Source organism: Rhodococcus sp. Eu-32, assembly GCF_003336925.1.
Classification (GTDB): domain Bacteria; phylum Actinomycetota; class Actinomycetes; order Mycobacteriales; family Mycobacteriaceae; genus Rhodococcoides; species Rhodococcoides kyotonensis_B.
The window spans coordinates 114,283-170,891 of record NZ_QGNK01000007.1 but is presented as its reverse complement, the minus strand read 5'-3'; the positions used below and the strand labels follow the sequence as shown (position 1 = coordinate 170,891).

Genomic DNA, 56,609 nt, shown 5'->3' with positions numbered 1-56,609 from the left:
TGGCTGGGCGCCTTCCGAGGGGCTGGCTCGGAAGGCAAGAACAGTGCATGGAACTACGGGGTACCGGTAACCGAAACGTTCGCTGCGGAAGCACGCGCTGCCGAGACACACTCGGAACACAGCCCCCAGAACACGATTTCGGCTTCCTCGACGACGAATCCCTGGGAATCCGACGGGTCGAGGCACGGCGCCGCGCCGATCGCGCAATCGACGTCGACCACTTTCTGACAACTTCTACACACGAGGTGGTGATGGTTGTCGCCTATCCGGGTCTCGTACAGCGCAGGAGATCCGGCCGGCTCGATGCGTCGCAACAGACCGGCTTTCACACACGCGCGGAGCACGTCGTAGACCGCCTGCGTCGACACCGAACCGGTTTCGGCCCGTACCACCGCTGCCACGTCGTCGGCATCCGAATGCGGCCGGGCTGCGACTGCATTCAGGACTGCCACACGCGGACCGGTGACACGGAGACCGACGCTGCGCAGCAGCGCGGCCGGATCCGTGGTCACGTCGTCCTTGGGCATGCATTCGAGTATGCCGCTTTTCTGGAATTAGTCAAGAAAGCGGGGAGCCTGCTAGTCCTCCGGGACCGTGACCAGGCGCGATGGGCCTGTCGTCATCTTCCCCGACACGATCTGCAGGCCCAGATGCGTGCCCGACTTCAGCCACGAGCCCAGCGTCGGGCCCTGCGCGTCGACCGTCACGCGGCACAGCCGCGCCTTGCCGGTCAGTCGGGAGCCCGCGATCAGGAACTCCTCGTCGACGGGTTGCGAGAACCCGATTCCGCCCTTCATCGGGAAAGTCGGGCCGCGTCCCGACGCCGTGGTGGCCACCGACCAGTCCGGCCCCTCGGCGCGCGACTCCCCCAGCACGTCACCGTCGAAATCAGCGAGGACCTTCGGCAGTTGCCAGTGCGTTCTGCCGCCGTGCACGGAGCGATCGGAGTCGACGGCGATGAACGGCACCGCCAACCGAGGAAGCTTCCCGTGCCCACCGCCCGGGCGTCGCAGCGTCGGGCTCGCGAGGATTTCGCGGTAGGGGCCGACGGGCGAACTCGCGTAGTCCACGACCATCGCGACCGTCACCGGCAGCGACGCCTCGGGCAGCAGTTCCCGTCCCGCGGCGGTTGCGCGATGCCACCAGATCGTCGCCCGAACTTCCGCAGGCCACGGCGGCGGCGGACTGTCGGGCCAGTCGCCGTGGTCGGCTTCGGACTCGATCACGCTCCACATGACGAGCCTCCTTGCAGCAGTGGGAGTCTCAGCGCACCCGGTGCGGCAGCCGGCACGACGGGCCGCGTCGGCGCCGTCGGGGCGACCTCGCGGTACGGCGTCCCGACGGCAGGACGCGCATCCTGCTCGCCCTTGTTCGGCCACAGCCCCATCGCACGCTCGGCCTGCGCCGTGATCGTCAGCGACGGATTGACACCGAGATTCGCACTGACCGCCGACCCGTCGACGACATGGAGCCCCTCGTAGCCGTACACGCGGTGGTAGGCGTCGACGACGCCACGCTCGGCGGAATCCCCGATCGCACACCCGCCCAGGAAATGGGCCGTCATCGGGATGTTCACGATCTCGGCGATCGACCCACCCGGATCACCGTCGATCTTGTCGGCGAGCAGTCGAATTGCTTCGTGGCCCTGAGGAATCCACTGCGGCGGCGGATCTCCCGCACCCGGTCGGCTCGTCAGACGCCGACCGAACCAGCCCTTCTTCGAGCCGAGTTCGAGCGAGTTGTCGTCGGTCTGCATGACGAGTGCGATGACGGTGCGTTCTGACCATCGGCGCACCGACAGGCTACGGACTGCGGCGCCGGGATGCCGCAGCGCGACGCCGAGCGTCTTGAGAATTCGTGGCGTCTTTCCGCCGCCGTCGCTCAGGACGGTCTGGAGAAGTCCGATCGCGTTGCTGCCCTTGCCGTATCGCACCGGCTCGATGTGCGTGTGATCGTCGGGATGGAACGACGACGTGATCGCCACACCCTCGGTGTAGTCGACGTCGCGTCCGCGCGCGGTTGCAGCGAGCACAGCCTCGGAGTTGGTGCGGACGAGACTGCCGATGCGATCGGACAGACGCGGCAGCTGTCCCGTTTCCTTCATGGCCAACAAGAGCTTCTGCGTGCCGTAGGTGCCGGCCGCGAACACGACCTGGTCGGCCGTCAGCACCTTCTCCGCTCGACGCACCTTGCCGCCGGTACGACGCGTCACGACCTCGTAGCCGCCGTTCGCTGCCGGCCTGACGGCGGTGACCGTCGTCAGCGGATGCACCTCTGCCCCGGCCTGTTCGGCGAGGTAGAGATAATTCTTGACGAGCGTGTTCTTCGCGCCGACGCGGCATCCCGTCATGCACGAACCGCACTCGGTGCACCCGGTCCGCGTCGGGCCGACACCGCCGAAGAACGGATCGGGCGACGTCTTGCCCGCGTCGCCGAAGAACACACCGACCGGCGTGCTGGTGAACGTGTCGCCGACGCCCATGTCCTCGGCCACCTCTTTCATGACCTTGTCCGACCGCGTGATCGTCGGATTGGTCGTGACGCCGAGCATGCGCTTGGCCTGGTCGTAGTACGGCGCCAGTTCGCGCTGCCAGTCGGTGATGTGGCCCCACTGCGGGTCCTCGAAGAACCGTTTCGGCGGCTGGTACAGCGTGTTCGCGTAGTTCAGCGAACCGCCGCCGACGCCGGCTCCCGCCATGACCAGCACATCCGGCAGCAGGTGGATCCGCTGCACGCCGTAGCAGCCGAGGGCGGGCGCCCAGAGGTACTTCCGAAGACGCCAGCTTGTTTTCGGCAACTCGTCGTCGGCGAACCGTCGGCCCGATTCGAGAACGCCGACACGATAGCCCTTCTCGGTCGCACGCAGCGCCGCGACGCTTCCGCCGAAACCGGATCCGATGATCAGAACGTCGTAATCGCTCATACCGTCGCACCTTTCGAGGCGGGGATCGTTGTGTACTCGTCGACGTCGAACGTGCGGGTCGAGTTGCGGAAGGTGAACGTGTAGGTCGGCCACATCACCGGGTTACGGCCCTCCGAGTCGAGGTACCAGCTCGAGCACCCGCCCGCGTTCCACACGGTTCCGGACAGTGAGTCGTGAATCCACGAGTTGTACTGCGCCTGCGACTGTTTCATGACGTCGATGACCGCGATGTCGTGGCGACGCATCTGCTGCAGCGCCGACACCAGGTAGTTGGCTTGAGACTCGAGCATGTAGACGATGGAGCTGTGTCCCAGGTTGGTGTTGGGTCCGTACATGAGGAACAGGTTCGGGAACCCGTGTACGGTCGTTCCGCGGTAGGCGTTCGGGCTGCCACCCCAGACCTCGGCGAGCGTACGGCCGTCGGCGCCTCGAAGCGTGTGCGACACAGGCGGTTCGGTCGGAGTGAACCCGGTCGCGAAGATGATGGTGTCGATGTCGTACTCGTTGCCTCGCGCGTCGGTCACCGAGTTCTCCCCGATGGCGGCGAGGCCACTGTCGACGAGGTCGACGTCGTCGCGGTCCAGCGTCGACAGCCAATCGTTGGACAGCAGCATACGTTTGCAGCCGATCATGAAGTCCGGTGTCAGCGCGGCGCGTTTGACCGGGTTCTTGACCTGCCTGCGCAGATGCATCTTGGCGACGTTCGAGACCAGCGGAAGGATGCCCGGGTGGTGCGCCAGGGCACTGACGTAGGCCTCGCGATATCCGTAGATCGCGCCGCGAACCGCCTTCTGCGTTGCCGGGAAGCGTCGGTACAGCGCTTTTTCCAGCCTGCCGAGCGTACGGTCCAGACGCGGGACGACCCACGCGGGCGTGCGCTGGAACACCGTGAGACGCTGTGCGCGATCGACGATTTCGGGCACGAACTGCACCGCCGACGCCCCGGTGCCGATCACCGCGACACGGCGACCCGTCAGATCGTGCTCGTGATTCCATGTCGCCGAATGGAACATCGTGCCGGTGAACCTCTCGATGCCGGGCACGTTCGGAAATTTCGGTGTCGACAGTGCGCCCGTGGCGGCGACGAGAACCGCGGCCGTGACCGTTCCGTGCGACGTTTCCGCGATCCACCGCTGCGTGGTCGAATCCCATGTCGCCGAGAGCAGTTCACATCCCGTGACGATGCGTCGCCGCAGTCCCAGCGAGTCGACGACGCCGCGCAGGTACCGGTAGATCTCCGGCTGACGGGCGAACGTGTGGGTCCAGTCGGGGCTCGGAGCAAACGAGAACGAGTACAACGACGTCGGGACATCGCACGCGCACCCCGGATAGGTGTTGTCGCGCCACGTACCACCGACATCGTCGGCACGCTCGATGACGAGGATGTCCGCGCTCGGGTCGTCGTCGAGAATTCGTGCTGCAGCGGCGATTCCGGCGAATCCGGCACCCACGACGAGTACCTGGACCGACTCCGGCAACATTCCTTCGATTGCAGTCACTGCATCACCTTGTCTTCCCATGCCGGCAGAAGCCGGGCACGTAGAGTGGCGTCGGATTCGGGCGTTCGGAACAGAGCGGACACGGCAAGTCCGCGGGCCAACTCGACACTGAGTTCGATCGATTCCCGGCTCATACGGCTGCCCATGATCGCTGTCGCGCCGCCCATGATGGCGTCGGAGACGCGGCGTTCGAGCGGCACCATCGCCGCGTGCAGCGCCGGATCGGTTCGCGCTGCGACCCACAGTTCGAGCGCCGCGTAGAAAAGCGGGCCGGAGAACGCGTCGCTCAGCACCTCGAGGCCGCGTTCAGGATCCGGTTCGGTCGCGAGAATTTCGGCGAGTCGCTTGTCGACGAGGTGGCCGACCGCGGCGGTGACCAGCGCTTCCTTCGTCGGAAAGTGGTGCAGTTGAGCGCCGCGGGACACGCCTGCGCGTCGGGCGATCTCCTGGGTGCTGGTCTTCGCGAAGCCCAGCTCGACGAGGCAGTCGATCGCGGCGTCGAGCAGTTTGGCCTGCGTGCCTGCCGCGCGTTCCGCCTGGGTGCGCCGCGGAGGCGCTTCGGTGCTGTGGGTCACAGGAACGACGATAACGCGAAAGCAACAAACAGTCCAGACTGCTTTTTAGTGCGGCTGCGCCACCCGTGCGCGGATAGTTGGCCCAGGGTGCAACCAAGCACGCACGGGTGCGTCAGCGCACGACCCGAAAGCGCTGCATCATCTCGTGGTCCTCGTGGTCCAGCATGTGGCAGTGCCACATGTAGCCCTGCAACTCACCGTCTCCACTCGAATGGGCGCCCATGTCGTGCCCACCCGTCTCATGCCCACCCGTCGGCGCGGAAAACGTTGCGTCCGGGTCGAATCCGAGCTCGTCGGCCGTCGGGAAGCGCACCAGTATCCGCGTCACCGTGCCCGGATACGTGTTGACGGTGTCCTTCGCCCCCGCCTCCCATGCCGCGGGTGGCGCCAGCGGACCCGTCATGTATCGCTCGACGTCGGGCGCCCACCTGACGCCGACGTTCGGTCGCGGATTGTCCCGGGTGTACGCGTTCAGGTCGATCGGCGCCCTGCCCACCGTCCGGAAGTGCACCAGATGCAGATGGATCGGATGCGGCTCGACCGTCGTGTTGACGATGTTCCACTGTTCGACGGTGCCCTGAGCAGGCATTTCGATGTCCGGCGAGTCGTAGAACAGGTTGTTCAGGTTCATCATCGGCGTCTCGAGCGACAACCCGGTCGACGGTTGATTGACGGTCACCGTGCGCTGCACCGTCGGCGTCGGAGGTGGCGGCAGCAGCGCCGGTTGCCCCTTGCCGCCGCGGTACATCGTCATGACGTCACCGACGAACCCTCGGCCGGACGCCACCCTGAACTGACAGAACAGCGGCATCGGCACCGCACCCAGCGACGCGGCCTGCGCGGGCGGCGGCTCGTCGTTGCGCAGCTCGACGACCTCGCCCGGCTGCAGAGCTCCGAAATCCACGAGCACGTCGACGCGTTCCGCCGGCGCCAGTCGAACGCTGTCGGTCAGGACGGGCGCGTCGAGCAATCCGGCATCGTTTCCGATCACCCAGAACCGAAGCCTGTTGGACAGGAACAGATTCCACACCGAATACGACCCGGCATTGACGATTCGCAACCTGTACAACCCGCGCGCGACTTCCACCGTCGGCCAGATCTTTCCGTTGACGACGCCGACGTCTCCGGTGCCGCCGCCTTCCCATCTCCCCTGTGGCACAGTGACGTTGGTTCGAATGCTCATGCTCCCGTCGGGATTCATGATCTTTTCCTGCAGTATCAGAGGTATCTCGAACTCACCCGACGGCAACCCGAGCGCATTGTCCGGCCCGCCGGTGTCGTATCGGTCTCGAACGAGATGCATGCCCGCGAGACCGGCGTAGACGTTGATGCGCGTGATCGACATCGCGTGATCGTGGTACCACAATCCGGCCGCCTCGTTCAGCCCCGGAAAGCTCTGTGTCAGCGATACTCCCGGATAGACCAGCATCTCGGAGTGTCCGTCGCTGGCAGGCGGGGTGATGTTGCCGTGCAGGTGCAGCGACGTCGGCGTCATGTGTCGGTCGTGCTCGCTCATCGCGTGCAGCGACATATCCATGTCCGCGGCATGCGGATTGCCCTGCGTCGTGTTGGTGTACTGCAGCGTCCAGGGCTGCCCGTGGACACTCTCGACGGTCGGGCCCAGATAGTCGAGTCCGCCGTACCCGAAGGTCGGGGCCGGCGGCAGATCGGCATGGAAGGAGTGGGCGCTGCTGTGCGCGTCGAGTGCGAGAGTCGTCCCGCTGACGACGGGGAGCCGGGGCAGCTCGTCGGCGAAGGGCCGCAGCGGCGGGGAATGGAACAGCAGCGGGCTGTGGCCGCTGAAGATGTCCTGAGCTCCGGCACTTCGAACGGCCGGGACCAGGGCCGCGGCAGTGCCGAACGCGGCCAGGCGGAGAGCAGTTCTGCGCGAAATACCGTCCACACGCACCCCCTATGGCGACCACAATAGGCGCCTGGCGGCGCTCGTGAGCAGAAATGCGTAGCCCACTACACATTTCTGCTCACGAGCGGCGAAGCCGTCTAGACCAGCAACTCCGCGATCTGGATGGTGTTCAGAGCAGCACCCTTGCGCAGGTTGTCGCCGGAAACGAAGAGCGCGAGTCCGCGGCCCTCGGGGACACCCGGGTCCTGACGGATTCGGCCGACGAGCGACGCATCCTTGCCCGCAGCCTCGAGCGGCGTCGGAACGTCGACGAGAGAAACACCGGGCGCCGACGCCAGCAGCTCGCGCGCACGCTCGACCGACAGCGGGCTGCCGAACTCCGCGTTGATCGACAGCGAATGGCCGGTGAAGACCGGAACACGCACACACGTTCCGCTGACCAGCAGGTCGGGCAGCCCGAGGATCTTGCGCGACTCGTTGCGCAGCTTCTGGTCCTCGTCGGTCTCGCCGCTACCGTCGTCGACGAGCGATCCGGCCAACGGCAGGACGTTGAACGCGATCGGCGCGACGTACTTGTTCGGTGCCGGGAAGTCGACTGCGCTTCCGTCGTGCACCAGCTTTTCCGCGTCACCGATGACGGCACGTGCCTGCGTCGCGAGTTCCTCGACGCCTGCGAGTCCGCTACCGGAGACGGCCTGGTAGCTGGAGACGATCAGACGCTGCAGGCCTGCCTCGTCGTGCAGCACCTTGAGCACCGGCATCGCGGCCATCGTGGTGCAGTTCGGGTTGGCGATGATGCCCTTGGGCGGGTTCTTCGCGTCCTGCGGGTTCACTTCGCTGACGACGAGGGGAACCTCGGGGTCCTTGCGGAAGGCCGACGAGTTGTCGATGACGACGGCGCCTGCCTCGGCGAAGCGCGGTGCCTGCTCGCGAGACAGCGTGGCGCCCGCCGAGAACAGAGCGATGTCGATGCCGCTGAGGTCCGCGGTCGACGCGTCCTCGACGATGATCTCCTCGCCGCGGAACGGCAGCTTCTTGCCCGCCGAACGCGCTGACGCGAAGAAACGCACGGTGTCGGCCGGGAAGTTGCGCTCCTCCAACAGGGTGCGCATGACGGCACCGACCTGGCCGGTCGCGCCTACGACTGCAACTACTGTCATCGTCCTGTACCTCCGTGTACGACGGCTTCTTCCTCGGCGCCGAGATCGAATGCCTCGTGCAGTACGCGGACTGCGTCGTCGAGCTGAGTATCGCTGACCAGCACGGAGATTCGGATCTCCGACGTGCTGATGAGATCGATGTTGACGCCTGCGGCGGCGAGCGACTCGCAGAACGTCGCGGTGACGCCTGGGTGGCTCTTCATGCCTGCGCCGACGAGCGACACCTTGCCGATGTGATCGTCGTAGAGCACCTGTGCGAAGCCGATCTCGGACTGCAGCTTCGTCAGCTTCTCGACGGCCGTGGGGCCGTCGGCCTTCGGGCAGGTGAAGGTGATGTCGGTCTTGCCGGTGTCGACCTTGGAGACACCCTGCAGCACCATGTCGATGTTGATCTCGGAGTCGGCGACGGCACGGAAGATCTTGGCCGCGTAGCCCGGGGAGTCGGGGATGCCGACGACGGTGACCTTGGCTTCGCTTCGATCGTGCGCGACGCCGGTGAGAATGGCTTCTTCCACTGGAATGTCCTCCATAGATCCGGAAACGACGGTTCCGGGTTTCGTGGTGTACGACGAGCGAACGTGTACGGGAACGTTGTAACGACGCGCGTACTCGACGCAGCGCAGCATGAGCACCTTCGCTCCGCACGCAGCCATCTCCAGCATCTCCTCGAACGAGACGGTGTCGAGGTGGCGAGCGTTGGGAACGATGCGCGGATCGGCGGTGAAGATGCCGTCGACGTCGGTGTAGATCTCGCAGACGTCGGCGTTCAACGCCGCGGCCAGGGCGACGGCCGTCGTGTCCGAGCCGCCGCGTCCGAGCGTCGTGACGTCCTTGCTGTCCTGGCTGACGCCCTGGAAGCCGGCGACGAGCACGATCGATCCCTCGTCGAGCGCGTCGCGGACGCGGCCCGGGGTGACGTCGATGATCTTGGCGTTGCCGTGCACGCTGGTGGTGACGACGCCCGCCTGGGAACCGGTGAAGGATCGCGCTTCGGCGCCGAGCGAATGGATCGCCATGGCGACGAGGGCGTTGGAAATCCGCTCACCCGACGTCAGCAGCATGTCCATCTCGCGCGCCGGGGGCGCCGGGCAGACCTGTTCGGCCAGGTCGAGGAGTTCGTCGGTGGTATCACCCATGGCGGAGACGACGACTACGACGTCGTTGCCCGCCTTCTTGGTCTCGACGATTCGTTCAGCAACGCGTCGGATGCGTTCGGCGGTAGCCACCGACGATCCACCGTACTTCTGGACGATGAGAGCCACGCGTGTGTACCTCCGCTGTTATCGCTGGTTCAAGGCAGTGATCGACGAACACCTTACCGGTGGGCGTGCCGAGGGTGATGGTCGCTACCTGGGACATCCCTGTTCGCCTGGGCTCTAGCATGTGTTCGAGTGAACGGTCTGACACTGCCTCCGCGGCCCAGTGCGCGGCGCATGCTGTTCGGTCTGCCGTCGGCCGGACGCAAATGGCCGGGTGGCGTCAGGGCCGCGGTGGCCTTCGGGATTCCGGCGTCGATCGCGTGGCTTCTCGGTCACCACGACGCGGTACTTCTGGTCGTCGCCGGGAGCTTTGCGGTGATCTACGGCGAGGGCAAACCGTATCGAGCCAGGTGGCGGGTCGTGTCGACGGCGGGAGCCGCGCTGGTCACGTCGGTGTTCGTCGGCGCGTCCGCCGGAACGGTCGAGGTCGCTATGGTTCCGGTTCTCGTGCTGTCGCTCGTCGCAGCGATCGCCGTCTACGTCGTGGCTGCGCTGCGCATCGGGATCCCGGGCGCATTCTTCTTCGTCCTGGTGTGCGCGGTGTCGTCGTATCTCCCGAGCGCCCACATATCGCCGACGACGGCAGCAGCCTGGGCGGCAGCAGGCGCCGTCACCGCCGCCGTCGTCTCGATGACGGCCATGCTGTGGTCACCTCGTGCGCCCGAGCAACAGGCCGTCGCAGCGGCGGTCACCGCCGTCGACAGTTACCTGGAGGATCCGAGCGCCAGAAGAATCGCCGGCTCTCGGTTGCACACGGCCTGGAAGGCGGTCTACGACGCCGGGCTTCCCGGCCGATCGCCGCGACCCGCCCTCGTCGAGACGCTGTTCGACGCCCACCACCGATTCGCTGCGGCGCTGCGGGCGGGCAGCAGCTCCGACACGGTGTTCGAGCCCGTGAGCGACACACTTCCGCTCGACCGCCCGAGCGTCCGCTACCGCCTGGCACGGTCGCTCGACCGTCGATCTCACGCCGTCGCCACGTCGGTCCGGGTGTTCGGCGCTGCCGTCGTCGCCGGTGGATCGGCCGTCGCGCTGGGATTGCCGAGGCCGGACTGGGCGGTACTCGGCGCTGTTCTCGTTCTGCAACAAGGTCCGGACAGGATCCACGGCAGCTACCGCGGTCTCCTGCGGCTGGGTGGCACCGTGCTCGGCGTCGCGGTGTTCGCCGGGCTGCAACTCGCGCCGGTTCACGGCGCCGGGGTCATCCTGGTCGTGATGGCACTGCAGTTCTTCATCGAGGTGTCGGTGCCTCGCAACTACGGCCTCGCCGTCGTGTTCATCACGCCGCTCGCACTGACGATCGGCACGCTGTCGCACCCGGACTTCTCGACAGGTGCCGTCGTCGCGGACCGAATCGTCGAGACGTTCCTGGGCGTCGCCGTCGCGTTCGCTGCGCTGTGGGGAGCGCAGAGACATGCTTTCCGACGCGCACTCGGGTGGTCCGACGGGCGGGTGCTCGAACTGTCCCGTCGTCTCACGCAGTGCCTGTCGACGTCGCGTCCGTCGGATCCGGTGTGCATGGAACTTCGCCGCGATCTGCAGTTCGAATTGATCAACTCGGCGCTCGCGGGGGCGGAAGCCGCGCACAACGACCGTCGCTGGACGGAAGCGCGGTGGGGACGGCACGTCGACGTCGATCGCCTCGGGTACGAACTGCTCGCCCACTGCGCGGTAGGGTCGGAAGACGGCCCCGGCGTCGCATCGAACCAGTGGCTCACCAGAATCGACGATCTCGACTCCGCACGGAAACAGCACGAGCGGTTCGATCGAGGCCCGGAATCAGAACCCCCAGGCCGATAAGACGTACGTTTCCCGACGGCCACTCCCACCCGACGGCTCGAAACAATCGGTGCCGGAAGACCTTCTCGGTTCACCGACCCGAATCCGACTGAACGGTAATACTATTGGCGGGTCCGCCAACGAGGTACGGACCAAGCTCACCGTGTCGGGCCATCGGCACTCCATCGGCCCGCGTGCGCCATACCGTCGGGAGGGTCGATCGGATGACCGCGTTGCCTTGTGCTGTGCCGCATCTACGATGCCGGGTCCCCGCGCGTCCCGGGGCCACCATCCGTCGCGGCAGGTTGATCGAGTCACTGGACGTCGCCGTCGCGGAGCCGGGCACGGTCACGTTGCTCACGGCACCAGCGGGTTCCGGCAAGACGACGCTGCTCGTCGACTGGTTGACCGGCGCTCCCGCCGCCACGGACACGGCCGTCGCGTGGGTGTCCGTCGACGAGACGGACAATTCACTCGCGACTCTCCGATCGTGCGTGGTGTCGGCGTTGATGCAGAGCGGATCGAGTCGGGTCGCCGATGCCGTTGCGGAACTACCCGCACCGGGCGAACCCGGGTACGACGACTTCAGCGCACTGCTGTTCGCTGCGCTCGACGGCGTCGACGTCCCGGTCGTGCTCGTTCTCGACGACGCTCATCTTCTGCACGACCCCGACGTTCTCGTTGCACTGGGCAACTTCCTGCACTGGCCGCCCCGCGGACTGCGCACGGTCGTCGCGGGCCGATACGAGCCGCCGCTCGCTCTGCAGAAGCTCAGACTCGACGGACGTGTGCGCGACATCGGTTCGGTCGACATCGCCTTCACGAGAGCCGAAGCCGACACGATGTTCGCGGATGCAGGAATCCTGTTGAGCAGCAATGCTTTCGACGCAGTGATCGAACGAACGCAGGGATGGGCCGCCGGCCTCCGGATGGCCGCGATGACACTCGCCGACAGCCCCGACCCCGGTTCGACGGTCGATCGGTTCACCGGCTCGCAGCACAGCGTCGCGGACTATCTCGTCAGCGAGGTTCTCGAAGGCCTGACGCCCGCGGTCCGCCGGTTCCTCGTCGAGACATCGGTTCCCGCGTGGTTCACCGTCGATCTCGCGGAACAACTGACCGGCAGCCTCGAGGTCCGGCAGACACTGAACATGCTGTTGGCACGCAACTTCCTCATCGAGGAGACTCCGGGGCCGACACCGACCTACCGCTATCACCCCCTCATGCGCGAGTACCTGCGCGCCGAGATGTATCGATGGGGCGTCGAACAGGTCAGGAATCTCGAAACCGTTGCATCGCAATGGTTCACCGCGTCGAAACAGCCACTGCAGGCATTGGAACACAGCATGCATTCGGGCGACGGGCCGGCGGTCGTCGCGACGTTGACGACGTCCGGGCTCGATCTCGTCCTCGAAGGGCATTCCGACGTCATCCTGCGGGCACTCGATCACGGGCCAGGCGCCGTCGCGGAATCGGCGTACGGTCGATTGCTCGGTGCCGCAGCACATCTGACGGTCGGTGACACCGCGCCTGCGATGTCGACCCTCGCGGCACTGCGCGGCCAGGCCACCGACGGCCGCGTCGACGACCGTTCGGAGCTGCTGCATCGCACTCTCGAGGTGCAGGCTGCGATGCAGACCGGGAACATCCGTGCTGCACTCGACAAGCTCGAGATGCTCGACATCGGACGGGCGGACGACCCAGGCCTCGACGCCTTCACACTGGCGACCGCGGGCATCGCGCGAATGTATCTCGGGCGAACGTCCGAGGCACGAAAGCTGTTGTCCGACGCCACCGCCAACGCCCGCGCGGGACGGCTGCACCGGACTGCGCTGATGTGCATGACCGCCGCGGCCGCCGTCGAACTGCTGGGGGGCCACCTCGACGACGCGCTGCGGGGCTCCCGCGCCGCCGTCGACCATGCACGCCGTCATGGGATCGCCGACACCGAGATCGCCGACGCAGCACTGTCGCTCGCAGCCGTCGTCGCGCATCTGCGGATGGACGCCGTCACGCATTCGACGACGCTGTGGGCCACCATCGGTCTCGCGACGGAGCCTGCTGTCGCCGAGTACGGTCGCCGTGCCGCGAGTGCGCTCGGAACCCGTACCGATGCGCACGGTGTCCCGAAGGTCGGACGGGAATGGATCGAGTACGAACGGCCTGTCATCCCGGGACTCGAAGCACTACTCGTTCCGATCGTGCAGCAGAAATACTTCGCGGCGGGCGAGTTGCTGTGGGCGACGGAACTCGTCGGCGTGACGTCGAGGCGGCTCGGCCGGACCGGCGAGGTCTCTCTCCTTGCTGCCGACGTCCATCGCCGTGCGGGCCGACTCGATGCTGCCGAATCCGAGCTCGCCGCGGTCGTCGACGGCTCACGACGATGCGTCAGTCCCGTCACCCTGATCCGAGCGTTGCTCGCGGCGTCGTCGATCGCGCTCACCCGCCGTAATCCGACGAAGTCGTTCCAGCTCGCCACGCGCGCGCTCGCGCTGGCGGAGCCGGAACGGATTCTGCGCCCGTTCGCCGAGGCCGGGCAGAACGTGCGCGACGTCCTGACGCGCAACCACGGCCGGTTCGGTCGACTCGAGCCGTTCGCCGACGCGGCCCGCACCGCCATTCCGCACCGGCACCCCGACGTCAAACCCAGGTCGTCGACGACGCTCACTCCGCGCGAACTCGAACTCCTGCGGGAACTTCCGTCGTGGCGGACCGCCGAGCAGATAGCGTCGGACCACTTCGTCTCGGTCAACACCATCAAGACGCACCTGCGCGGCATCTATCGCAAGCTCGAGGTGCGGTCGCGGCGGGACGCGATCGCTGCCGCGCACGAGCTGGGTTTGCTGTAGCTCGTGCGCGCGAATGTACAGCGGGCTATACATTCGCGCGCACGTGCGGCGAAGCCGCTTATCACCATCTGCGGGTGATGACTCGACCCCCGCTACCAGGCATTCTGGGAAGCGACACTCGAAGTGCGGATCCGAGAAGGAGCGGCACCATGGCGCAGCAGGCCGACGCCTATCCAGGAGGGGTCCGTTACGAATTCGTCGTCGAAGGTTCGTTGTCCGAACGCGCGATGGCCGCGTTCCCGGACCTGGCCGTCTCCTCGATTCCGCAGCCCTACACCCGCCTGTTCGGTCCGTTGGACGACGAGACCGCCCTCCGCGGAATGTTGGCCCGATTCGACGCTCTCGGCCTCACGCTCGTCGAGCTCAGGCGACTTCCGGACTGATCTGCGAACCAACCCGACCGTCGGAGGCTTGTGTCCGGTAGTACACTCGCACTCATGCAGCGCGCGCTCCTTCTTGATCGCCGCGACGGGGTCTGATCCAGACTGGCTTCCCGTCGCGGGGTTTCATCGCGCCGGTCGATCATCAAATCAGCTTTGAACCTCGGAGATGAGACCATGTCACCAGCTGACGCATTCACGTCCGGATCGCGCACCATCACCCCGCCGTCGCGCCCCGCGCCCAGCGACCAGCCTGTGTGGAACACACAGAAGAACTCGTCGATGCCGACGTACCGTTATCGGCCGTTCGCGGAAGAGGTAGAGCCCGTCACGCTCCCCGACCGCACGTGGCCCGACAAGGTCACCGACCGTGCACCCCAGTGGTGCGCCGTCGACCTGCGTGACGGCAATCAGGCGCTGATCGACCCGATGAGCCCGGCGCGCAAGCGTCGCATGTTCGATCTGCTCGTCCGCATGGGCTACAAGCAGATCGAGGTCGGGTTTCCGTCCGCCAGCCAGACCGACTTCGATTTCGTCCGCGAGATCATCGAAGACGGGGCCATTCCCGACGACGTGACCATCCAGGTCCTGACGCAGTGCCGCCCCGAGCTGATCGAGCGCACCTACCTGGCCTGCGAGGGCGCACGTAACGTCATCGTGCACTTCTACAACTCGACGTCGATCCTGCAGCGTCGCGTCGTGTTCAAGGCCGACCGCGACGTCATCAAGAAGATCGCGACCGACGGCGCACGCAAGTGCCTCGAGGTCGCCGCGAACTACCCCGACACCGATTGGCGCTACGAGTACTCGCCCGAGTCGTACACCGGCACCGAGCTCGCGTACGCCAAGGAGGTGTGCGACGCCGTCGTCGACATCATCGATCCGACGCCCGAGAAGCCGATCATCCTCAACCTGCCCGCCACGGTCGAGATGGCGACGCCGAACGTCTACGCGGACTCCATCGAGTGGATGAGCCGCAATCTGAACCGTCGCGACAGCATCATTCTGTCGCTGCACCCGCACAACGACCGCGGAACCGGTGTCGCCGCAGCCGAACTCGGCTACCAGGCAGGCGCCGACCGTATCGAGGGATGCCTGTTCGGCAACGGCGAGCGCACCGGCAACGTATGCCTGGTGACTCTGGGCCTGAACATGTTCACGCGCGGTATCGACCCGCAGATCGACTTCTCCAACATCGACGAGATCCGCCGCACCGTCGAATACTGCAACCAGCTGCCGGTGCACGAGCGGCACCCCTACGGCGGCGACCTGGTCTACACCGCGTTCTCCGGCAGCCACCAGGACGCCGTCAACAAAGGCCTCGACGCGATGAAAGTTGCTGCGGACGAGCAGGATTCGGACGTCGACGACATTCTGTGGCAGGTTCCGTACCTGCCGATCGACCCGAAGGACGTCGGACGCACGTACGAAGCCGTCATCCGCGTCAACTCGCAGTCGGGCAAGGGCGGCGTCGCCTACATCATGAAGTCCGATCACGGTCTCGCGCTGCCGCGTCGACTGCAGATCGAGTTCTCGCAGGCCGTTCAGCGCATCACCGACGGTGAGGGTGGCGAGGTGTCGCCGAAGGAGATGTGGGACGTCTTCGCCGACGAGTACCTGAGCCCGATCCGACCGCTCGAGCGCATCAAGCAGAAGGTCATCGCCGCCGAAACCGACGGTGGCACAGACCAGATCGTCGCAACGGTGAAGATCGACGGCGTCGAACAGGACATCAACGGCCACGGCAACGGACCGCTCGCTGCCTTCGTCGACGCCCTCTCCACCGTCGGCTACGACATCGGCGTCCTCGACTACTCCGAGCACGCCATGTCGGCGGGCGACGACGCCCAGGCCGCCGCGTACGTCGAAGCCTCGGTCACCGGACCCGACGGCGATGCCGTCACCGTCTGGGGCGTCGGCATCGCGACCTCCATCACGACGGCGTCCCTGCGCGCAGTCGTCTCGGCGGTCAATCGCGCGTTGAAGTAAGCACCACCGGAGGGGCCCTGTATCCGCCGAAATCGGCTGATACAGGGCCCTTCCGATCTCACCGCCCCCGGGGTGCTCTAGGTGCCGAGCAGCGAGGCTTTCGCCTTCGCGAATTCGGCGTCGTCGAGAATTCCTTGGTCGCGCAGGTCCGCGAGTTTCTGGATCTTGCCGACGAGGTCGTCTCCCGTATCGGGTGAGGGAGCCTGTCGGGGCGGCTGCTGCGGCTGCTCGCGCTCCTGCCTGCGGCGGTTCATCATGTTGTTGGTCGCGTTGGCGGTTCCCGCGACCACCGCCGTGCGCGCCACCGTTCCGAGGAGTCCCGGCCTGCCCACGCGGCCGCGTCCGAACACCATCGTCTGCCTCCTACACCAGTGCTGCCGCGAGCGCGACTTCGACTGTTTCCCTGGGGATCTGGACGTGAAGCGCCACATCTCCTCCGGCTTCGCGCGACGCATGCGACAGCGTGCGCGCCCATGTCTGCTCGTAGACGAGTATCGCCGCCGACGTGCCCGGCTCGAGTGTGTCCCGTACGACGTCGAGGTCCTCGTCGCTGATCAGAGCTTTCGCCTCGAGCGAGAGAATTTCGAGACCGACGTCGTCGAGCGCCTCGTCGACATCGACCTGCCGCAGTGATCCGTCGAGGCTGCGGCCGATGAACACGAGATCGAGCAGCGTGATCACACGCTGTTCGACGACCTGCGCCAGCGCGGCGACAACGGCGGGATCGGCTCGATCGCCGGGAAACGTCACCACGAGAACGCCCACTGGACCCACGTCGAACGTCGTCTCGTTCATTGTCACGATGCTTCTCCGCGCCCTGCGCCTGCGCATCATCCGGCGCGGGTGAATTCACCTGTTTCGGATGATGATCATGTTGCGCGCCCGAGCCACGATGAGCTGTCTGGATTCACTATCAGCGGAATGGAGTAGGAAGCCGTGGACTCGTTCTGGGATTTTCTCTGGTTGGTAATCGTGAGTTTCGCGTTCGTGGCCTACCTGATGGTGCTGTTCTCGATCATCGGGGACCTCTTCCGCGACCACAAGACGTCGGGATGGGTCAAGGCGATCTGGATCTTCTTCCTCATCGTTGCGCCCTTCTTGACCGCGCTGATCTACATCATCGTCAAGGGCGGCGACATGACGAAGCGGCAGGTGGCCGCCGTCCAGCACGCGAAAGACGAGCAGGACCAATACATCAAGCAGGTGGCAGGCCGTACGTCCGCCGAGGAGATCGCGCACGCGAAGACACTCCTCGACAACGGCACCATCTCGCAGGAGGAGTTCTCGCAGCTGAAGGAGAAGGCTCTTCGCTGACGCTCAGAGCACGTGCACGAAAACACTTGGAGGACTATGGATTTCCGTGCACACGCGCAGCCTCCGCCTCGAACGCCTCCACCACCGCGCTCACGGCCGGCAGCTCGCGAGCACGGGGTCGCGTCGCGAGTTCGTAAATCCTGCCTGCACGCACTCCCGACAGTGGAATACGCACGAGCGCAGGATGCACGACGGCATAACGCGGCAGCAGAGCGACCCCGTGGCCTCGCGCCACCAATTCCTCGGTGACCCGAAAGTCGTTGATGCGCTGGACTACACGAGGCTGCACCCCGGTTGCCGCGGCGACGGACAGCAACACGTCGTCGACCGGGAAACCGCCACGGACGCTGATCCAGTGCTCGTCGGCGAGTTCGCGCAAGTCGACCGACTGCCTCGACGCCAAAGAATGACTCGGCGGAAGCACGAGGTCGATCGGCTCACGCATCAGGGATTGCACTTCGATGCGCGCGGCAGCGGTTGCCGGTGCTCGATCGTCGCGATGGGTGAGTACGACGTCGTAGTCGGCAAGCAGCGCCGGCACCGACGACGCGGGTAGGTCCTCGTCACGCGCAACCACTCGAGTCCCGCTGTCTCGCAGGCGTTCCAGAACCCCCGGCAGCAACAGAGCGGCACCGGACGGAAACAGCGCGACGCGCACGCGCCCTTTCGGTGACGCACTGTACGACTCCATTTCGGCCGTCGCTCGATGCAAGGCCCCGAGAACCTCGTCGGCCCGAAGGACGAGGGCATGGCCGGCGTCGGTGAGGCGGAGTCTGCGCCCGTCGGGTTCCAGCAATGCGACCCCTGCCTCCTTCGAGAGCAGTTTGAGTTGCTGGGACACGGCCGACGGCGTCAGAGACAATGCGACTGCGACGGCACCGACGGTTCCGCGGTCGGCAAGTTCGCGCAGTATTCGCAGGCGCTCGACGTTCATGTAGCGAATCTTAAGTGTCGGTGTCGCAACATTCGATTGTGCTGACACGTGGGTAGACCTGACGATGAACGGGTGAACACCCGCGACCGCTGCCTCGGTATCCTCGTCGCCGTCCTGTGGGGCCTGAATTTCCTGGCCATACGCGTCGGACTCGATCAGTTCCCTCCGTTCTTCTTCAACGCTCTGCGATTCCTCGTCATCGCAGTACCGGTGCTGCTCTTCGTCCGTCCGCCCAAGGTGCCGATCAAGTGGCTGCTGCTCTACGGCGTGGGCTTCGGGGTTCTTCAGTTCGCATTCCTGTTCAGCGCAATGAACGCGGGGATGCCGACCGGGCTCGCGTCGCTCGTCCTGCAGTCGTCGGCGCCGTTCACGGTCGTCCTCGGCGCCCTCCTCCTGCGCGAGCGCATCAGCAGGCGTCAGATTCTCGGCATCTCCGTCGCGATAGCGGGCATGGCGCTCATCGGCTACGACCGCGCCCAGGCCGCAACACTGCTTCCCGTCCTGTTGACGCTGCTCGCCGGCCTCTGCTGGGCATTCGGCAACCTCGGCAACAAGCTGGCTGCCTCGACCTGGTCGGGTCACCCCACTCCCGGGGAACCGATGCGGCTCATGCTGTGGATGTGCGTCGTACCGCCCGTCCCGATGCTGGCGTTGTCGGCGATCACCGAGGGACCCACGACGGGCTGGGTCGCGCTTGCGGACGCGTTCAGCCCCGAGGGATGGCAGGCCCTGGCCGGGATCGGCTACATCGCCGTGTTCGGAACGCTGGTGGGTTCGGGACTCTGGACGATGTTGATGAGCCGGCACCAGGCGGGCGTCGTCGCACCGTTCTCGCTGTTGGTGCCCGTCGTCGGGATCGCGGGTGCCTGGCTGTTCCTGAGCGAGGAACCGAGCCCGTTGTCGTTGATCGGCGGCGCTGTCGTGATCGCCGGATGTCTGGGAGGAATGCAGAAGGCGGCACGGCCGGAGGCTCTTCCGACCAGTCGCGCGACGGCGTACACCTGACCGCGCTCGTCCGCCCCACCGGCGTGATCTTCCCCTCGTCATCGGCCTGATTCCCCGGCTGAGCCACCTTCCGACGAGAGCTGCCGGACAGGTCTGTGCCAGACTCGGCGCATGGTTCGAACGGGTGAGCGCAAGGCCGCGATAGGCGCGCGCGGCCGGCTGGCTTTGAAGGCCGCGGAGGCCGCCACATGGGCGTCGCGCAAGGCAGGCCGCGGCAAGGGGTCGATGATCGGCGGGCTGGTCGCCCTGAAGATCGATCCCGACATTCTGACGGGGCTCGGCTCCGGCCGTCGCACAGTGGTCGTCACCGGCACGAACGGCAAATCGACGACGACGCGTATGACCGCAGCCGCGCTCTCCACGCTCGGTGAGGTCGCAACGCAGGCCGACGGCGCCAACATGGACGCCGGGATCGTCGCGGCGCTGCACGCGCACATCGACGCGCCGCTCGCGGCTCTCGAGGTCGACGAGCTCCACGTTCCGCACGTGTGCGACGCCGTCTCCCCCGCTGCCGTCGTGCTGCTGAACCTCAGCCGCGACCAGCTCGACCGCGTCGGCGAGATCAACATGATCGAGCGGAAGCTTCGGGCAGGGCTCGCCCGTCATCCGGAGTCCGTCGTGATCGCCAACTGCGACGACGTCCTGGTGACGTCCGCGGCATTCGACGCTCCCAACGTGGTGTGGGTGGCCGCGGGCGGCGGCTGGGCAGGCGACTCGGTCAGTTGCCCGCGCACCGGCGAGCCGATCATCTGGGACGGCGAGCACTGGTACTCGACAGGAAGCGATTTCGCCAGGCCGACTCCCGACTGGTGGCTCGACGACGACAATCTCTACGGGCCCGACGGCCTGAAGATTCCGATGTCGTTGGCACTACCCGGAAAAGCCAACCGCGGCAACGCAGCTCAGGCCGTCGCCGCAGCCGTCACGCTGGGAGCGACTCCGGAGGATGCCGTTCGCGCGGCGTCCACGGTGAACGAAGTCGCCGGACGCTATTCGACGGTGCAGTACGGATCTCATTCCGTCCGAATGCTTCTCGCGAAGAACCCCGCTGGCTGGCAGGAAGCGCTGTCGATGATCGATCCGACGGTCGACGGGCTCGTCATCGCCGTCAACGGGCAGGTACCCGACGGCGAGGACCTGTCGTGGCTGTGGGACGTTCGCTTCGAACATTTCGAGAACGTCGCGGTCGTCGCATCCGGTGAACGGGCCACCGATCTCGGTGTCCGACTGTTGTACGCCGGATCCAAGCACACGACCATCGCAGATCCGTTGAAGGCCATCGCATCCTGTCCGCCCGGGCGCGTCGAGGTGCTCGCCAATTACACCGCGTTCCGTGATCTCGGGCGCGCACTCGCACGCGAGGTGAACGATGTCTGAGTCCACCGTCCGCATCGGACTCGTACTGCCCGACGTCATGGGCACCTACGGCGACAACGGAAACGCGCTCGTGCTGAAACAACGTTTGCGCATGCGCGACATCGACGCCGAGGTCGTGCACATCACGCTGAACGATCCCGTGCCGGAATCGCTCGACCTGTACACCCTTGGCGGAGCCGAGGATTCGGCGCAACGGCTCGCGACCCGACATCTGACGAAGTACCCCGGACTGCAGAACGCAGCGGCTCGCGGCGTTCCGGTACTGGCGATCTGCGCGGCCATCCAGGTCCTGGGTCACTGGTACGAGACGTCCGCAGGCGAACGCGTCGACGGCATCTCGCTGTTCGACGTGACGACGTCGCCGCAGGACGTACGTTCCATCGGTGAGGTCATCTCCGAGCCGACTCTCGACGGCCTCACCGACAAGCTGACCGGATTCGAGAACCACCGCGGCGGAACGACTCTGGGTCCCGACGCCGGTGCGCTGGCCAAGGTCGTGAGCGGAATCGGCAACGGCGTCGGCGACGGGCGCGAAGGCGTCGTACAGGGGTCGGTGATCGGCACGTACATGCACGGTCCGTTGCTCGCCCGAAATCCGCAGTTGGCGGACTACTTACTGGAGAAGGCGACGGGGTCGCCCTTGGCTCCCCTGGAGCTCGAGGAAGTCACGCAGCTTCGGAGAGAGCGGCTTCGCCGCACGTGAGCGCGAATGTATAGCCCTCTATACATTCGCACTCACGACGCGCACCGCTCACAGGGAAACGACGTGTCGTCCCATCCCTCCCTGACCAGCACCGCCCGCACCTCGGTGTACACCCCGCACGGATCCTTCGTCACCTCGTCCCACCCGTAGACGAGACGAGGTAGGCCACCGAGTTCTGCGGCATTGTCGCGCCGTCGATCCCGGAAGCGACGCTGTTTCGCCGAATGGAATGCCTGACCGTCCAGCCGGACGATGAGTCCCACTTCCTCGTACAGGACGTCCTCGAAAAGCGTCCGCCCGTCGACGTGATGTGGCGCCTGGCGCGCGCTCGAAGGCAACCCATGCGCCTGTTCGACATCGAGGACGTATCGGTGTTCCAACGCCGAGTGCACCCCATTCCGGAGAAGGTCCAGGGTGTCCGCGATCATCGCGGCGTAGCGCCTCGGCCGTCGATGCTCGATCTTGCGTCGCATGGCGTCGACGGAGATTGCCCCCGCCGACATCGTGGACACCAGCCGGATCGACGCGGCTCGCGACGTGGGTTCTGCGACAGCCAGATCCAGCGCAGTATCCACCTTGCTGGTCCGACGGGGATCGACGTCCACGCCGATGTGCTTCAGTGCTCGCGACCGATGTACGACGACGCCCGGGTGGATCATCGAATTGGACGCCGACGTCGGTCGTGCTGTCGACTGCCTCATCGTCGGAGGTTGACTGACCGCCGACGCTCCGTATCGGACGGTGACGTGAACGGGACCGTCTGCTGGTCTTTGCAATCGCCACTCTTCGGCTGCCGTCTCGTGGCTGAGCAAGGCACTCGGCCCTGCATACAGAAGTGCCGCCGACAACTTCATATCCCGGGTGAGCGGTCCGTTCGTCAGCGAGATGACGCCGCGGAAGATTCGCAGCCACTGTCCGGATTCGACTGCGTGCCTGATGGACTCGGGTCGACATCCCAGATCGTACAGCTGACGTGCTGTCAGCAGCCCGTGCTGCGAATCCAGAAGTTGCTGCCGACTCGCGGTGGTTGCGATTTTCATGCGGCACAGAATGCACGACGCCGTCCTCTCGGACGGTCGAAAAACCGGGGTTATCCACAGCCTGTGGACAACCCACCCGTGCGCGCGAATGTATAGCCCGCTATACATTCGCGCGCACGGGCGGCGAAGCCGCCTACAACGCTCGACGACCCGTCAACGCGCGCCCCAACGTGAGCTCGTCCGCGAACTCCAGGTCCCCACCCATCGGCAGCCCGGAGGCCAGCCGGGTGATCGCAAGTCCCGGGAAGTCCCGCATCATGCGCACCAGATACGTCGCCGTCGCCTCACCCTCGGTGTTCGGGTCGGTGGCGATGATGACTTCGGCGACGTCGACGCCGTCGTCCTGATTCCCGACGCGCATCAACAACTCTCGAATGCGCAACTGGTCCGGTCCGACGCCGTTCAACGGGTCGAGTGCGCCGCCGAGGACGTGGTATCGACCCTTGAACTCGCGTGTACGTTCGACTGCCTGAACGTCTTTCGGCTCCTCGACGACGCAGATGATGCTGCGATCGCGTCGCGGATCGGCACAGATGCGGCACAGCTCCTTGTCGGACACCGTGCCGCAGACCGTGCAGAACTGAACGCCGTCACGCACACGTTGCAGGGCCTTGATGAGCCGCTCCACCTCGGGCGGTTCGACGCCCAACAAGTGAAAGGCTATGCGCTGCGCGCTTTTCGGGCCGACGCCCGGCATCTTGCCGAGCTCGTCGATCAGATCCTGAACAGGACCTTCGTACACGTGTCCGTCCTCAGAAGCCGGGAAGGCCGAGCGAACCGCCGCCGAGACCACCCGCGAGAGGGCCGAGCTTCTCCGCCGCAACCGACTGCGCAGCGTTCGACGCGTCGGCCACGGCTCCGATGATGAGATCCTGCAACGTTTCGACGTCGTCGGGATCGACGACCTTCGGATCGATCGTGAGCCCGACCAATTCGCCGGTGCCCTTCACGGTCGCCCGCACGAGACCCCCGCCGGCCTGACCGGACACCTCCGCCTGTGAGATCTCCGCCTGCGCGGCCATCAACTGCTGCTGCATCTGCTGCGCCTGCTGCATGATCGACGCGATGTCTGGCTGCTCACCGGGTTGCACTGAAGAATCCTCTCGTCGCACTGTCGGGTTCAGCCTAATAGGGGTCGTTCCTGCAGGCTCCACTCCCGGCCCCTAGCCGCGGCGACCACGCCTGTCGTCCGACCAGTATCCGAAGATCCTCGTATCGTCCGCGGACAGCCCCGCGTCCCGGCAGACCGCCCGAATGGCGTCCATCCGTGAACGCTCACCGGCCGCCCAGACGGTGGTGGTCGAGTCCATGTCGCAGCGCCTGGCTGCGGTCACCAACGGATCGAACCCCATACCGACATGGAAGCTGACGACGCCGACGCCGTCGACGACGGGTAGTTCCGCGACAGCGGCGGGGTGGGGCGTGTCCAACCAGACCGTGCCGGTGACCGACGCAGGCCACTGTTGCAGTATTGCGCGCACTGCCGGCACGGACGCCTCGTCGGCGAACAGCAGGACGCGTCGACCACTCTCGAAGTTCGGAAGACCTCTGCCTCTGGGCCCGCCGATGGGCGTCGAGGAACCGACCTCGATCGATCCGAGCCAGCGCTGCATGATCGTGTTCTCGAGGCTGGGGCTGAATTCGATGTCCAGGATGCCGCGGTCGGCGTCGAATTGCCGCACCGTGATGTCGAGGGACGGAACGCCGGGGAACTGCAGCCACTCCGTGATGCTGAGCGCGTCCCAGTCGGCGGCATGACGAGTCGGCGTCACCATCGACGTCATGCGCAGCACCCCTGGCCGCGGCCGACTGACGGCAAGCGTTCGCAGAGCCGGCTCGTAGAAGCCCGGTCCCGATTCTGGAACCGTCATGACCCACCTCCCGGAAGTCATCACTACTTGAGTAAGGCTAAACTTCGGCGACGCCCTCGCACCAGCCGGGGTACTCGTATGCTTTGTGTATGCAGGCCGAGATCCGACCCGCCGCCGGACGCCGACGCCGGGTGACCCCGGAGACGATCACGGCGGCAGGCATCGAACTGACGCTGCCGAAGGTGACCGTCAAGACGCTCGCCGAGAAGCTCGGGGTCAGCATCGTCGCGATCTACAACAACATCGACGGTATTGACGCCGTGAAGGATCTCGTCGCGGAGGAGATCCTGCGGCGGTGGGATTTCCCCGCACCCGCGGACGGCGAATCGCTGCGCGACGCTCTGATGCGCCTCGCCATCGATCTACGTCGGCTCGTTCACGGGCATCCCGGTATCGCGCACTACCTGGTGAACATCGGCGCCGGGTCGCACCATGCACTCGCGAAGATCGACGCGGTGCAGCAACGGTACGCGACCCAGTACGACCTGAGCCCCACGCAGGCGGTGTGGGCGGTCGCGACGGTGGCGGAACACGCCATCGCGCTGGCCGAACTCGTCCACACCCCGGACAGGCGGCAGAACCAGCCTGCGATGGTGGCCAGAGACGACCTGAGCGTGATTCCGTTGGGCGTGGATGCGGAGAGTCGAAGTCTGGACTCGGACTTCGAGTGGTCGATGCGGGCCGCCGTCGTCGGCACGGTCGCTGTGATCGGCGACCCGCGGTTCGACGAGCGTTAGCGGGTTTCCTTCTCCAGGTTGGCCAGCGTTTGCGCCTGGATCTTCTTCAGACCGAGCGGCGCGAACGTCTTCTCGAAGAAGCCGCCGATGCCGCCTGCGCCCTTCCATTCGGTCGTCGTCGTGACCTCGCTGCCCGATCCCGACGGCGCGACGGTCCAGGTGGTCACCATCGACGAGTTCGCGTCGCGCTCGGTGATGGTCGAACCGTCGACGCTGACCGTGGCCTTGACGTTCCGAGAACGCTTCGACGTGGCCTGCAGGGTCCACTGAGCAACCGTGCCTGCGCCCTGACCGCCTTCGAGGACGGTGTAGTCGAGGTACTGCTCGGGCAGGATACGAGGTCGAACCGTCTCGTAGTCGGTGAGCGCTGCCAACACCTGATCGGGCGATTGAGCGAGGGTGATGGAACTGCCGGCGCTTACCTGTGCCACGGGCGAATCTCCTTGTGCGTACCGAGCGAACATGTCCGTTTTCCATCCTGCCTTCAGGAGGGGTCGCTCGGCTACGAACGGATGTAGCGATGTGAGATGGTTCACGGCGAAAATTTCTCAGCGCGACGAAAAAGATGTAGAACGCAACCATTTGTCGCTTTTGCACCGTTATGCAGCGCGAACGGAGCAACATTTGAGTGAAATTTGCCCCCGCGCGCAGCAATCGCGGTGGCTCCGAGCGACCCGTGGAGATAGCGTCTTCCTGTGGCTTCAGCGAGAGGGTTCATGAGACGAAGGCCCGAGCCGAGGGAAACCGGCTTCGCGGCGCATCGGGCGGGGGTCGAGCAGCTACTCGGAAGCTATCGCGCCATTCCTTCCCATGCGACGGTTCGGCTGGCGAAGAAGACGTCGAACCTCTTCCGTAAGCGGGCCGTCGCGAACGCGCCCGGCCTCGACGTGTCCGGCCTGTCGCGCGTCATCTCGGTCAACCCTCAGGACAACACCGCAGATGTCGCGGGCATGTGCACCTACGAGGACCTCGTCGACGCGACGCTTCCCTACGGCCTGGCTCCTCTCGTCGTCCCCCAGCTCAAGACGATCACCCTGGGCGGTGCGGTCACCGGCCTCGGCATCGAGAGCACGTCGTTTCGCAGCGGCCTGCCCCACGAATCCGTCCTCGAGATGGACATCTTGACCGGCAGCGGCGAGATCCTCACTGCAACACCAGAAGGCGAGAACTCCGAGCTGTACTGGGGCTTCCCCAACTCGTACGGCACGCTCGGCTATGCCACCAGGCTGAAGATTCGCCTCGAACCCGTCCTGCCGTACGTAGCGCTGAGGCACGTGCGTTTCGACGACCTCGAGACGATGCAGGCCACGATGGACCGCATCGCCACCGAGCGGGAGTACGACGGCATCGCCGTCCACTATCTCGACGGCGTGGTCTTCTCCGCGACCGAGAGTTACCTGACGCTCGGCGTGCAGACAGCCGCACCCGGTCCGGTGAGCGACTACCACGCCGGCTCGAAGATCTATTACCGCTCGATTCAACACACGGGCAGCACGCCCAAGTCCGATCGACTCACGATCCACGATTACCTGTGGCGGTGGGACACCGACTGGTTCTGGTGCTCGCGTGCGTTCGGAACGCAGAATCCGAGGATTCGACGTTTCTGGCCGACGAAGTACCGCCGTTCCAGCTTCTACTGGAAGCTCATCGGACTCGACCAGAAGTACGACATCGCCGACCGCCTCGAGGCACGCAAGGGCAACCCACCGCGCGAACGCGTCGTGCAGGACATCGAAGTGCCGATCGAGAACACCGCCGCGTTCGTGCACTGGTTCCTGGACGAAATCCCGATCGAGCCGTTGTGGTTGTGCCCGTTGCGACTTCGCGAACCCGCCGCACCCGGCGCCGACGCAGCCCGGCCGTGGCCCCTGTACCCCCTCGAACCGAAGCGAACCTACGTCAACGTCGGCTTCTGGTCCTCGGTTCCGATCGTCCCCGGCGAGCCCGAAGGTGCGGCGAACCGCGCGATCGAGAAGAAGGTGACCGAGTTCGGTGGCCACAAGTCTCTCTACTCGGAGGCGTTCTACACCGAGAACGAGTTCGCCGCGCTCTACGGCGGCGCGAAATTCAAGGAACTCAAGAAGCGTTACGACCCCACATCACGTCTGTTGGACATGTATTCGAAGGCGGTGCAAAGAAAATGACGACATTCAAAGAACCCGGTACGCGCGACGCAGCAAGAGCGCACAAGCTCACCATCTCCGAAATTCTCGAACTTCTTTCCGACGGCAACATCCCTCTCCGGTTCACCGCATACGACGGCAGCGCCGCTGGCCCGGAGGATGCTGCGCTCGGCCTCGACTTGAAGAGCCCGCGCGGAACGACGTATCTCGCAACGGCCCCAGGCGATCTCGGCATGGCTCGTGCCTACGTCTCGGGCGACCTGGAGGCGATCGGCGTCCATCCGGGCGACCCGTACGACCTCTTGCGCATGATGGGCGACGAACTACATTTCCGGCGCCCCAGCGCACTGACCCTCGCGTCGATCACTCGCTCTCTCGGCTGGGATCTGTTGCGTCCCATCGCACCTCCCCCGCAGGAAGTCGTACCGCGGTGGCGTCGGATCGCAGAAGGGTTGCGTCACTCCAAGACTCGGGACGCCGACTCCATCTCGCATCACTACGACGTGTCGAACACCTTCTACGAGTACGTGCTCGGGCCGTCCATGACGTACACGTGCGCGGCGTACACCTCCTCCGACGACAGCCTCGAACAGGCGCAGGAGAACAAGTACCGCCTCGTGTTCGACAAGCTCGGACTGAAAGAGGGCGACCGCCTGCTCGACATCGGTTGCGGCTGGGGCGGAATGGTTCGCTACGCCGCCCGCCGTGGCGTCAAGACGATCGGTGCGACCCTGTCGAAGGAACAGGCCGCGTGGGCGCAGAAGGCGATCGCCGACGAGGGTCTGTCCGACCTCGCCGAGGTGCGCTTCTCCGACTACCGCGACATCCCGGAAACCGAGTTCGACGCGGTGTCGTCGATCGGGCTGACCGAGCACATCGGAGTGCACAACTACCCGTCGTACTTCGAGTCGATCAAGTCCAAGCTTCGCGTCGGCGGCCGGGTACTCAACCACTGCATCACCAGGCCGGACAACCGAAGCCACGCTCGCGCAGGCGCTTTCATCGATCGCTACGTCTTCCCGGACGGCGAACTCACCGGCTCGGGCCGCATCATCACCGAGATGCAGGATGTCGGCCTCGAGGTGCGACACGAGGAGAACCTACGCGAGCACTACGCGCTGACGCTGAAGGCGTGGTGCCAGAACCTCGTCGACAACTGGGATGCCTGTGTCGCGGAAGCCGGCGTCGGAACGGCACGCGTGTGGGGCCTGTACATGGCCGGATCGCGACTCGGCTTCGAGCGCAATGTCGTTCAGCTGCACCAGGTTCTGGGCGTCAAGCTCGGCCCGAAGGGCGAGGCGGATGTGCCGCTGCGCCCGTGGTGGGAGGGGTAGGCGACTTCGTCGCATGTGCATAGAAATACATAGAGGGTTACGTATTTCTATGCACATGCCCGAAGTATGAGGGCCGATGTCTGCTCCGGCTGATCCCAGTGCGGAAAATGCCCGCACTTGTCGAACCAGTGCAGCTCGGCGTCGGGGAACCGCTCCATCGCGACCTTCGCCTCGCTGGGCAACGTCACTTTGTCCTGACGCCCCCAGCCGATGACCACCTTGCCCTGCAGCGAACCCCGCGGCGCACCTTCCTGACGTGGCCCGTGAATCAAAGCCTTGCGCGCGGCGGACAGCGAGGGCGACGCCTCGTCGGAGAACCCGCGTAGCTCACGCATTACGAGCTCCTGCGGCAACTTCCACGGTGCCGCCGAGAACTGCGCCAGCGCAAGCGTTCTCGTCACGGCATTGCCGGTCACGAAAGGCAGCAACGGCTGAATCCGACTGACCAGCGCCACCGACGCGGTGATCGACGCACCGAACACCTTCACCTGCGTGTCGTTCCAGAAACCACCGGGGTCCAGCGATACGACGGTGCCGCGGTGGCCGCGTCGGGCAAGCTCGAGCACCATCCGGGCCCCCATGGAACTGCCGACGACATCCGCGTCGGACAGTCCTTCGGCGTCGAGGAATTCACGCAGCGCGTCGGTCAGCGTCGCGATGGTGACCTCGGGCAGTGGCGGCGTCCGACCGAATCCCGGAAGATCGACGGCGATCACCTGCCGTTCCGCACTCAGCGCGGGCACGATCGGGTCCCAGTTTCGAAAACTGGATCCCAGGCCATGGACGAGCACCAAAGGTTTGCCGGATCCTGTTCTCACGTTGTGCATGTGACGTCAGGTACCCGATACCGGGTGAGCTACACCCGCGGGTTGTAGTGCTTGGGGTCGTCGCGTTCCGACAGCGGCGGCAGATTGCGAGCGGGCGTTTCCGGCAACGGACTGTCCGACGCCACCCTCCCGGTCGCCCGGTCCCATCCGGCTCGGCCGCGCGGATGCATGCGGTAGCGACGCGGCACGAACGCGAACGCCGCGTTCACCGCCTTCCCGACGAGCCGGTGTATCCGCTCGTCACGCCGGGTCCAGCTGTAGCCCAACAGATCTCGCACCGGTTGGTCGTACATTCCGACGGTCAGCCAGACGAATCCGCGGGCGATGGGAATGCGCAGCACCGACCACACCGGCCTCGGAATCCACGACGCGAACGGCGGGGGCCCGAGACGAGACAGATCAAGCACGTCACGCGTCGCCTTGTTGTCCTCGAGCACGTCGCAGCACATGTGCTTCCAGTAGACCTGGAAGTCCTCCCACGTCTCGGGCACCGGCCGCATGCTCATTCCGTAGAGGCGATACCACTGGATGTGTTCGGTGAAGAGTTGCCGTTTCTGCTCGTCGGTGGCGCCGCCCATGAAGTGATCCGCGGTGATGATCGTGCCCATGAAGAAGGTCGCGTGCGCCCAGTAGAAGGTGTCGGGGTCGAGCGCGTGGTAGCGCCTGCCCTGCGCGTCGACCCCCTTGATCTCGGCGTGATAGCCGCGCACCTGAAGCGCCGTCCGTTCGGCGCGGTCGCCGTCGAACACCACGCCGCCGATCGGATAGAGCGAGCGGAACAGCCGCTCCCACCGCTCGTCGAAGAAACTCGAGTGCTGCTCGACGCCCGCGCCCAGCCCGGGATGCATGTTCTGCATCGACCCGGCCCACACGCCTTGGAGCATGCCGCGCCAATCGCCGAAGTACTTCCACGTCAGCGAGTCGGGGCCGAGTGGCACCGGTCGCTCCTCACCGGACTGACTACGCATGTTGTCAGACTAGGATCTGACAACATGCGTAGTCAATGGCCGCGGCGATGAGCATCGACGACCGCCGCCGACAAAGATTCACGACGCTTCTCGACGTCGGAACGTCCCTGCTCGGCGCCCCCGAAGGCCCATCGGTCAGCGTGCGGGCGGTCTGTCGGGCCGCGAAGCTCACCGAGCGGTACTTCTACGAGAGCTTCACCGACCGCGACCAGTTCGTCCGCGCCGTCTACGCCCAGGTGGGCGAGCGGGCACGCGCGTCGATCGAATCAGCCGTCGAACACGCGCAGGGCGACGCGCGAGCCGAAGCACCCGTCCGAGCCTTCGTCGAACTCGTGCTTGACGACCCGGCCGTCGGACGTGTCCTGCTCCTGGCCCCACTGTCCGAGCCTGCGCTCGGCGGCAGCGGTGCCGCGCTCGTGCCGGGGTTCGTAGAGCTGGTACGCGCGCAACTCACCGATCGAGACGCCGACGACGCGCAGCTCGTCGCGGTGGGCGTCGTCGGCGCCCTGACGGCGTTGTTCGCGGGCTATCTCGACGGGACCGTCACCGTGCCACGCGAGAAGTTCGTCGCCCACTGTGTGGAACTCGTGTCCGAAGCGGGCCGGAAAACCGGCTCCTTCATGCCATGATCGAGGCCCGCCGACACCCGAGGAGTCACTCACCATGTCCGATCTCGATGCGTCGTTCCAGCAGGCCCAGATCGACGTCAAGACGCTCACGACCAAGCCGAGCAACGACGACCTGCTGAGTCTTTATTCGTTGTACAAACAAGGTTCGAACGGGGATGTCACGGGTAAGCGCCCGGGAAGACTGGACATGGTGAACCGCGCCAAGTACGACGCCTGGGCGAAGCTGGAGGGCACCGACCAGGACTCGGCGAAGCAGTCCTACGTCGACCTGGTCGACCGCCTCCTCGGACGGTAGCTTCTCGGCGCGGATCGAAGACTGCGAGAGGATCCACATGCGCGCCGGCAAACACGACGTACGCGACTACGACGAGGCCGATCTCGACATCGAGAAGCCCAAGACCCATGCCGCCGGAGCGACCGCGGTCGCTGTGTCGATGAAACGCGCGCTGGGCCATATGGGCCCGGTGCGCACGGCGAAGACCCTCCTCGACCTCAATCAGGCCGAGGGATTCGACTGCATGAGCTGCGCATGGCCGGATCCCGACCCCGGCCATCGCCACGTCGCGGAGTTCTGCGAGAACGGCGCGAAGGCGGTCGCCGAGGAAGGGACGACGACACGCGCGACGCCGGATTTCTTCGCCGAGCACAGCATCGCCGATCTCGATTCGCGCAGCGAACACTGGCTCGGCCAACAGGGTCGCATCACGCACCCGATGGTGAAACTGCCCGGTGCGCGCTATTACGAACCGATCGAGTGGGACGACGCGTTCCGCCTCATCGGCGACCAGCTGAAGTCTCTCGCCGATCCGACCGAAGCGATCTTCTACACGTCGGGGCGCGCGTCGAACGAGTCGGCGTTCGTGTACCAGCTGTTCGCCCGAGCCTTCGGCACGAACAATCTGCCCGACTGCTCCAACATGTGCCACGAGTCGACGTCCATCGCGTTGCAGGAGTCGATCGGCATCGGCAAGGCGAGCGTGACGCTCGAGGACGTCTACGCGGCCGAGCTGATCGTCATCGCCGGCCAGAACCCCGGCACCAACCACCCGCGTATGCTCTCGGCACTCGAGAAGGCCAAGCAGAACGGTGCGAAGATTCTGTCGATCAACCCGCTTCGCGAGGCGGGGCTCGTCAACTTCAAGAATCCACAGACACCACGCGGCATGGTGGGGCCCGGCACCGACATCTCCGACATGCACCTGCCGATCAAGGTCAACGGTGACCTCGCGCTGTTCCAAGCATTCGGCTCACTGCTCGTCGAATGGGACTGCATCGACCGCGACTTCATCGATCGGCACACGAACGGCTACGAGGAATGGAAGGCGCACGTCACCGCCGTCGACTGGGACGTCGTCACGTCGTCGACCGGGTTGACGCGCGAGCAGATCACCGACGCCGCGAAGATGCTGCGCGACTCGAAGGCCACCGTGTTCTGCTGGGCCATGGGCCTGACGCAGCACCGCAATGCCGTCGCGACGATCAAGGAAGTCACCAATCTTGCGTTCGCACAGGGAAATATCGGCAAGAAGGGGGCCGGTCTGTTTCCCGTGCGCGGCCATTCCAACGTGCAGGGTGACCGCACGATGGGCATCTGGGAGCGCGTCCCGCAGCACTTCCTGGACTCGATCCAGAAGGAGTTCGGCTTCGACCCACCGCGCGAGCACGGACACGACACCGTCGACTCGATCCGTGCGATGCGCGACGGCAAGGCACAGTTCTTCCTCGGGCTCGGCGGCAACTTCGTGCAGGCGACGCCGGACACCGACGTCACCGCCCAGGCCATGCGCAATCTCGCGATGACCGTTCACATCTCGACCAAGATCAACCGGTCCCATCTCGTCACCGGCGACACCGCACTGATCCTTCCGACCCTCGGCCGGACCGAGAAAGATGTACAAGCCACTGGGCCGCAATGGATTTCGGTGGAGGACTCGACCTGCTCGGTCCATTCGTCGCGCGGACCGCTGAAGCCCGCGAGCGAGCACCTGCGCTCCGAGGTCGCGATCCTCACCGGCATCGCCGAGGCCGCCATCGGTGACCGGTACGGCATCGACTGGAAAGGCATGCGCGACGACTACCGCCTCATCCGCGAGCACATCTCACGCGTCGTACCCGGGTGTGCGGGGTACGAAGTGAATGTTCGACGCCCGGGCGGTTTCATCCTTCCCCATCCCCCGCGCGATTCGCGGACGTTCGAAACCGAGTCCGGCAAGGGCGAATTCGTCGCGTCGCCGATCGAGGTGCTGCACGTACCCGACGGCCACCTGCTGCTGCAGACACTGCGCAGCCACGACCAATTCAACACGACGATCTACGGGCTGAGCGACCGGTACCGCGGCATCGAGGGTGGCCGACGCGTCGTCTTCCTGCATCGCGACGACATCGCAGCACTCGGGTTCCAGGACGGAGACTTCGTCGATCTGGTTACGCGCTGGGAGGACGACGACATCGAGCGGTGCGCGTCGAACTTCCGGATCGTCGAGTACGACACCCCGCGCGGATGCGCGGCGGCGTACTACCCGGAGACCAATCCGCTCGTGCCACTGGACTCGACGGCGATGGAAAGCAACTGTCCGACGTCGAAGTCCGTCGTGATCCAGGTCGTTCGGGCGGGAACAGCGTGCGAGCCCGTCGGGCACGGCCACCAGGACGAGACGGGGTCCGACTGGTCGCACAAGACGCACCCGCAGCCGCATCATCTGAGTTAGGCGCCGTGCGCGCGAATGTATACCCCTCTATACATTCGCGCGCACGTGGCGCGTAGCGCCCTATACCAACTTCCGCCCCGACCGCATTCGCCGTCGCACGTCCCAGAGCAGGGCGTTGAACGGAAACTGGCGCACGGCGACGGGAGTCATCCGGTTTCCCAGGGCCAGGACTCGCAGCAGAAGCGCGAACCGCCGCTCCTTCACCGGGTCCCACGGCAGCTCCATCTCGTCGCGAAATCGTTGCGGCAGAAAGCCTGTGGTGACGAAACGCATGAACGGTCCGATCAACGGATGCAGCACAGCAGGCTTGACGAAGGTGGCGGACGCGATGCCGTACAGATACCGCCGAACCGTGGGGTCGATGTGCACGTCGTCGAGTGCGGCGTCCCAGTACTTGTCGAACGCGGCACGATCCGCAGGCCACATGTCTTCCGGCATCTGCAGCGTCGATCCCAGAACATGACTGCGGCTGTACATTTCGTCGATGAAGCCCGGCTCGGGCGCGTCGTACAGCGCGAGATAGACGTCCTCGAATCCCCGATACAGACACGCCGCGACCCATAGCTGCAGCTTCGGATCGAACGCGTTGTATTTCACCGGGCTGTCGGCGGTCGACCTCACCGCCGCGTGAGATCTGTCGGTGGCTCTCCGATAGGCCGTCTTGACGTCGTCGTCGGCCATACCGGCAACCGCGAGATACGACAGCGTCGTTCGAGTGCGTTTCATCGGATGCCGGTTGATCTGACCGCTTTCGACGCGGCTCTCGACGACGCCGTAGCCGACGCTGGGATGAGCCAACTGCATGATCACGTTGGCGCCTCCGGCGAGCAGGCCGACGCCCGTCATGGACTTGCGGAGTAGTTCGTTGTCGGCAGTCATCGCTCTCCCCAATGGCGGAATCTGCATACGGGTGTGTTCAGATGACGCTAGGCGCACACGACACGGGGTGTCAAGATGTGCACATGTCCCCGACACCGCGAACCTACGGCGGAGTCGACGGGTCGGCGCGCGTCGCCGAGCGTCGGCGCGTGCTGATCGAGGCGGGCCTCGACCTGCTCGGAACGACCGAGCCCGAACTCAGCGTCCGCGGCGTCTGCCGTACCGCGGGAGTGGCGTCGCGGTACTTCTACGAGAGCTTCGCGGACAAGAACGCCTTGATGGACGCCGTCTACGACCGAGTCGTCGGCGAACTGACGACAGCCACTCTCGCCGCCGTCGCCGCGTCACCGATGACCGAAGAAGAACGAGTCCATGCGGCCGTGGCGACCGTGGTCCGCATGGTCGCCGACGATCCCCGACGCGGCCGCCTCCTCTTCTCGGCCACACTGAGCAACGACGTTCTCGCCGCCAAGCGAGCCGATTCGACTCGCATGTTCGCCGGACTTCTCGCAGCACAGGCGTCGGAGTTCTACGGCACCACAGGCGATCGAAGCCTGGACCTGACGACGCAGTACGTCGTCGGCGGTTTCGCCCAGGTGCTCACGGCATGGCTCGGCGGTGAACTGGACCTCGACGAGGACGCCGTCGTCGCACAGTGCTCGGACCTGCTGCTCGCGGCGGCACCCGAGCGCTAACCCCACACCCCCACGCGTTCGAGGTGCGCGATCAGACGCTCTGCGCCATCCACGAACTGTCGACGCATCAGCTCACCGACCGATTCGAGGTCCCGCCGGGTGAATGCCGCGATCAACGCCTCGTGGCTGCGCACCGCTTCCTCACCCCAGGAGCGGTCCGACGCGTACAGCCGGGCCGGGGTGTAGCGAATCGCACCGAACAGGAACCACGCGAGCTTCGCGCCGCCCGCGACTTTGTTGACCGTTCGATGGAACTCGAATTCGCAGCGCTCGACCGACTCCGCGTCGGCACGCCCGACGGCATCTCGCAGACACCCGTTCAACCCCGTCAGCTGCACTATCTGCTCGGCGGTGATCACCCGCGCCGCACGACGCGCCAGCTTGCTCGCGATCGTGCCCTGCAGCCAGAAGATGTCCTCGATGTCGTCCCGGGACAGCTCGCCGACGCGATAGCCGCGGTGCGGAACCTGCTCGACCAGTCCTTCGCCCCGCAGACACACCAGCGCTTCGCGGACGGGTGTCGCGCTGACGCCCAGTTCGACTGCCGTCTCGTCGATCCGCACGAACGAACCGGGTCGGATGGCTCCGGACATGATCTGCCCCCGGAGGTGGCCGGCAACCTCTTCCGACAGTTGGGGCCTACGTCGCAGAGCGGGTGCGGACATCAGAGCCCGTAGGTCTTTCCGATGATGTCGCGCTGAATTTCGTTGGTACCGCCGTAGATCGACGACACCAGCGTCGTTCGCACGTGCTTCTCCATGTCGAACTCCGTTGCGTAGCCGTACCCGCCCATCATCTGCATGCCCTCGAGCGCAACCTTCTTCGCCGTCTCGGTCAGTTTCAACTTCGCCATCGACGCCTCCCGCGGAAACAGCTTCTGCGGGTTCTCGTCCACGAGTCGAGCGACGTGGTAGACCAGCAGCCGACCGCACTCGATCTCCGTCGCGAGATCCGCAATCCGATGCCGTAGAGCCTGGAACGTGCCGACGGGTCGTCCGAACTGCTTCCGCTGCGTGATGAACTCGAGGGTGTCGTCGAACGCCCGCTGTGCGGTACCGAGCATCATCGCCGCCAGGATCAGACGCTCGATGTTCAGACCTGTCATCAGCTGCGACCACCCCTGGCCCTCGACGCCGACGACCGCGTCAGCGGGCAACGCACAGTCGGTGAAGTACAGATCGTTGACTTCCTTCCCGCCCATCGTCTCGATCCCCACGATGGACAAGCCGTCCGCGTCGGCGGGCACGTCGAACATCGTCAACCCTTCATGCTTCCCGCCTCCACGCCCCGTTCGCGCGACGAGCAGAATCCGATCCGCGAAATGCGCGTTCGAACACCATGTCTTCTGTCCGTCGATCACCCAACCGTCGCCCGTCTTCTCCGCGCGACAACTCAGATTCCCGACGTCCGATCCAGCCTCCGGTTCCGACATCGAGATCGAGTAGCTGCGACCCGCCACGATGCCACCGAGCACGGTCTCCTTCTGCGACGCGGTGCCGAACTTCTCGTACGCGGCGCCGGTGATCAGGGTCGGTCCGATGCCCCCGATCGGGGCCATGGCCTTGGCTGCCTGCTCGAGCAGGATGCACATGTCGACGGTGCTGCCGTCGGCGCCCCCGTACTCTTCCGGGATCGTTGCACCGAGCCAGCCGAGCGCCGCCATCTTCTCGTACAGCGGCTGGTTGTGGGTGTGCTTGCCGTGGTCGGTGAGGGCATCGCGCTGACCTCGCGTCCCTTCCTCCTTGGCGCAGAAATCTGCGACGGCGCGAGCGAACGACTGCTGTTCCTGCGTGAAATCCGTGCTCATCTTGGCTCCTGAAGAAGGACGATTGGGGGTTGTCTCAGGCCGGATACGGCGCATAGTGTGAGCTCGACAACAGTAAATCACATCAAATATATGTGATGTGACAAGCAGATCGCCCCCAGCCCGCGGAGGAAATCGCCCATGACGGACCAGGCCGAACGCACCCCGACTCGTACGTTCGACAGCCTCGACCCACGAACGTCGAACGTCCTCGCCAGCTACCCGATAGCCGGAGTGAGCGAGGTGGACGACGCCGTCGACCGGGCTCGTTCCGCCGCGCGATGGTGGGACGTCCAAGGCTTCACGGGACGCAAGCGTTGGCTTCTCGAATACAAGAAGGCCATCGCCAAGGACGCACAGAGCCTCGCCGACGTCATCGCCGCAGAAACCGGCAAGCCCGACGAGGACTCGCTTCTCGAAGTGATGATGGGCGTCGAACACATCGACTGGGCAGCCCGCAACGCCGAGACGACGTTGAAGCAGCGCAAGGTCTCGTCCGGACTGATCAGTGCGAACCAGCAGGCGTACGTCGGCTATCGACCGTTCGGGGTCGTCGGCGTGATCGGGCCGTGGAACTATCCGCTCTACACCCCGATGGGCTCCATCGCGTACGCCCTCGCCGCAGGCAACGCCGTCGTGTTCAAGCCAAGCGAATTGACGCCGGGTGTCGGCGAATGGCTTGCGCAGAAATGGAATTCGTTGGCCGCGCCGCATCCCGTGTTCCAGACCGTCACCGGTGACGGATCCACCGGTACCGCGCTCTGCCGGTCGGCGGTGAACAAGATCGCGTTCACCGGATCCACCGCCACCGCCAAGAAGGTCATGGCCACCTGCGCCGAATCACTCACCCCTCTCGTCGCCGAGTGCGGCGGCAAGGACGCGATGATCGTCGACGCCGACGCGAATCTCGATGCGGCAGTGGAGTTCGCGACGTTCGGCGCGATGGGCAACGCAGGACAGACGTGCGCGGGCGTCGAGCGCATCTACGTCGCGGCGCCCGTCTACGAGAAGTTCGTCGACAAGCTCGCCGCGTCGGTCACCGCGCTGAGACCGGGTGGAGCGTCGACGTCGTCGTACGGTCCGATGACGCTCGGCAAGCAGAGCGACATCGTGCGCGCACAGATCCAGGACGCGCTGTCGAAGGGCGGACACGCCGTCGTCGGTGGCCTCGATTCGCTGCACGGGCCGTACATCGATCCGGTCGTTCTCACCGACGTTCCCGAAACGTCCACGGCGATCACCGAAGAGACGTTCGGACCGACTGTCGTCGTCAACAAGGTCCGCGACCTCGACGAGGGCATCGACCGCGCGAACGCGTCGTCCTACGGTCTCGGGGCGTCGGTGTTCACGAAGGACCCCGCCGCCGGCCGTCGGGCAGCAGAGAGGCTCGATTGTGGTGTCGTGACGGTCAATTCGGTCCTCGGCTTCGCCGGAATACCTGCACTTCCCTTCGGAGGAACCGGGGATTCCGGTTTCGGCCGTATTCACGGGGCCGACGGTCTTCGCGAGTTCAGCACCGTGAAATCGCTTGCCGTGCAGAAGTTCGCTGCACCGCTGAACCTGCTGACCATGCAGCGCAAGGCGCGTGATCTGAAGATCTCGGCGCTCATGCTGAAACTTCGCCACGGACGGGGATGACCCCATGGACCTCACGCCGGCGCGGGGCCGCTACGGCTGGCTTCGACGTATCGAACAACTCGACCCTGTCGACGACTGCCACACCATCCATCGCATCACCGCGGGATACGAATTTCCGTGGGACTACCAACGAGCGCTCGAATTCGCCCTGTTCCGAACGTATTGCGTGCCGACCATCTCCGCGCTGCTCGAGAAGACCGGCGAGTTCGCGAACCGGCCCCAGAAACGGTACGACGACACCTCGCTGTTGATGGGAGAGATGGTCGAGCACGGGTACGATTCCGCGCGCGGTCGCGAGGCACTGCGCATGGTCAACCGCATGCACGGGCAGTACCACATCGACAACGACGACATGCTGTACGTGCTCACCACCTTCATCTACGAGCCGATCGAATGGATCGACACGTACGGGTGGCGTCGGCTGCATCCCACGGAGCGGCTCGCGACGTTCCACTTCTACCGCAACGTCGGAATGCGCATGGGGATCAAGAACATTCCCGAGTCGTACACCGATTTCGCACGGTGCAAGCTCGACTACGAGGAACGCACCTTCCGTTACACCGACGACAACCACAAGGTCGGCACCTACACACTCGACCTGTTCTGCTCCTGGTTCCCGGCGCTTCTTCGCCCTGCTGTCGAACAGGGCGTCTTCGCGTTGATGGACGACCGGATGGCGAGCGCGTTCGGGTTCCCGGCCGGCTCACCCGTCGTCAAGCGTGCGGCCGTCGCGAGCCTGCGCGCCAAGGCCCGCGCCGAACGCTTCCTCCCGACTCGCAAGAGGCCCCGTACCACCGACGATCCGAAGAACAAGACCTACCCCGGCTACCCGGGGAACTACACCCCGAAGGATCTCGGCGCCATCACGTGTCCCTATTCAAGCGAACGCGCGGTCCACCCACGCGTCGAGAGCGCCGCGGAACTCCGATGACTGCGGCAGCGGTGCGTACATGTCGAAGCCCGTCGTCGGCAGCGGACCGAGTTCGGCAAGCATGTGCGAGGCGTTCGTGAAACGCGCGTAGTCGACGTCGGTCCCCTGCAGCGCGTCGAACAGCACGTCCGTCTGCCCGCAGGACACGTTGAGATCCTTGTCCGAGCACGTCAGAAGAACATCGGTGCCCGACGGCAACCGACCGGCCAGCACGGCCGGGTCCAACGCGTCGGCCTCGGTCAGGAACGTGGCGCTCTCCTCGTTGAATCCGATCGGCGCGAGCACCTCGTCGTCCGGGTACGGCAGCGGCTCACCCGCCCGCAACGCCGCGATGGTCTCGTCGAGACGGCCTCGCCACACGTCCGCGTCGGCAGGCGTGGCCTGACCCGATGAGACCGCAAGGTCGAAGTTGCGGTTCAACTGCGCATGCAACAGATCGAAATAGCGAATGGACAGCGGCGCGAGCAGACCGAGCTTGCCGACGGCCACTCCGCGGTCGGCCAACGCCAACGCCGTCAAGCCGCCCTCGCTGTGTCCGAGTACCGCGAAGTCGTCGCCGCTGATTCCGGTGCGCTGGGACAACACTGCGGCCGCTGCCTCGGCCGCATCGACTTGGTCCGTGAAGCCGGGCGGATTCGCTGGGTCGAATCCGTCGGTTCCGGTGCGGCCTGCCCCGATCTTGTCGAACCGCAGCGTCGTGATGCCTCGTTGCGCCAACGCGTCGGCGATGTAGGCGATGGTGCTCGGCGAGATGTTCGCGGCCTGCACGTTCCCGTTGCGGTCGATCGGTCCGCTACCCGGGAGAAGCAGTGCGGCGCCTCGTGTTTCGCCGACCGAGGGTCGCAGACTGCCGTAGTAGGTGATGCCGTCGGACACGAATTCGACCTCGGTGTCGACGGCAGTGTCGGGCGACCACGGCACGTCGATCGGCGCAGCGGTGGCGGTGGCACCTCCCGCGCAGAGCATCAGAGAAGCGGTCAATCCGACGAGTACACGCGTGGTCACCGACATGGAAGGCATGCTAACAACCTTTCTTGACGAAGTCTTTACCCACAATGTGGGCGGGTATCGTTCGGTGGTATCGCTTCGCACTCTTCACAGGAGGCTCCACGATGGCCGGTGGACTCGTTGCACTGCTGGACGACGTAGCCGCGCTCGCGCGTCTGGCTGCGGCCTCGATCGACGACGTCGGCGCTGCGACCGGACGAGCAACCGCGAAAGCTGCCGGTGTCGTCATCGACGACGCGGCCGTGACGCCCCAGTACGTCCGCGGTCTCGCCGCCGAGCGCGAGTTGCCGATCATCAAGAAGATCGCCATCGGTTCGCTGCGGAACAAGCTGCTGATCATCCTGCCGATCGCGTTGATACTGAGCCAGTTCCTTCCGTGGCTCCTGACGCCGATCCTGATGCTCGGTGGCTGTTACCTCGCCTACGAAGCAGTGCACAAGATCTGGGGTGCACTGTTCGGGCACGGTGACCACCACGCCGAGGACGACGGACCTCGCGACGAGGACAGCGTCGTGTCCGGTGCCGTCCGCACCGACCTCATCCTCTCGGCCGAGATCATGGTCATCGCACTCGACACCATTGCCTCCGAAGGCTTCTGGAGCCGGTTGATCATTCTGGCCGTCGTCGCGGTGGTCATCACCGTCGTCGTCTACGGTGTCGTCGGACTCATCGTGAAGATGGACGACATCGGCCTGCGTCTGGCCGAGAAGTCGTCCGGATTCGTCGAGAAGTTCGGACGCGGTCTCGTCAAGGCCATGCCGAAGGTCATGTCGTTCCTCGGCGTCGTCGGCACCGCGGCCATGCTGTGGGTCGGCGGGCACATCCTGCTCGTCGGGATCGACGAACTCGGCTTCCACCCGCTGTACGAGCTCGTTCATCACGGCGAGGACGCTGTCCACGACATCGCCGGCATCGGACCGGTGCTCGCGTGGATCGTCAACACGCTGGCCTCGGCGTTGCTGGGCCTGATCGTCGGAACGATCGTCGTCGTCGCGCAGCTGGGCGTCTCACGCCTTCTTGCGCGCCGCAGGTCCGCCGAGAACTCCCACTAGGCTCGCACGCGCAGCTCTCACTCCCACAGCAACACGGGCTTGACCGTTTTCCCGTCACGGTGGTCGTCGACGGCTGCGTCGATGTCTCGCCAGTGGTAGGACGACACCAGTCGGTCGACGGGTAGTCGGCCGTCTCGCAGCAGTGCAGTCAGAACCGGAACGAACTGTTCCGGTATCGAGTCCCCTTCGAGGCATCCGCGAACGGTCTTCCCTGTAATCACGGTGTCGAGCAGGTCGAGTCGTACCGTCCCTTTTCCGAGTCCGACGGTCACGAGCGTTCCCCCGATGCCCAGAGCGGCGATCGCGTCGGCGACGACGTCGGCCACACCCGTGGTGTCCAACGCGTGTGTGACACCTCCGCCGGTGACGTCACGCAGCGCCTCGACCACGTCGACATCTGCCGGATCGAACACGTGGGTAGCACCGAGGTCGAGGGCCAGTGCACGTCGCGCACCGGATGTCTCGACGACGCAGATCGTCCCGACCCCTGTCGCAACCGCAGCGAGCACCGCTGCCATCCCTACACCGCCCGCGCCGTGGACGACGAAGGAGTCCGAGGGTTCGGGGCGCAGCACGTTCATCACCGCGCCCGCTCCCGTCTGCACGCTGCAGCCGAGGGGCGCCGCCACGGCAAGGTCGACGTCTCGGTCGACGACGATCGTGTTGTCCTGCGTCGTCAGTGCCATCTCGGCGAACGACGACTGTCCGAAGAATCCGTCGGCAACGGGTCCGCCGCCGCTCGTCACCCGAGGCGAACCGTCTGCCCGCGTACCGAACTGGTTGAGGACGCCGCCGCGGTGGCAGTACGCGGGTCGTCCCTGTGCGCAGTTCGCACACGTGCCGCACCGGCGATACGTGAGAACGACGTGGTCGCCGGGTCGTATCCCTGTCACCCGACTACCGACGGTCTCGACCACTCCCGCACCTTCGTGCCCGAGCAGAACGGGACGCGTGCGCGAACCCGCCGCGCGTGCAACGAGATCGGTGTGGCATATGCCGGTCGCGCGCATTCGAACGAGAATCTCGTCACTCCGTGGGTCGTCGATCTGCACGCTCTCGATCGAGAACGGCGACAGCGGGTCTCGCGAGACCAACGCCCTGGCAGTCACCATCAGCTGCGCTCTAGCACGAAGTAGAAGTGCTTGCCGCGAGACAGCACGAGGTCGGGCTTGCCGTTCATGATCCCCATCAGGGTACGGTCGTCGACACGTTTGAAGTGGTCGAACACGGCCTTGCCGTCGTACACCATCGTCGCGGTGACCTCGCCTCGGAACTCGATGTTCCAGAGCGACGCCTCGCCCGCACCGAGCTCGACGTTCGAGTACAGCGACCCGTCGTCGGCGCGGCAGATGAGAGGTTTCGCGTCGGTCAGCGAATGAAAAGTCTTGCCGTGCCATCTACTTGCGGGCAGCGCGGCACACAGCGCGTGGCCGGTTCGGAAGGCCGCGCCGGTCCACGACCCCAGGATGTCCTCCGCACGCACCGTGTCGAGCGTCGCCCAGACCTCGTCGAGTTCGTCCGTCGATACGTCGGACTGCTCCAGTAGTTCCCGTACCCTCATCGTTCACTCCTCCCCATCAGTACCGCCACCATCACCGTGTGCACCCGAGCCACCGTGGCGTCCGAGCGATCGAATCGCACCGCGCGACCGACGTCGAACACGACGCCCAGCGCAGCATGCACGAGGAATCGGGACGCGACGACCGACAGCTCCGGCCGCGCATCTCGCAGTAGCTGCGCCCATCGTTCGATGTTCTGCCGCTGCACGTTTCGTAGTCCCGAGCGCTGTTCCGCGGGCAGATTGCCGATCTCGGCGAAGTACACCGCGACGAGTTCGCTCTGCCCGAACGTCAGTTCCGTGTACAACCGGCACAGCGTGGCGATGGCCGTGACCGGATCGGTCGAGCGCGCGAGGGACTTCTGCAGCGTGTCGGTCAACTTCTCGTTGGCGCGATGGAACGCCGCGGCGAGCAGCTCGGCCTTGCTGGGAAAGTATCGGTACACGCTCGATGCGTTGATGCCGACGGCCGCTCCGATGTCCTCGATACTCACGTCGTGGAAACCGTGCTCGTAGAACAGCAGAATCGACTCGTGCAGCAGCAGTTCGCGTTTCGAATCCGGCGTCGCCACGTCACGAGACGCGGAGTCCGCCGAGCCCGGAGGCAGATCAGCCTGCAGAACCGACCATGCCGCAGCGAGGATCATCGTCTCGATCTGTTTGGCGGACAACGCAGTACGATGCGCGGTGATACTCGCGACGACGCTGATCGCGGCGGTGGCGAGCAACGCCGCGTCGGCGTCGGGCAACTCGGTACGCAGCGTCTTCAACGGATCTTCGACGCGCCCGTGCAGCGTGTACAGGGCGTCGCGTAGCGCCACTTTGTCGTCGCCGACGAGGTAGCGGCCTTCCCAGCGATACAACCCACCGGTGCGCCTGTTGTCGATGGTGGTGCGGATGACCGCCGTGAGCACAGCGTTCATGCGCGCTTCCGCGTCGGGTCCGTCGACGACCGTGGGGTCCGTCGCGGCCAGCAAAAGGTCCGCGAGCCGCATGACGGTATGCACGAACAAGGCGTATTTGGTGGGAAAGTGCCGATACAGTGCCGGCCCGGAGATTCCGACCGTCGCGGCGATGTCGTCGATCCCGACGGGATGGTAGCCACGCTCGCTGAACGCCTCCGCCGCAGCCGAGAGAATCTGCGCTTTGCGGTTTCTCGGCCGTCGACGACGCGGCGCCTCGGTGTCCGTCATCCGCTTCCATTCCCGTCCTCGTGTGCTACCCCGGTCGATCCTCATCCTAGTAGTCGATTTCGTCAACCCTTGACAGCCAGCAGAATTAACGCGTTAAGTTAGCGGCAATTCGCACGGCCGACCTCATGGCAGGAGCATTCGATGGCCACTGGTCTGCACTCGGTGTCGGACGCGGGAGTCCTGACCCTGCGCATCGACCGACAGGACCGCATGAACGCACTCGACGGACCCACCGCCACCGCGCTCGTCGACGCCCTGTCTGCCGTCACCCCCGACGGTGACGTCCGCGTCGTGGTCCTCACGGGCACCGGACACGCATTCAGCACGGGCGCGGACATCGCCGAGATGGCCGCGTCGACACCGACGTCTCCGGACGACATGCGGCGCGCTGCGGAGGACACGATGGCGACGGCGTCGGCGCTCGTCCGCGCGGTCATCGATGCCCCTGTTCCGGTGATTGCGCAGGTGAACGGCGTTGCGGCGGGCATCGGAGCATCACTGGCACTCGCGTCGGATCTCGTCTTCGCGGCCGAGGAGGCATCGTTTCTGCTGGCGTTCACCACAGTCGCGCTGATGCCCGACGGCGCCGGCAGCCTCCTCGTTCCGGCGGCGATCGGTCGCGTCCGCGCGGCGGCGATGGCGCTGTTGGCGGAGCCGATGACGGCGCCCGACGCAGCCGCGGCGGGACTGATCAACAAGGTCCTGCCCGCCGACGAACTCGAGAACCACGTGCAGAAGATCGCCCGACGCCTGGCCCGCGGGCCACGGCGTGCACTCGAGCTCACCAAGCGCGCCTTGACGGCGTCGACGCTCGCTCTTCTCGACGACGCACTGGAACGCGAACGTGACGGCCAGATCGAACTGTTGACCGCCCCGGAATTCCGCGAAGGCATCGCTGCCGTGCTCGAGCATCGCCGACCCGACTTCGAACGCGAATCACCGCAAACTTAGAGGCACCGCACGGTGCAGAAATACCGTTGTCGATTTGCCCTCGGCCCATCCCGGCCAGAGGTACGCTCGTCACCACATCCACCCTCGACGGAGAGGAAGCGCGATGGCCGCCCATTCGGACGAACCCCATCGATCCATTCGCAACAACTGGAACAATCAGGTCCGACGCCACGCGCTCATGCAGCCCGACGCCGTCGCACTCCGGTTCCGAGGAGCATCGATCACCTGGTCCACCCTGGGTGACCGCGTCGCTCGGTTCGCTCGGGTGTTGGCCGACAACGACATCGAGTACGGCGATCGCGTCTTGATCCTCATGCTCAACCGCCCCGAGTATCTGGAGACGGTTCTCGCCGTCAATGCTCTGGGCGCTCTCGCGGTGCCGGTCAATTTCCGCATGACACCGCCCGAGGTCGCGTTCCTCGCGCAGAACAGCGGCGCGAAGGTTCTCGTCACCGACGACACGTTGTCGCCGCTGGCCGATGCCGTTCTCGCACAGGTGGATTCGCTGAACACGAAGATCACCACGGGCACGGAGTACGAGACACTGCTGTCCGACGCCACGCCCGCCGAACCCGTCGACGTGCCCGACGACGCACCTGCCCTGATCATGTACACCTCGGGTACGACAGGTCGCCCCAAAGGCGCCGTGTTGACCCACTCGAACATGCAGGCACAGGCGCTCACATGTATTCGCGCGCTCCGAATGCACGGCGTCGACGAGGTCGGATTCTGCGCGTCACCGATGTTCCACATCGCCGCGCTCGGCAGCCTGGCACCGAGCCTGCAACTCGGTGTTCCGACCGTGATCTATCCCGTGGGCGCGTTCGACCCGTCGGCACTTCTCGACGTGCTCGCCGCCGAGGGCGTCACGACGCTGTTCCTCGTGCCCGTGCAGTGGCAGGCCATGTGCGCCGAGCAGTCGCGCAACCCCAGATCGCTGAAACTGCGGGTCATTTCGTGGGGAGCCGCGCCTGCGTCGGACACGATCCTGAAGGCCATGGCAGCGACCTTCCCCGACGCACTCAACGTCGCGGTGTTCGGGCAGACCGAGATGTCACCCATCACCTGCGTACTCGACGGCGAGGACGCCTTACGCAAGCTGGGCTCGGTGGGCCGCGTGATCCCGACCATCGCTGCCCGTGTGGTCGACGACGACATGAACGACGTCGAGCCAGGGTCCGTCGGCGAAATCGTCTATCGCGGGCCAACGTTGATGAAAGAGTACTGGCAGAACCCCGACGCCACCGCCGACGCGTTCCACGGCGGCTGGTTCCACTCGGGTGATCTCGTGCGTCAGGACGACGAAGGATTCGTGTTCGTCGTCGACCGCAAGAAGGACATGATCATCTCGGGCGGTGAGAACATCTATTGCGCCGAGGTCGAGAACGTTCTGTTCGGCCATCCACGCATCCTGGAGGCGGCCGTCATCGGACGTCCCGACGACAAGTGGGGTGAGGTGCCGGTCGCGATCGTCGCACTGAACGACGAAGGCCCCGACCTGGGCCTGGACGAGCTGTCGTCGTGGCTCGGCGACCACCTCGCGCGCTACAAGCATCCGAAGGAGCTCGTGACAGTCGATGCGTTGCCACGCAACGCGAGCGGCAAGGTCGTGAAAGTTGCGCTGCGCAACGCGTATTCGCCGACGCCCGCATAGACGGTGAGTTTCGAACTCCCCGTCGCGCGGGGCCCGGGACGCGACCTGGCGAACCAGATCGGCGGCCTCGTCGCGTTCTCGGTCACGGCGATCCAGCGCACGATCACGACCGTCGTTCGAGGACGGCTGTCGCTCGAGGAAACGATCACGCAGGCTCTGTTCGTCGCGCGGGTCTGCACCGTGCCCGCGTTGCTGCTGATGCTGCCCATCGGCGTACTGATCGCGGTATCGGTCGGCTCGTTGGCCGGAAGGCTCGGCGCCGGAGCGTATTCCGGCGCCGTCGTCGCATTCGTCGTGGTCGGTCAAGCAGCAGCGCTGGTCTGCGCGTTGATGCTGGCGGGGGTCGCCGGGTCGGCCATCTGCGCCGACCTCGGATCCCGGACCATCCGCGAGGAGATCGCGGCGATGGAGGTGATGGGTCTCGACGTCGTCGAACGGCTGGTCGTACCGCGGTTGATCGCGTCGGCTGTCGTGTCGCTCGCGATCTGCGCCATGGTCACGGCCGTCGGCGTCGGTGCCTGCTTCTTCTATCAGGTGTTCGTCGCCGATCAATCGGCAGGCGCGTTCCTCGCGACGTTCAGTGAGTACGGTCGCGTATCGGATTTCACGATGGCGATGATCAAGTCGGTCTGCTTCGCGGTGACGTCGACCCTCGTCGCGTCGTTCAAGGGTCTGCACGCCAAGGGTGGACCGAGCGGTGTCGCCGATGCCGTCAACGAGGCCGTCGTGCTCGCGTTCGTCCTCGTCTTCGTCGTCAATACCGTGTTGTCTCAGCTCTATTCGGTCGCGGTTCCGGCAGTGGGGACGTACTGATGCCGTACGACGGTGTGGTCCGGCTCCGCCGGCAGGGACATCGCGCCACCGGCGCACTCGTCGTTCTCGGTCAGCACGTCACGTTCTACATCGAGACCGTCGCCGCGATACCGTTCACGCTCCGCCGCTACTACAGGCATGTCGCTCAGCACATCGGCGAAGTGAGTTTCGGGTACGCGTCGCTTCTCGCGGGCGGCGGAACGATCGGCATCGTGTTCGCCATGTCCGCCGTCGCGGCGATGATGGTCGGCGTCGAGACGTACCGCGGTCTCGACCTGATCGGCCTGACATCGTTGTCCGGCTTGCTGTCCGCCATCGCGAACACCCGAGAGCTGGCGCCGGTCATCGCCAGTATCGCGCTGGCGGCGAAGGTCGGAACAGGCTTCACCGCTCAGCTGGGTGCCATGAGGATCTCGGACGAGATCGACGCCCTCGATTCGATGGCCGTCCGACCGATTCCCTTCCTCGCGACGACGCGCCTGCTCGCGGCCGTCGTGTGCATCGTTCCGATCTATCTGGTCGGGCTCATCGCGACGTTCATCGCCACGCGCCTGGTCGTCGTGACGTTCGGCAGCAGTTCGGCCGGGACGTACGACTACTACTTCCATCTCGCGATGACACCCGTCGACATGGTCGGATCGGTCGTCAAGGCCGTGGTCTTCGCGATCGTTGTCGCACTCGTCCACTGCGCCTACGGTTTCCACGCGTCCGGCGGCCCGGAGGGCGTCGGGCGCGCAGCCGGGCGCGCGTTGCGCACCTCCATTCTCGCCATCGGCATCACCGACGTGTTCCTGACGTTCGTGCTGTGGGGGATCGCGCCCACCGTGCCCGGGCTCGGTGTCTCGTGACCGCAGCGCTGCCGAAACGTCTCGGGCCGAGCCGGACCGGGCTTGCGATGCGGGGCGTCGCGGCCGCGGCGGCCCTGACGACCGCGGCGGTCGCGTCCGTCGCATACGCCGACGGCGCGTTCGAGCGCGCACCGGAGGTCTACGCCGAAGTTCCGGCATCTGCCGGTCTGTTGATCGGAGAGATCGGCGTCGTGTACCGCGGTGTACAGGTCGGCAGAGTCGTCGCCATCGACAGCGGTACCGACCGTTCTCGCGTCACGATGCGCATCGACCCCGACGAGATCGACACCGTCCCGGCATCGGCGCTCGTCCGTATCGCGCCGCGAACCCTGTTCGGTGACGTCTACGTCGATCTCGTCGACACCGGCACGGCGTCACGGCCTCTCACCGGTGGCACGACCCTGAGCGTCGACACATCCGCCGAAGCAGTACAACTCGCCGACGTCTATCGCACCGTCACCAGCTTGCTGAACCGAGTGGAGCCGGCCAGGGCGCAGACTGCGCTCACCGCCATCGGTACGGCTCTCGACGGAAGGGGCAGGAGTCTGGGCGAGACGATCGACCGCGTCGCGTCCATCGAGGCGCAGCTTCATCCGCAGATCGCCGCAGCGCTCGATCACACCACGTCGGTTCGGCACGTGGCCGAAGCCCTCGCCGATGCCACACCCGACGTACTGGCGACGATCGACGCAGCCACCGCGTTGTCGCAGACGACGCTGGACCGTGCCGACGGATTCGACGCTCTGCTGACCAATGCCGCCGGCCTGGCCGCGTCGGCCGATGCCGTGGCACGGGACAACACATCCACCACGATCACCGTGGTCCAGCGCGGTGCAACGGTTCTGAAGACGTTGTCGGACAACGCCGATGGGCTCGCGGCGACACTCGACATGCTCGAGCCGTTCGGCGCAGCAGGAGCCCGAATCTTCGCGAGCGGTCGATTCGACATCACCGCGGTGCCCGACTTCTCCGATCCCCTGCCGTACACGGCGGCCGACTGCCCTCGTTATCCCGGACTCGACAGCCGCGCGTGCGCACTCTCCACGGTGCAGGACGCAGCCGTCGGTGCTTCCCTCCCGTTGAACCCTGCCAGCACGATGCTGCTCGCACCGGTCCTGCAGGGCACCGAGGTGACGATTCGATGACCTCCGTCCGCACACCGCTGGTGCAGCTCGCCGCGTTCGCCGTGGCGGGTGTGGTGTCGGCGATCGTCGTCGTCGACACGCTCAGTGTTCCCGTGCCCGGCGACACCGTCTCGTACACAGCCGAATTCAGCGGAGTCGAAGGCTTACGGGACGGCAACGACGTCACCCTGGCAGGAGTACGCGTCGGACGGGTCGACGACGTCGATTTCACGACCGCCGCGGACCGCAGCACCGCAGTCGTGCGTTTCTCGGTGCAGAAGGCAGTGGCGGTACCGCATAACATCACCGCGGCCATTCGATACGGCGACATGCTGGGCGCCCGATATCTCGCACTCGACCCACCTACCGAACCGTCCGGCGCCTTGCCGGACGGCGGAACCATCCCTCTCGAACGTACGACGCCCCCGGTGGACCTCACGGCTCTGGTGAACGGATTCGAGCCGTTGTTCGCCGCGGTCGATCCCGACCAGGTCAACGCGCTGGCGCGTTCGATCATCGACGCGTTCGAAGGTGAAGCGGGAACGATCGACTCCCTGCTGCGGCATGTCGCGTCGGTCACCCGGGGGTTGGCGAACAACGAGCAGGTGCTGACCGACCTGATCACCGATCTGAGTTCCGTTGTCACGACGATGGATTCGCATCGCGACGACATCACTCGCGTGATCGGAGGCCTGACCGACATGAGCAGCACCGTCGCACAGCAGGGAGACCAGCTCGAGACGCTTCTCGACGACGGATCGGACACGGTGCGGTCGCTGTCGGTCTTGACGACTCACGCTGTCGACCCTCTCGACGCTGCTCTGTCGGACGCGAACGCCACGACCGATTCGTGGATTCCGAACACCGCGAACTTCGACCGCACGATGACCCTGTTGCCGGAACTGGCGTCGGCGATCAATCATCTCGGCGACTACGGCGGCTGGCTCAACCTGTACACCTGCAATTTCATTCTGAAGGCCGGGGACGCCGAGGCGAACATCTTCGGTGGAACACACACGGAGATATGCCGATGACGACGGTGAGACTAGGGGTCACCGGCATCGCACTCGTAGCGCTGTTGTTGATCGCCGCTATCGCGATTCCGCACGGCTGGTACGTCTTTCGCACCACCGGTTACAGCGCTCAGTTCGAGAACGCGGGCGGTCTCACCGAATCGGACCCTGTCTACGTGGCGGGCGTTCCCGCCGGACGTGTCGACAGCGTCGACATCGCAGGTGACCACGTGGAGGTGCACTTCAGGCTCGACCGCGGCCGACCATTGGGTGATCGCACTCAGGCGGCGATCAAGCTGCGCACCATTCTCGGTAAGCAGTATCTCGAGATCATCCCCGACGGAACAGGTTCCATCGACACCATCCCGTTGGCGCGAACCATCGTGCCGTATTCGCTCGACGAGATCGGGACCGCCACCACGAACGCCGCCGACGAACTGGACGTCCCGGCGCTGGAGCAGATGGTGGCGACGCTGCGGGACGTCACCCCGACCGACACGACGATCGTCGCCGACGCGTTGACCGGGGTCAGCACCGCGTCCGCCATGTTGGCCAGGAACGACGAACAGATCGCAGGGCTTCTCGATGCGTCGCAGTCCCTGTCGACGGCCGTGGCCGCGGAAAGCGACTCGCTCGCAGTGCTTCTCGGAAACGCACAGACCGTTCTCGGCATTCTGGCGGACCGTCGAGCAGCCGTGAGCCAGTTGGTGACCGACCTGCGTACACTCACCGCGTCGGCCGAGGCGTTCCTGAACGACAACACCGCCGAACTCGACGATGTGCTGATCGGCATGCGCTCCGTGACCGACACACTCGAGCGCAACGGACAGAACATCGACGCCCTGATGTCCACACTGCCCGCGGGTCTCCGCGCGGTCACCGACGCCACCGGCAACGGCAACTGGGTCGACGTGTCCGCCCCCGCCGGCCCGGTTCCGGACAATCTGCTATGCGCGCTGGGTGTGATGACGGGGTGCACCGGATGAGGTACGTGGCTCTGTTCGTGCTCCTGGCCGTCGTGGCCTGCAGCGGCTGGTTCGTGATATCGACGGACGATTCCACCACCGTCACAGCCGATTTCGCCTACATCGACGGAATCTATCCCGGAAGCCCGGTACAGGTGCTCGGCGTTCCCGTCGGGACGGTCGACGCCGTCGAGCCGCAGGGGACGAGTGTGCGGGTCACCATGTCGGTGTCGGGCGTCGACATCCCGGCCGACGCGCAGGCCTACGTCATGAACCCGTCCGTCGTGAGCGACCGCTTCGTCGAACTGGGACCGGCATACCGAGGCGGACCGACGCTGGGCGACAACATCATTCCTGTCGAACGGAGCCACTCGCCCATCAACTGGGATCAGCTGATGGCGAGCGTCACGACACTCGCAGGCGCGCTCGGCCCCGACGGCGGCGACGTCGGGTCCGCCCTCGACATCGTCGCCGACGGAACAGCAGGCCTCGGTCCCGCGATCAACGACGCGATACGCGACATCTCTCAGGCGACCGCGGTCGTCGGAGGAAACAGCGATCAGATCGGTGCGCTCATCGAGAATCTGAACACCCTCGTCGCCGCGCTTGCATCACGCGAGGGTGCCCTGACCTCTGTTACCGACTCGCTCGACCTGCTCGGACGCCAGCTCGCGTCCGAGGACATCGACATCGGCACCCCGATTGCCCAGTTGCGCAGCATGTTCGACCGACTCGACGTCCTCCTCGCCGACCGCGGACAAGACCTTCGAGCGGTCCTCGCGAACACTCGCGACCTCACCGGCCGGTTCGCCGCGCACGAAGCGCAATTCGCCGAATTCCTCGACCTGCTGCCACTGACGATGCAGAACATCGGCAACACCATCGGCGACGACGAACGCGCCCGCATCCGCCTGAACATCTCCACCGATTTGGACCAGTTCGCCGCGGCGGCGCCGCTCTGCAGAGATCTCGCGTTGCCGATCTGCACCGGCGCCGGACTGACCAACCCGGTTCCGGTGCCCATCAGCACGTCCGATCCGCTCGGCCTCGCCCAGTTGATGACGGGAGGACGATGACGCGCCTCGTACTGCTCTGCTGCACTGCCCTTCTGCTGTCGGGCTGCAGCCTCGGGCTCGGTGAGCTTCCGATCGGCCGCTCCGCCGACGGCGACGACTACCTCGTGACGGCCGAATTCCCTCGCGCCGACCGCATCCGACTCGGGACCGAGGTGCGCGTCGGACAGCATCTCGTCGGACGCGTCCACGACCTGACGACGGACGGACGCGGCGCCCAGGTCGGACTCAGCCTCGAGGCGTCGACTCCGCTGCCTGCCGACGTCACCGCGTCGCTGGAGCTTCCGTCCGCATTGGGTGAGCCGTACGTCCGCTTGGAGGTGCCTGCCGATCCGTCGTCCACGATCCTGGTCGACGGCGACGTCATCGAGAACACCGGAATCGGCCCGGAGCTCGAGAATTCTCTGGCCACACTGGGATTGGTACTGAACGGCAGCGGCATCGACCAACTGCAGGGCATCGTGACCGAGATGAACGACGCGTTCGGCGGACGTGGCCCCGAGATCCGCGAACTGATGCACAGCGCCGACGCACTCCTCGCGAAGGCCGATGCGCAGCAAGCCGAATTCGATCGAGTGCTGATCGCTGCCGGTGCGGTGTCCGCCGCGCTCGCCGACAATCGCGCCACCCTCGATGCAGGTATGGCCGTCGCCGCCCCGACGATGGACCTGCTCGTCCGTCAACGAGACCGGATATCGTCACTGATCGCCACGACGTCGTCGCTTGCGGAGAATGCACGAGAACTGCTCGGCGACAACACCAATCGATTGGCCTCGGGCGTCGACGATCTTGCGGTTCTTCTCGCATCGATCCAAGGATTCAACGACTCGGTCACGCCGACGCTCGACAACATGAACCAGTTCATCGAGGGGTTCGACGGCGCGGTACACGGCGACTACCTCGTTTTCGACGGTGCTCTCGACCTTCCGGAGACGGTCGGCGAACTGATGACGGGCGGACGCGTCGCCGATGTGCCGGCGACGCTCGAACAACTACTCGTCCCGGAGGGTCCTCGATGAGGCGTACGGTGCGCATTCAGTTGGCGCTCTTCGCCGTCACCTCGGTCGTCGCGGTACTGGTCGGCACCCACTACGTGGTGGGGTCACACCTCCTCCGGAGTTCGATCGCGGTGACCGCGACGATGCCCGACGCCATGAACCTCGGTGTCGGAGCGGGCGTGACGTACCGGGGTGTCGCGGTAGGCGAAATTACCGACATCACCGTCACCGGCACCGGCGTCGAGCTCGCGATCGGACTCGACCCGGACACGCGGGTTCCCGCCGGATCGACCGCGAAGGTGACCGACGCCAGTGCACTCGGCATCCGGACCCTCGACATCGTCCCGACGACGGACGCGGGACCGTACCTGGCCGACGGCGGCGCTCTCGTGGTGCGACCCGAAGACCAGCCGAGGGAGCTCGGCGACCTGCTCGTGGAGATGTCGAGTCTCGTCGAATCCATCGATCCCGACTCGATCACGACACTCGGCGAGACGTTCGGCACCGCGCTCGACGGGACCGGTCCTGCACTGCGTCGACTGCTCGACGACGTCGACACCCTGTCCCGCATGCTCGAGGAACAGGCGCCTGCTCTGGCGAATATCGTCGACGCCGGACTTCCGATGCTCGACGCCGTCGCCTCCCGGGCGGACGGTCTGCCCGGATCCGCCGCGGCCGTGCGGGACATCACCGGACAACTACGCGCCCAGGAGCCGTCCTTGATCTACCTCCTGGACCGGTCGCCGGACGCGCTGGCCAGGACGCAGGTGCTGCTCGACGACACGCGGGGGACCTTCGGCGCCCTGCTCACGAACCTCGTCTCCGTGACAGGCGTGCTCGCCGATCGCACACCCGCGACGACGGCGCTGCTCGACGCGATGCCGACGACGCTCGGCAAGTTGACGTCCATCGTGCACGGCGACCGCGGGGACTTCACGCTCGTCGCCACCCAGGGGCCTGTCTGCTGGTACGACACCCCACGCCGCAGCGTCGGCGACGAGTCACCACGCGAGCCGAACCTGAACCTCTACTGCCCACCCGGCCCCGACCTGGCAGGGCGCGGCTCTGCGAACGCACCCCGACCGAACGACCTCGGCGCAGGCGACGCCACGCAGCCCGGCAACGTCACCGGCCCACCGATGGCCGACGACCCACTGCTGATCCCGACGGGCGTCGAGGCGCTCGACTATTGGAAAAGACTTCTGGAAGGAGTGTCCGAATGACGCTGCGAAGGATCGCCGCCGCGACGATCGCCACGACGCTCGTTGCGGCCGTCGCCGTGCTGGGCTACCTCGTCGTGCAGAACCGCACGATGGACGAGCTGCGGTCGACGGCCGTGGCGTCGGCGACGCAGTACACCGAGCAACTCGCCACGTACGACTACACGAATCCGACGGCGAATCTGGACGCGGTGACGTCGTCGTCGACCGCCGATTTCGCAAGCTCGTACCGGAACGTGTCCGACAAACTGACGGGGTTGCTCAGCCAAGGCCAGGGACAGGCCACAGGGCATGTGACCAGCGCCGGAGTCGTCGAACTGAGTTCCGAGCACGCCATCGTCGCCCTCTTTCTCGATCAGTCGGTGCGCAATCTCACCGCGCCCGACGGCCGCACCGATTCGTCACGCATGCTGGTGAGGCTCGAGCGTGACGGAGACCGATGGCTGTTGGCCTCCGCGGAACCGCGATGACATGATGGCAGGCCCATCGGGCCGTGCACTCGGGTCGTTCCGCGGGCTGCACTCCCGGTCCAACTGCTGGTCGGGGCACACCCCGAAACGCAGAGCACGTAGCCTGACGGGGAAGGAACGGTGGCTCACGGGGAATGACACGCGTGTTGTTCCGATACATTGTCGGAGCCACCAGGCACGATGCAAGAAGGTCGTAGACCATGTCAGCGAGCGACGGGTCACCACTATCGAGGAGATAAGGCCATGGCTTTACCAGTATTGACACCGGAACAGCGCACTGCGGCTCTGGCCAAGGCGGCCGAGGCACGCACTGCCCGGTCGAAGCTGCTGGCCGCCGTCAAGTCCGGCGAGCTCAGCGTTGCTGACGTTCTCGCGAAGGCCGAGAACGACGAAATCGTCAAGAAGACCAAGGTGTCGGCCCTGATCAAGGCCCTGCCGGGTGTCGGTTCGGTGCGCGCCGCACAGCTGCTCGAGCAGCTGGCGATCGCAGACACCCGCCGCATCGGCGGCCTCGGCGCCAACCAGCGTGAAGCGCTGCTGGCTGCCGTCGCATCCTGATCGACACACGAGGAGGCGCAGGTCACATTCGGCGGGGTTAGCATTTGCCCATGAACGTCGAAGTGACTCTGCTGCCCGGGATCGGGGTGCGGAAAGATTTCGCCCTCGCATCCGGGCGCCGCATCGGGGTCATCACCCGTAAGGACGGCGCGAACGAACTCATCGTCTCGCGCAAGGATGACCCCGACGCAACACAGGCGTCCATCACCTTGAGCAATGAGGAAGCGGCGGCGCTGGGCAATCTGCTCGGCACGCCGCAACTCATTGCCCAGCTCGGGGAAGACCATCGAGACCTTCCCGGCATCAACACGCGGCAG

At 65.6% G+C, this 56,609-nt stretch carries 56 protein-coding genes (1 of these 56 running past the window's edge); 31 read left to right on the top strand and 25 right to left on the bottom strand.

What is annotated here, in order from left to right; genetic code table 11:
• Window positions 1-53 precede the first annotated feature (53 nt).
• The 8 genes from DK926_RS11105 to DK926_RS11070 form a co-directional block, all read right to left on the bottom strand.
• Window positions 54-527, bottom strand: coding sequence for a Fur family transcriptional regulator (locus tag DK926_RS11105; protein WP_068426659.1), 474 nt, complete (start codon window positions 525-527; stop codon window positions 54-56).
• A gap of 51 nt (window positions 528-578) precedes the next feature.
• Complete coding sequence (locus DK926_RS11100; RefSeq protein WP_068426661.1) at window positions 579-1,235, bottom strand: acetoacetate decarboxylase family protein; 657 nt, start codon at window positions 1,233-1,235, stop codon at window positions 579-581.
• Complete coding sequence (locus DK926_RS11095) at window positions 1,223-2,923, bottom strand: GMC family oxidoreductase (RefSeq protein ID WP_114330442.1); 1,701 nt, start codon at window positions 2,921-2,923, stop codon at window positions 1,223-1,225. The genes DK926_RS11100 and DK926_RS11095 overlap by 13 nt, the downstream gene beginning before the upstream one ends.
• Window positions 2,920-4,404 (bottom strand): NAD(P)/FAD-dependent oxidoreductase, encoded by a 1,485-nt coding sequence (locus DK926_RS11090; protein ID WP_114330441.1) that lies wholly within the window; start codon window positions 4,402-4,404, stop codon window positions 2,920-2,922. Before DK926_RS11090 ends, DK926_RS11095 begins: the two co-directional genes overlap by 4 nt.
• 14 nt (window positions 4,405-4,418) lie before the next feature.
• Window positions 4,419-4,997 (bottom strand): TetR/AcrR family transcriptional regulator, encoded by a 579-nt coding sequence (locus DK926_RS11085; RefSeq protein ID WP_114330440.1) that lies wholly within the window; start codon window positions 4,995-4,997, stop codon window positions 4,419-4,421.
• A gap of 112 nt (window positions 4,998-5,109) precedes the next feature.
• Entirely contained in the window at window positions 5,110-6,900 is a 1,791-nt protein-coding gene (locus DK926_RS11080) for a multicopper oxidase domain-containing protein (protein WP_114330439.1), read from the bottom strand.
• Window positions 6,901-6,998: 98 nt separating this feature from the next.
• Entirely contained in the window at window positions 6,999-8,021 is a 1,023-nt protein-coding gene (locus tag DK926_RS11075; RefSeq protein WP_068426676.1) for an aspartate-semialdehyde dehydrogenase, read from the bottom strand.
• Window positions 8,018-9,283, bottom strand: a complete 1,266-nt coding sequence (locus DK926_RS11070; protein WP_068426679.1) for an aspartate kinase — start codon at window positions 9,281-9,283, stop codon at window positions 8,018-8,020. The genes DK926_RS11075 and DK926_RS11070 overlap by 4 nt, the downstream gene beginning before the upstream one ends.
• 129 nt (window positions 9,284-9,412) lie before the next feature.
• Between DK926_RS11070 and DK926_RS11065 the strand changes: the two genes are divergently transcribed.
• The 4 genes from DK926_RS11065 (at window position 9,413) to leuA (ending at window position 16,277) form a co-directional block, all read left to right on the top strand.
• Complete coding sequence (locus DK926_RS11065) at window positions 9,413-11,080, top strand: FUSC family protein (RefSeq protein WP_125833397.1); 1,668 nt, start codon at window positions 9,413-9,415, stop codon at window positions 11,078-11,080.
• Between the two features lie 203 nt (window positions 11,081-11,283).
• Window positions 11,284-13,908 carry a LuxR C-terminal-related transcriptional regulator gene (locus DK926_RS11060; protein ID WP_114330437.1) on the top strand — a complete coding sequence of 875 codons (2,625 nt, stop codon included), beginning with the start codon at window positions 11,284-11,286 and terminating at the stop codon, window positions 13,906-13,908.
• A 149-nt stretch (window positions 13,909-14,057) separates the two neighbouring features.
• Window positions 14,058-14,291 (top strand): hypothetical protein, encoded by a 234-nt coding sequence (locus DK926_RS11055; protein ID WP_068423492.1) that lies wholly within the window; start codon window positions 14,058-14,060, stop codon window positions 14,289-14,291.
• A 174-nt stretch (window positions 14,292-14,465) separates the two neighbouring features.
• Window positions 14,466-16,277, top strand: coding sequence for a 2-isopropylmalate synthase (leuA, locus tag DK926_RS11050; protein WP_068423641.1), 1,812 nt, complete (start codon window positions 14,466-14,468; stop codon window positions 16,275-16,277).
• Between the two features lie 77 nt (window positions 16,278-16,354).
• On the opposite strand, the gene DK926_RS11045 is transcribed toward leuA, so the two are convergent.
• Window positions 16,355-16,630 carry an SHOCT domain-containing protein gene (locus DK926_RS11045; RefSeq protein WP_068423494.1) on the bottom strand — a complete coding sequence of 92 codons (276 nt, stop codon included), beginning with the start codon at window positions 16,628-16,630 and terminating at the stop codon, window positions 16,355-16,357.
• 10 nt (window positions 16,631-16,640) lie between these two features.
• Window positions 16,641-17,072, bottom strand: coding sequence for a DUF6325 family protein (locus DK926_RS11040; protein WP_114330436.1), 432 nt, complete (start codon window positions 17,070-17,072; stop codon window positions 16,641-16,643).
• Window positions 17,073-17,213: 141 nt separating this feature from the next.
• Here DK926_RS11040 and DK926_RS11035 point away from each other — a divergent pair, with 141 nt between their 5' ends.
• Window positions 17,214-17,591 carry an SHOCT domain-containing protein gene (locus DK926_RS11035; RefSeq protein ID WP_114330435.1) on the top strand — a complete coding sequence of 126 codons (378 nt, stop codon included), beginning with the start codon at window positions 17,214-17,216 and terminating at the stop codon, window positions 17,589-17,591.
• 34 nt (window positions 17,592-17,625) lie between these two features.
• Here DK926_RS11035 and DK926_RS11030 read toward each other — a convergent pair whose 3' ends face one another.
• Window positions 17,626-18,525 (bottom strand): LysR family transcriptional regulator, encoded by a 900-nt coding sequence (locus DK926_RS11030; RefSeq protein WP_114330434.1) that lies wholly within the window; start codon window positions 18,523-18,525, stop codon window positions 17,626-17,628.
• Between the two features lie 72 nt (window positions 18,526-18,597).
• Here DK926_RS11030 and DK926_RS11025 point away from each other — a divergent pair, with 72 nt between their 5' ends.
• The 3 genes from DK926_RS11025 to DK926_RS11015 all read left to right on the top strand — a co-directional run bounded on the left by DK926_RS11025 (window position 18,598) and on the right by DK926_RS11015 (window position 21,610).
• Entirely contained in the window at window positions 18,598-19,530 is a 933-nt protein-coding gene (locus tag DK926_RS11025) for an EamA family transporter (protein ID WP_114330433.1), read from the top strand.
• A gap of 111 nt (window positions 19,531-19,641) precedes the next feature.
• Window positions 19,642-20,907 (top strand): Mur ligase family protein, encoded by a 1,266-nt coding sequence (locus tag DK926_RS11020; RefSeq protein ID WP_068423500.1) that lies wholly within the window; start codon window positions 19,642-19,644, stop codon window positions 20,905-20,907.
• Window positions 20,900-21,610 (top strand): glutamine amidotransferase, encoded by a 711-nt coding sequence (locus DK926_RS11015; RefSeq protein ID WP_114330432.1) that lies wholly within the window; start codon window positions 20,900-20,902, stop codon window positions 21,608-21,610. Before DK926_RS11020 ends, DK926_RS11015 begins: the two co-directional genes overlap by 8 nt.
• 32 nt (window positions 21,611-21,642) lie before the next feature.
• On the opposite strand, the gene DK926_RS11010 is transcribed toward DK926_RS11015, so the two are convergent.
• The 4 genes from DK926_RS11010 to DK926_RS10995 all read right to left on the bottom strand — a co-directional run bounded on the left by DK926_RS11010 (window position 21,643) and on the right by DK926_RS10995 (window position 24,521).
• Window positions 21,643-22,650, bottom strand: coding sequence for a type IV toxin-antitoxin system AbiEi family antitoxin domain-containing protein (locus DK926_RS11010; protein ID WP_114330431.1), 1,008 nt, complete (start codon window positions 22,648-22,650; stop codon window positions 21,643-21,645).
• A gap of 133 nt (window positions 22,651-22,783) precedes the next feature.
• Window positions 22,784-23,392 carry a recombination mediator RecR gene (gene recR / locus DK926_RS11005; protein WP_068423503.1) on the bottom strand — a complete coding sequence of 203 codons (609 nt, stop codon included), beginning with the start codon at window positions 23,390-23,392 and terminating at the stop codon, window positions 22,784-22,786.
• A gap of 10 nt (window positions 23,393-23,402) precedes the next feature.
• Complete coding sequence (locus tag DK926_RS11000) at window positions 23,403-23,741, bottom strand: YbaB/EbfC family nucleoid-associated protein (RefSeq protein ID WP_068423505.1); 339 nt, start codon at window positions 23,739-23,741, stop codon at window positions 23,403-23,405.
• A gap of 72 nt (window positions 23,742-23,813) precedes the next feature.
• The gene (locus tag DK926_RS10995) at window positions 23,814-24,521 is read right to left on the bottom strand and encodes a siderophore-interacting protein (RefSeq protein WP_114330512.1); all 708 of its coding nucleotides are present in this window, start codon (window positions 24,519-24,521) and stop codon (window positions 23,814-23,816) included.
• Window positions 24,522-24,610: 89 nt separating this feature from the next.
• Here DK926_RS10995 and DK926_RS10990 point away from each other — a divergent pair, with 89 nt between their 5' ends.
• The gene (locus DK926_RS10990; protein ID WP_114330430.1) at window positions 24,611-25,258 is read left to right on the top strand and encodes an HTH domain-containing protein; all 648 of its coding nucleotides are present in this window, start codon (window positions 24,611-24,613) and stop codon (window positions 25,256-25,258) included.
• On the opposite strand, the gene DK926_RS10985 is transcribed toward DK926_RS10990, so the two are convergent.
• Window positions 25,255-25,689 carry an SRPBCC family protein gene (locus DK926_RS10985; RefSeq protein ID WP_114330511.1) on the bottom strand — a complete coding sequence of 145 codons (435 nt, stop codon included), beginning with the start codon at window positions 25,687-25,689 and terminating at the stop codon, window positions 25,255-25,257. The two genes, DK926_RS10990 and DK926_RS10985, sit on opposite strands and share 4 nt — an antisense overlap.
• A gap of 285 nt (window positions 25,690-25,974) precedes the next feature.
• On the opposite strand from DK926_RS10985, the gene DK926_RS10980 reads away from it, so the two are divergent.
• Together DK926_RS10980 and DK926_RS10975 are read left to right on the top strand one after the other, a co-directional pair.
• Window positions 25,975-27,402: an FAD-binding oxidoreductase gene (locus tag DK926_RS10980; RefSeq protein WP_114330429.1), complete on the top strand. Its 1,428-nt coding sequence runs from the start codon at window positions 25,975-25,977 to the stop codon at window positions 27,400-27,402.
• Window positions 27,399-28,715 carry a class I SAM-dependent methyltransferase gene (locus tag DK926_RS10975; protein ID WP_114330428.1) on the top strand — a complete coding sequence of 439 codons (1,317 nt, stop codon included), beginning with the start codon at window positions 27,399-27,401 and terminating at the stop codon, window positions 28,713-28,715. Before DK926_RS10980 ends, DK926_RS10975 begins: the two co-directional genes overlap by 4 nt.
• Window positions 28,716-28,762: 47 nt before the next feature.
• Here the strand turns inward: DK926_RS10975 and DK926_RS10970 are convergent, their stop codons facing one another.
• Both DK926_RS10970 and DK926_RS10965 read right to left on the bottom strand, forming a co-directional pair.
• The gene (locus tag DK926_RS10970) at window positions 28,763-29,542 is read right to left on the bottom strand and encodes an alpha/beta fold hydrolase (RefSeq protein ID WP_114330427.1); all 780 of its coding nucleotides are present in this window, start codon (window positions 29,540-29,542) and stop codon (window positions 28,763-28,765) included.
• Between the two features lie 29 nt (window positions 29,543-29,571).
• Window positions 29,572-30,510 (bottom strand): oxygenase MpaB family protein, encoded by a 939-nt coding sequence (locus DK926_RS10965; RefSeq protein ID WP_114330426.1) that lies wholly within the window; start codon window positions 30,508-30,510, stop codon window positions 29,572-29,574.
• Window positions 30,511-30,557: 47 nt separating this feature from the next.
• On the opposite strand from DK926_RS10965, the gene DK926_RS10960 reads away from it, so the two are divergent.
• The 3 genes from DK926_RS10960 to DK926_RS10950 are packed head-to-tail and all read left to right on the top strand — an operon-like array spanning window position 30,558 to window position 33,847.
• Entirely contained in the window at window positions 30,558-31,139 is a 582-nt protein-coding gene (locus tag DK926_RS10960; RefSeq protein ID WP_114330510.1) for a TetR/AcrR family transcriptional regulator, read from the top strand.
• Between the two features lie 34 nt (window positions 31,140-31,173).
• Entirely contained in the window at window positions 31,174-31,434 is a 261-nt protein-coding gene (locus DK926_RS10955; protein WP_114330425.1) for an acyl-CoA-binding protein, read from the top strand.
• A 37-nt stretch (window positions 31,435-31,471) separates the two neighbouring features.
• Window positions 31,472-33,847: an FdhF/YdeP family oxidoreductase gene (locus DK926_RS10950; RefSeq protein WP_114330424.1), complete on the top strand. Its 2,376-nt coding sequence runs from the start codon at window positions 31,472-31,474 to the stop codon at window positions 33,845-33,847.
• Between the two features lie 60 nt (window positions 33,848-33,907).
• Here the strand turns inward: DK926_RS10950 and DK926_RS10945 are convergent, their stop codons facing one another.
• The gene (locus DK926_RS10945) at window positions 33,908-34,726 is read right to left on the bottom strand and encodes an oxygenase MpaB family protein (protein ID WP_114330423.1); all 819 of its coding nucleotides are present in this window, start codon (window positions 34,724-34,726) and stop codon (window positions 33,908-33,910) included.
• A gap of 83 nt (window positions 34,727-34,809) precedes the next feature.
• Between DK926_RS10945 and DK926_RS10940 the strand changes: the two genes are divergently transcribed.
• Window positions 34,810-35,421, top strand: a complete 612-nt coding sequence (locus DK926_RS10940; RefSeq protein ID WP_114330422.1) for a TetR/AcrR family transcriptional regulator — start codon at window positions 34,810-34,812, stop codon at window positions 35,419-35,421.
• Here DK926_RS10940 and DK926_RS10935 read toward each other — a convergent pair.
• Together DK926_RS10935 and DK926_RS10930 are read right to left on the bottom strand one after the other, a co-directional pair.
• Entirely contained in the window at window positions 35,418-36,086 is a 669-nt protein-coding gene (locus tag DK926_RS10935) for a GntR family transcriptional regulator (protein WP_114330421.1), read from the bottom strand. The genes DK926_RS10940 and DK926_RS10935 overlap by 4 nt on opposite strands.
• Entirely contained in the window at window positions 36,086-37,228 is a 1,143-nt protein-coding gene (locus tag DK926_RS10930) for an acyl-CoA dehydrogenase family protein (protein WP_114330420.1), read from the bottom strand. Before DK926_RS10930 ends, DK926_RS10935 begins: the two co-directional genes overlap by 1 nt.
• 138 nt (window positions 37,229-37,366) lie before the next feature.
• Between DK926_RS10930 and DK926_RS10925 the strand changes: the two genes are divergently transcribed.
• Together DK926_RS10925 and DK926_RS10920 are read left to right on the top strand one after the other, a co-directional pair.
• A complete protein-coding gene (locus DK926_RS10925; protein WP_114330419.1) occupies window positions 37,367-38,863 on the top strand; it encodes an aldehyde dehydrogenase family protein in 1,497 nt (498 codons plus the stop codon).
• 4 nt (window positions 38,864-38,867) lie between these two features.
• On the top strand, window positions 38,868-39,794 hold the full coding sequence (locus tag DK926_RS10920; protein WP_114330418.1) for an oxygenase MpaB family protein: 927 nt from the start codon (window positions 38,868-38,870) through the stop codon (window positions 39,792-39,794).
• Here DK926_RS10920 and DK926_RS10915 read toward each other — a convergent pair.
• Window positions 39,741-40,805 carry an alpha/beta fold hydrolase gene (locus DK926_RS10915; RefSeq protein ID WP_114330417.1) on the bottom strand — a complete coding sequence of 355 codons (1,065 nt, stop codon included), beginning with the start codon at window positions 40,803-40,805 and terminating at the stop codon, window positions 39,741-39,743. The genes DK926_RS10920 and DK926_RS10915 overlap by 54 nt on opposite strands.
• A 101-nt stretch (window positions 40,806-40,906) precedes the next feature.
• Here DK926_RS10915 and DK926_RS10910 point away from each other — a divergent pair, with 101 nt between their 5' ends.
• A complete protein-coding gene (locus tag DK926_RS10910; protein WP_114330509.1) occupies window positions 40,907-41,854 on the top strand; it encodes a DUF808 domain-containing protein in 948 nt (315 codons plus the stop codon).
• A 17-nt stretch (window positions 41,855-41,871) separates the two neighbouring features.
• On the opposite strand, the gene DK926_RS10905 is transcribed toward DK926_RS10910, so the two are convergent.
• From DK926_RS10905 to DK926_RS10895, 3 genes are read right to left on the bottom strand one after another with little or no spacing between them, the layout of a single operon-like run.
• Window positions 41,872-42,963: an NAD(P)-dependent alcohol dehydrogenase gene (locus DK926_RS10905; protein WP_207890797.1), complete on the bottom strand. Its 1,092-nt coding sequence runs from the start codon at window positions 42,961-42,963 to the stop codon at window positions 41,872-41,874.
• A 2-nt stretch (window positions 42,964-42,965) separates the two neighbouring features.
• Entirely contained in the window at window positions 42,966-43,415 is a 450-nt protein-coding gene (locus tag DK926_RS10900; protein ID WP_114330415.1) for a DUF4334 domain-containing protein, read from the bottom strand.
• Window positions 43,412-44,605, bottom strand: coding sequence for a TetR/AcrR family transcriptional regulator (locus DK926_RS10895; protein WP_114330414.1), 1,194 nt, complete (start codon window positions 44,603-44,605; stop codon window positions 43,412-43,414). Before DK926_RS10895 ends, DK926_RS10900 begins: the two co-directional genes overlap by 4 nt.
• A 141-nt stretch (window positions 44,606-44,746) precedes the next feature.
• Here DK926_RS10895 and DK926_RS10890 point away from each other — a divergent pair, with 141 nt between their 5' ends.
• The 13 genes from DK926_RS10890 to DK926_RS10830 all read left to right on the top strand — a co-directional run.
• The gene (locus tag DK926_RS10890) at window positions 44,747-45,556 is read left to right on the top strand and encodes an enoyl-CoA hydratase (protein ID WP_165839556.1); all 810 of its coding nucleotides are present in this window, start codon (window positions 44,747-44,749) and stop codon (window positions 45,554-45,556) included.
• Window positions 45,557-45,659: 103 nt separating this feature from the next.
• On the top strand, window positions 45,660-47,210 hold the full coding sequence (fadD5, locus tag DK926_RS10885; protein WP_114330413.1) for a fatty-acid--CoA ligase FadD5: 1,551 nt from the start codon (window positions 45,660-45,662) through the stop codon (window positions 47,208-47,210).
• A gap of 3 nt (window positions 47,211-47,213) precedes the next feature.
• A complete protein-coding gene (locus DK926_RS10880; protein WP_114330412.1) occupies window positions 47,214-48,023 on the top strand; it encodes an ABC transporter permease in 810 nt (269 codons plus the stop codon).
• Window positions 48,023-48,871, top strand: coding sequence for an ABC transporter permease (locus tag DK926_RS10875; RefSeq protein ID WP_114330411.1), 849 nt, complete (start codon window positions 48,023-48,025; stop codon window positions 48,869-48,871). The genes DK926_RS10880 and DK926_RS10875 overlap by 1 nt, the downstream gene beginning before the upstream one ends.
• The gene (locus DK926_RS10870; RefSeq protein ID WP_243636749.1) at window positions 48,868-50,016 is read left to right on the top strand and encodes an MCE family protein; all 1,149 of its coding nucleotides are present in this window, start codon (window positions 48,868-48,870) and stop codon (window positions 50,014-50,016) included. The genes DK926_RS10875 and DK926_RS10870 overlap by 4 nt, the downstream gene beginning before the upstream one ends.
• A complete protein-coding gene (locus DK926_RS10865) occupies window positions 50,013-51,029 on the top strand; it encodes an MCE family protein (RefSeq protein ID WP_114330409.1) in 1,017 nt (338 codons plus the stop codon). Before DK926_RS10870 ends, DK926_RS10865 begins: the two co-directional genes overlap by 4 nt.
• Window positions 51,026-51,994 carry an MCE family protein gene (locus DK926_RS10860; protein WP_114330507.1) on the top strand — a complete coding sequence of 323 codons (969 nt, stop codon included), beginning with the start codon at window positions 51,026-51,028 and terminating at the stop codon, window positions 51,992-51,994. The genes DK926_RS10865 and DK926_RS10860 overlap by 4 nt, the downstream gene beginning before the upstream one ends.
• Window positions 51,991-53,049, top strand: coding sequence for an MCE family protein (locus tag DK926_RS10855; RefSeq protein ID WP_114330506.1), 1,059 nt, complete (start codon window positions 51,991-51,993; stop codon window positions 53,047-53,049). The genes DK926_RS10860 and DK926_RS10855 overlap by 4 nt, the downstream gene beginning before the upstream one ends.
• Window positions 53,046-54,065, top strand: coding sequence for an MCE family protein (locus tag DK926_RS10850; protein ID WP_114330408.1), 1,020 nt, complete (start codon window positions 53,046-53,048; stop codon window positions 54,063-54,065). Before DK926_RS10855 ends, DK926_RS10850 begins: the two co-directional genes overlap by 4 nt.
• Window positions 54,062-55,267 (top strand): MCE family protein, encoded by a 1,206-nt coding sequence (locus DK926_RS10845; RefSeq protein WP_114330407.1) that lies wholly within the window; start codon window positions 54,062-54,064, stop codon window positions 55,265-55,267. Before DK926_RS10850 ends, DK926_RS10845 begins: the two co-directional genes overlap by 4 nt.
• The gene (locus DK926_RS10840; RefSeq protein ID WP_114330406.1) at window positions 55,264-55,734 is read left to right on the top strand and encodes a hypothetical protein; all 471 of its coding nucleotides are present in this window, start codon (window positions 55,264-55,266) and stop codon (window positions 55,732-55,734) included. Before DK926_RS10845 ends, DK926_RS10840 begins: the two co-directional genes overlap by 4 nt.
• 243 nt (window positions 55,735-55,977) lie before the next feature.
• On the top strand, window positions 55,978-56,292 hold the full coding sequence (gene mihF, locus DK926_RS10835) for an integration host factor, actinobacterial type (protein WP_068423548.1): 315 nt from the start codon (window positions 55,978-55,980) through the stop codon (window positions 56,290-56,292).
• Between the two features lie 50 nt (window positions 56,293-56,342).
• Window positions 56,343-56,609 carry the 5' portion of a cation:proton antiporter regulatory subunit gene (locus DK926_RS10830; protein WP_114330405.1) on the top strand. 216 nt of this gene lie beyond the right edge of the window, so the window shows 267 of its 483 coding nt (coding positions 1-267); the start codon lies at window positions 56,343-56,345; its stop codon lies off the right edge, out of view.

What these genes read in the sequence shown, in the direction of transcription:
- DK926_RS11105 (WP_068426659.1), bottom strand. Translation starts at nt 527, where the DNA reads ATGCCCAAGGACGACGTGACCACGGATCCGGCCGCGCTGCTGCGCAGC.
- DK926_RS11100 (WP_068426661.1), bottom strand. Translation starts at nt 1,235, where the DNA reads ATGTGGAGCGTGATCGAGTCCGAAGCCGACCACGGCGACTGGCCCGAC.
- DK926_RS11095 (WP_114330442.1), bottom strand. Translation starts at nt 2,923, where the DNA reads ATGAGCGATTACGACGTTCTGATCATCGGATCCGGTTTCGGCGGAAGC.
- DK926_RS11090 (WP_114330441.1), bottom strand. Translation starts at nt 4,404, where the DNA reads ATGTTGCCGGAGTCGGTCCAGGTACTCGTCGTGGGTGCCGGATTCGCC.
- DK926_RS11075 (WP_068426676.1), bottom strand. Translation starts at nt 8,021, where the DNA reads ATGACAGTAGTTGCAGTCGTAGGCGCGACCGGCCAGGTCGGTGCCGTC.
- DK926_RS11060 (WP_114330437.1), top strand. Translation starts at nt 11,284, where the DNA reads ATGACCGCGTTGCCTTGTGCTGTGCCGCATCTACGATGCCGGGTCCCC.
- DK926_RS11055 (WP_068423492.1), top strand. Translation starts at nt 14,058, where the DNA reads ATGGCGCAGCAGGCCGACGCCTATCCAGGAGGGGTCCGTTACGAATTC.
- leuA (WP_068423641.1), top strand. Translation starts at nt 14,466, where the DNA reads ATGTCACCAGCTGACGCATTCACGTCCGGATCGCGCACCATCACCCCG.
- DK926_RS11045 (WP_068423494.1), bottom strand. Translation starts at nt 16,630, where the DNA reads ATGGTGTTCGGACGCGGCCGCGTGGGCAGGCCGGGACTCCTCGGAACG.
- DK926_RS11040 (WP_114330436.1), bottom strand. Translation starts at nt 17,072, where the DNA reads ATGAACGAGACGACGTTCGACGTGGGTCCAGTGGGCGTTCTCGTGGTG.
- DK926_RS11030 (WP_114330434.1), bottom strand. Translation starts at nt 18,525, where the DNA reads ATGAACGTCGAGCGCCTGCGAATACTGCGCGAACTTGCCGACCGCGGA.
- DK926_RS11020 (WP_068423500.1), top strand. Translation starts at nt 19,642, where the DNA reads ATGGTTCGAACGGGTGAGCGCAAGGCCGCGATAGGCGCGCGCGGCCGG.
- DK926_RS11015 (WP_114330432.1), top strand. Translation starts at nt 20,900, where the DNA reads ATGTCTGAGTCCACCGTCCGCATCGGACTCGTACTGCCCGACGTCATG.
- DK926_RS11010 (WP_114330431.1), bottom strand. Translation starts at nt 22,650, where the DNA reads ATGAAAATCGCAACCACCGCGAGTCGGCAGCAACTTCTGGATTCGCAG.
- DK926_RS10995 (WP_114330512.1), bottom strand. Translation starts at nt 24,521, where the DNA reads ATGACGGTTCCAGAATCGGGACCGGGCTTCTACGAGCCGGCTCTGCGA.
- DK926_RS10990 (WP_114330430.1), top strand. Translation starts at nt 24,611, where the DNA reads ATGCAGGCCGAGATCCGACCCGCCGCCGGACGCCGACGCCGGGTGACC.
- DK926_RS10980 (WP_114330429.1), top strand. Translation starts at nt 25,975, where the DNA reads ATGAGACGAAGGCCCGAGCCGAGGGAAACCGGCTTCGCGGCGCATCGG.
- DK926_RS10975 (WP_114330428.1), top strand. Translation starts at nt 27,399, where the DNA reads ATGACGACATTCAAAGAACCCGGTACGCGCGACGCAGCAAGAGCGCAC.
- DK926_RS10970 (WP_114330427.1), bottom strand. Translation starts at nt 29,542, where the DNA reads ATGCACAACGTGAGAACAGGATCCGGCAAACCTTTGGTGCTCGTCCAT.
- DK926_RS10965 (WP_114330426.1), bottom strand. Translation starts at nt 30,510, where the DNA reads ATGCGTAGTCAGTCCGGTGAGGAGCGACCGGTGCCACTCGGCCCCGAC.
- DK926_RS10960 (WP_114330510.1), top strand. Translation starts at nt 30,558, where the DNA reads ATGAGCATCGACGACCGCCGCCGACAAAGATTCACGACGCTTCTCGAC.
- DK926_RS10955 (WP_114330425.1), top strand. Translation starts at nt 31,174, where the DNA reads ATGTCCGATCTCGATGCGTCGTTCCAGCAGGCCCAGATCGACGTCAAG.
- DK926_RS10950 (WP_114330424.1), top strand. Translation starts at nt 31,472, where the DNA reads ATGCGCGCCGGCAAACACGACGTACGCGACTACGACGAGGCCGATCTC.
- DK926_RS10945 (WP_114330423.1), bottom strand. Translation starts at nt 34,726, where the DNA reads ATGACTGCCGACAACGAACTACTCCGCAAGTCCATGACGGGCGTCGGC.
- DK926_RS10940 (WP_114330422.1), top strand. Translation starts at nt 34,810, where the DNA reads ATGTCCCCGACACCGCGAACCTACGGCGGAGTCGACGGGTCGGCGCGC.
- DK926_RS10935 (WP_114330421.1), bottom strand. Translation starts at nt 36,086, where the DNA reads ATGTCCGCACCCGCTCTGCGACGTAGGCCCCAACTGTCGGAAGAGGTT.
- DK926_RS10930 (WP_114330420.1), bottom strand. Translation starts at nt 37,228, where the DNA reads ATGAGCACGGATTTCACGCAGGAACAGCAGTCGTTCGCTCGCGCCGTC.
- DK926_RS10925 (WP_114330419.1), top strand. Translation starts at nt 37,367, where the DNA reads ATGACGGACCAGGCCGAACGCACCCCGACTCGTACGTTCGACAGCCTC.
- DK926_RS10920 (WP_114330418.1), top strand. Translation starts at nt 38,868, where the DNA reads ATGGACCTCACGCCGGCGCGGGGCCGCTACGGCTGGCTTCGACGTATC.
- DK926_RS10915 (WP_114330417.1), bottom strand. Translation starts at nt 40,805, where the DNA reads ATGTCGGTGACCACGCGTGTACTCGTCGGATTGACCGCTTCTCTGATG.
- DK926_RS10910 (WP_114330509.1), top strand. Translation starts at nt 40,907, where the DNA reads ATGGCCGGTGGACTCGTTGCACTGCTGGACGACGTAGCCGCGCTCGCG.
- DK926_RS10900 (WP_114330415.1), bottom strand. Translation starts at nt 43,415, where the DNA reads ATGAGGGTACGGGAACTACTGGAGCAGTCCGACGTATCGACGGACGAA.
- DK926_RS10895 (WP_114330414.1), bottom strand. Translation starts at nt 44,605, where the DNA reads ATGACGGACACCGAGGCGCCGCGTCGTCGACGGCCGAGAAACCGCAAA.
- DK926_RS10890 (WP_165839556.1), top strand. Translation starts at nt 44,747, where the DNA reads ATGGCCACTGGTCTGCACTCGGTGTCGGACGCGGGAGTCCTGACCCTG.
- fadD5 (WP_114330413.1), top strand. Translation starts at nt 45,660, where the DNA reads ATGGCCGCCCATTCGGACGAACCCCATCGATCCATTCGCAACAACTGG.
- DK926_RS10875 (WP_114330411.1), top strand. Translation starts at nt 48,023, where the DNA reads ATGCCGTACGACGGTGTGGTCCGGCTCCGCCGGCAGGGACATCGCGCC.
- DK926_RS10865 (WP_114330409.1), top strand. Translation starts at nt 50,013, where the DNA reads ATGACCTCCGTCCGCACACCGCTGGTGCAGCTCGCCGCGTTCGCCGTG.
- DK926_RS10860 (WP_114330507.1), top strand. Translation starts at nt 51,026, where the DNA reads ATGACGACGGTGAGACTAGGGGTCACCGGCATCGCACTCGTAGCGCTG.
- DK926_RS10855 (WP_114330506.1), top strand. Translation starts at nt 51,991, where the DNA reads ATGAGGTACGTGGCTCTGTTCGTGCTCCTGGCCGTCGTGGCCTGCAGC.
- DK926_RS10850 (WP_114330408.1), top strand. Translation starts at nt 53,046, where the DNA reads ATGACGCGCCTCGTACTGCTCTGCTGCACTGCCCTTCTGCTGTCGGGC.
- DK926_RS10845 (WP_114330407.1), top strand. Translation starts at nt 54,062, where the DNA reads ATGAGGCGTACGGTGCGCATTCAGTTGGCGCTCTTCGCCGTCACCTCG.
- DK926_RS10840 (WP_114330406.1), top strand. Translation starts at nt 55,264, where the DNA reads ATGACGCTGCGAAGGATCGCCGCCGCGACGATCGCCACGACGCTCGTT.
- mihF (WP_068423548.1), top strand. Translation starts at nt 55,978, where the DNA reads ATGGCTTTACCAGTATTGACACCGGAACAGCGCACTGCGGCTCTGGCC.